A 55,639-nucleotide genomic window follows, 5' to 3' on the forward strand; every position below is an offset into this window, starting at 1 on the left:
CTGTACTAATTGCCCGTGAGGCTTGACCATATAACACCCAAGCAATTTGCTGACCCGAAAGGGCACCAGATTGCGGTGTGTGAAGACGAAACGAACCGAAAGTTCGGACTGACTCAGCAGCAACACACAAACTATCGCATACCCATTCGCTGGAACGTGACCGCAAGGCACGCGCTGGCTACCGAATTTCTTGACGACCATAGAGCGTTGGAACCACCTGATCCCATCCCGAACTCAGAAGTGAAACGATGCATCGCCGATGGTAGTGTGGGGTTTCCCCATGTGAGAGTAGGTCATCGTCAAGATTAAATTCCGAAACCCCTATCTGCTGACGCAGGTAGGGGTTTTGTTTTGCCCGCAGGAAAGCTTCCTCTGTCTTTCTATGCAACCGTCTTGCGCATGGCTATCATGCGGGCCTCATTGTCAGGGCGCAGTTCGCATGCTCACGTTGCTAAAACTTCTGAAGGATGGCCGCTTTCATTCGGGGCAGGCGCTAGGCGCTGCGCTGGGTATCAGTCGCAGTGCTGTATGGAAGCAGCTGCAGCACCTGGAGGCAGAGCTGGGCTTGTCTGTTCATAAGGTCAGAGGCAGGGGGTATCAATTGGCCAGGCCATTATTGCTACTGGATGCGGCCGAGATTGATGCAAAGGAACCTTGCGGATGGCCTGTTCATATATTCGATTCCATCGACTCCACCAATGCTGAAGCGTTGCGCTCCATAGAGCGCGGGGTGGCGGCGCCATTCCTGGTTTTGGCTGAGCGGCAGACTGCCGGCCGCGGTCGCCGCGGTCGAAAGTGGGTCAGTCCCTTTGCAGAAAACCTCTACTACAGCCTAGTACTGCGTATCGATGGCGGCATGCGCCAAATAGAAGGGCTCAGTCTCGTTGTGGGACTGGCTGTCTTGCATGCTTTGCATGATATGGGCGTTCAGCAGGCGGGGTTGAAATGGCCTAACGATGTTCTGGTTGATGATAGAAAGATTGCAGGGATATTGCTTGAGCTAGTAGGGGATCCGGCTGATGTCTGCCACGTTGTCCTGGGGGTGGGAATCAATGTGAATATGCAGTCCAGCGATGAGGTTGATCAGCAGTGGACATCCATGAGTCTTGTGGCTGGAAGGTGTTTTGACCGGAATGAGTTGGTGGCGCGATTGGGGGCAAATCTCCAGCGATTCTTGACGCTTCACCAGGCGTCTGGATTTGCCGCAATACAGCCAGAGTGGGAGCGGCATCATTTGTGGCAAGGGCGGGCTGTATCATTGATTGCGGGTGTCAATCAAATTGATGGCGTTGTGCTGGGTATCGATTACCAGGGAGCGCTGCGTTTGAAGGTGGATGGCGTGGAAAGAAATTTTAGCGGTGGTGAGCTCAGTTTGAGGTTGCGTGATGATTCTTGAGCTCGATTGCGGCAACAGCTTTATCAAGTGGCGTGTGCTTCGCGCCGACGGCCTTACGCCGGTCGACGGAGGTGTGGTCAGTTCTGATGGCGATCTACTGGCTTGTTTGAGCGATGCTGGAAAATTTCAGCTCATAAAATGTCGTCTTGTCAGCGTGCGCACCCAGGAAGAAACCGAATCGCTGGTTACTGCGCTGGTTGATGCGTTCGGAGTGACCGTAGCGCGAGCTGTGCCAACCCGTGAAATGGCCGGCGTTCGAAATGGCTATGAGGATTACGAGCGGCTGGGCCTGGATCGATGGTTGGCTTTGCTTGGAGGGTTTCACCTGGCCTCGGGTGCTTGTCTGGTGCTCGATTTTGGTACCGCCGTTACAGCCGATTTTGTGGCTGCAGACGGTGAGCACCTTGGGGGCTTCATTTGTCCGGGCATGTCCTTGATGCGCAATCAGTTGCGTACCCATACCCGCCGGATTCGCTATGACGATAGGGCTGCGGAGCGTGCTCATGAAAGTCTCGCCCCTGGGCGGGCGACTGTCGAGGCCGTGGAGCGTGGTTGCATGTTGATGCTCAGGGGGTTTGTCCTGACTCAACTTGAGATGGCGCGGCAGTACTGGGGTGAGGATTTCGTTGTGTTTCTAACGGGGGGGGACGCTAATCTGGTTTCCGGTATTGTCCCTGACGCCAGGTTGGTGCCTGACCTGGTTTTTGTCGGCTTGGCGATGGCCTGTCCTTTGTCTTGAGGTTCCTATGCGGTGGCTGTTCCTGTTATTGCTGGTTTTGAACGCTTTCTATTATGTATGGCATCAACAGGAAGCTCCGCTTCGTGCTAAGGATGTCACCCCTCTGAGTTTGTATCGCGGCTCGCAGCAGGATATTCATCTCTTGAGTGAGACGGCGGACGCGCTTGTGAGGCGCGATTCGGGAAAGCCCGGTGAAGCGCAAAAGACGTGTGTTTATCTGGGCGGCTTTACTCGTCCGGAAATGAACCGGCAGTTGGAGCAAAAATTGGCAGCGCTGGGGGTTGTGGCGCGCGCCACTGCTTCAGGTGCCCCTGAGGCCGGATTTTGGGTCCAGGTTTCGCCGGAAAGTACAGGGAAGGTGAATGAAACGTTCCTTCAAAACCTTTCTAAAGAATTCAATGAGTTAAAACATAAAATAATGCCTTGTGAGGGGGTTGCACCCTCGGGGTAGTTTGCATAGAATGGCGCCCGCTTCGCAGCGAAGACCTTTAACAGTCAACAATGCGAAACGTGGTCAACGCAGCTAACCTCAGGTTTTTAATGAGAAAATGCTTGACAGAAGGCTGGCATGATGTAGAATGCCGGCTCGCTTAGGAGGGGTTCCCGAGCGGCCAAAGGGATCAGACTGTAAATCTGACGTCTACGACTTCGAAGGTTCGAATCCTTCCCCCTCCACCAGTTTCTAGCGTGAGCTGCAGGCTCCGCGGGTATAGTTTAGTGGTAGAACCTCAGCCTTCCAAGCTGATGATGCGGGTTCGATTCCCGCTACCCGCTCCAGGTTTGCAGGTTGTGCAAAGTGTTTCGCTCTTGTAGCTCAGTTGGTAGAGCACACCCTTGGTAAGGGTGAGGTCAGCGGTTCAAATCCGCTCAAGAGCTCCATATAACAAGGCAGATATGAAAATATCTGCCTTTGTTTTAATGGCTTGTGTGAGTTGCTAAATTCTTCTCCTAGGGGTGATTTCGATGGCTAAGGAAAAGTTCGAACGTAATAAGCCGCACGTCAACGTCGGTACCATCGGTCACGTCGACCACGGTAAAACCACCTTGACCGCTGCTCTGACCCGCGTCTGCTCCGAAGTTTTCGGTTCGGCCAAGGTTGACTTCGACAAGATCGACAGCGCCCCGGAAGAAAAAGCTCGCGGTATCACCATCAACACCGCTCACGTTGAATACGATTCGGCCGTGCGTCACTACGCACACGTTGACTGCCCAGGTCACGCCGACTACGTAAAAAACATGATCACCGGTGCTGCCCAGATGGACGGCGCGATCCTGGTTTGCTCGGCCGCTGATGGTCCGATGCCGCAAACCCGTGAACACATCCTGCTGTCCCGTCAGGTAGGCGTTCCGTACATCGTTGTCTTCCTGAACAAGGCTGACATGGTTGACGACGCTGAGCTGCTGGAACTGGTTGAGATGGAAGTGCGCGACCTGCTGAGCACTTACGACTTCCCAGGTGATGACACTCCAATCATCATTGGTTCGGCTCTGATGGCTCTGAACGGCCAAGATGACAACGAAATGGGCACCACTGCTGTCAAGAAGCTGGTGGAAACTCTGGACAGCTACATCCCAGAGCCAGAGCGTGCTATCGACAAGCCGTTCCTGATGCCAATCGAAGACGTATTCTCGATCTCCGGTCGCGGTACTGTTGTGACTGGTCGTGTTGAGCGTGGCATCGTCCGCATCCAGGAAGAAGTTGAGATCGTCGGCCTGCGCGACACTCAGAAAACTACCTGCACCGGCGTTGAAATGTTCCGCAAGCTGCTGGACGAAGGTCGTGCTGGCGAGAACTGCGGCGTGCTGCTGCGCGGCACCAAGCGTGACGACGTTGAGCGTGGCCAGGTTCTGGTCAAGCCAGGCACCGTCAAGCCACACACCAAGTTCGTTGCAGAAGTTTACGTTCTGAGCAAGGAAGAAGGCGGTCGTCATACTCCGTTCTTCAAAGGCTACCGTCCACAGTTCTACTTCCGTACAACTGACGTGACTGGTAACTGCGAGCTGCCAGAAGGCGTTGAAATGGTAATGCCAGGTGACAACATCCAGATGACTGTCACTCTGATCAAAACCATCGCGATGGAAGACGGTCTGCGTTTCGCTATCCGTGAAGGCGGTCGTACCGTCGGCGCTGGCGTCGTAGCAAAAGTCATCGAGTAAACAGTTGTAATGTCTTTTTCGGGCCGGCATAATGGTCGGCCTGATTTTGTTTTAGGTCAGTAGCTCAATTGGCAGAGCGACGGTCTCCAAAACCGTAGGTTGGGGGTTCGATTCCCTCCTGACCTGCCAGATTCACTCAGTGTGTCTGGCTTTCTTTTCACAGGATCTTCATAGATGACTCCTAAAGCTGAAGCTCAAGGCTCTCGCTTCGATCTGCTCAAGTGGCTAGTGGTAGTCGCTTTGGTGGTTGTTGGCGTTGTTGGCAATCAGTATTTTTCTGCTTCGCCGATCCTGTACCGCGTACTCGCATTGCTTGCTATCGCTGCTGTTGCTGCCTTTGTAGGCCTGCAGACAGCCAAGGGCAAGTCTTTCTTTGTACTCGCTAAGGAAGCCCGCACCGAGATTCGTAAAGTCGTATGGCCGACTCGCCAAGAAACCACGCAGACCACGTTGATCGTTGTGGCTGTTGTTCTGGTTATGGCGTTGCTGTTGTGGGGGCTTGATTCCCTGCTCGGCTGGCTCGTTTCCTTGATTGTTGGCTAAGGGTGTCCCGTGGCTAAGCGTTGGTACGTTGTGCATGCTTACTCGGGTTACGAGAAGCATGTGATGCGCTCGCTGATAGAGCGTGTGAAGCTGGCTGGCATGGAAGATGGCTTTGGCGAGATTCTGGTTCCCACTGAAGAAGTGGTTGAAATGCGTAATGGCCAGAAACGCAAAAGCGAACGCAAGTTCTTCCCAGGCTATGTGCTGGTGCAGATGGATATGAACGAAGGGACTTGGCACTTGGTCAAGGATACCCCTCGGGTGATGGGTTTCATTGGTGGTACTGCCGATAAGCCTGCGCCAATTACGGATAAAGAGGCAGAAGCAATTCTGCGTCGCGTCGCTGATGGTAGCGACAAGCCGAAGCCGAAAACATTGTTTGAGCCAGGTGAAGTGGTGCGAGTCACTGATGGTCCATTCGCTGATTTCAACGGCACGGTTGAAGAAGTTAACTACGAGAAGAGCCGGATCCAGGTCGCAGTGCTCATTTTCGGTCGCTCTACTCCGGTAGAGCTCGAGTTCAGTCAGGTCGAAAAGGTCTGATCGAACAGGCATCCCAACCCCGCAGCCCAAGGCTGTGGGGTTTTGTCGTCACTGGGATAAACGCGCAAGTAACCGGGGAGCCTTTCGAGGCGTTCGAACCCGTAATTGGAGTGCCTCATGGCCAAGAAGATTACCGCTTACATCAAGCTGCAAGTGAAGGCCGCTCAGGCTAACCCAAGTCCACCCGTTGGTCCTGCTCTGGGTCAGCACGGCGTGAACATCATGGAGTTCTGCAAGGCTTTCAACGCCCGTACCCAGGGTCTTGAGCCAGGTCTGCCGACTCCAGTGATCATCACTGTCTACAGCGACCGTAGCTTCACTTTCGAAACAAAGAGCACCCCTGCTTCGGTTCTGCTGAAGAAGGCTGCAGGTTTGACCAGCGGTTCCGCTCGTCCAAACACCGTTAAGGTTGGCACCGTTACCCGTGCTCAGCTGGAAGAAATCGCGAAAACCAAAAACGCGGATCTGACTGCAGCTGATATGGATGCAGCCGTGCGTACTATCGCCGGTTCTGCTCGTAGCATGGGCCTTAACGTGGAGGGTGTGTAATGGCTAAGCTGACCAAGCGTCAAAAGGCTATCGCCGGCAAAATCGAAGCAGGCAAGGCCTACAACTTTGTAGACGCCGCAGCTCTGCTGGCTGAGCTGTCGACTGTCAAGTTCAGCGAGTCGTTCGACGTTGCTGTAAACCTGGGCGTTGACCCACGTAAATCCGACCAGGTCGTTCGTAGCGCTACCGTGCTGCCACACGGCACTGGCAAGACTGTCCGTGTTGCCGTTTTCACCCAGGGCCCAGCAGCTGAAGCTGCTCTGGCTGCTGGCGCTGATCGCGTAGGCATGGATGATCTGGCTGCTGAAATGAAAGGCGGCGACCTGAACTATGACGTAGTGATCGCATCCCCTGATGCCATGCGCGTTGTAGGTCAGCTGGGTCAGATCCTCGGTCCACGTGGTCTGATGCCTAACCCGAAAGTCGGCACCGTAACCCCAGACGTAGCTACCGCGGTCAAGAACGCGAAGGCTGGTCAGGTTCGTTATCGCACCGACAAAAACGGCATCATCCACACTTCCGTTGGCAAGATCGGTTTCGATGCCGTCAAGCTGAAGGAAAACGTTGAAGCCCTGATCGCTGACCTGAAGCGTATCAAGCCAGCTTCTTCGAAAGGCATCTACGTCAAGCGCGTTACCCTGAGCACCACCATGGGCCCAGGTCTGGTCATCGACCAGAGCTCGCTCGACGCGTAAGACACAGATTGGCGCAAGCAATTGCGCCAATTGAAAAATTGGGGTCCCTGCCTGGCGGGGGCTATCCAAGACCGTAGGCGACGCAAGTCTTAAACCACAAGCCTACGCAGATGGTGCTCCCGGTTCCTTACCGAATCAGACACCAAAACGACATTCGGTTTCGATCGAATGAAACGGTAACAAGCAGGAGTTAAACCCGTGGCAATTAAACTCGAAGACAAGAAGGCCATCGTCGCTGAAGTCAACGAGGCTGCCAAAGTCGCTCTGTCCGCTGTCGTGGCTGATGCCCGTGGCGTAACAGTAGGCGCTATGACCGGACTCCGTAAAGAGGCCCGCGAAGCTGGTGTTTATGTACGTGTCGTACGTAACACCCTGCTGAAGCGCGCTGTTGAAGGCACTCAATATGACGTGCTCAACGACGCGTTCGTCGGCCCGACCCTGATTGCATTCTCGAAAGAACATCCGGGCGCTGCTGCCCGTATCTTCAAAGAGTTCGCAAAGGGTCAGGATAAGTTCGAGATCAAGGCAGCTGCGTTCGAGGGCAAGTTCCTCGCAGCTAACCAAATCGACGTACTGGCAACTCTGCCGACCCGTGACGAAGCAATTTCTCAGCTGATGAGCGTGATTCAAGGCGCTACCAGCAAATTGGCTCGTACTCTGGCGGCAATTCGCGATCAGAAAGAAGCCGCTGCAGCCTAAGGCTGAGCGTTTCCTCTCTCGCGTATTTTTGTTTATTTCGATGGCCGTGCCGGCTATCCCCCAATTCAGGAATTGAGTCATGTCTCTGACTAACGAACAAATCATCGAAGCAATCGGCGAAAAATCCGTAATGGAAATCGTTGAGCTGATCAAGGCAATGGAAGAGAAGTTCGGCGTTACCGCCGCTGCTGCTACCGTTGCTGCTGCTGGTCCAGCTGCTGTCGTTGAAGAGCAAACCGAGTTCAACGTTGTTCTGACCGCCGCTGGCGACAAGAAAGTCAACGTGATCAAGGCTGTTCGCGAACTGACCGGTCTGGGTCTGAAAGAAGCCAAGGAGAAGGTTGACACCGCTCCTCAGGTTATCGCTGAAGGCGTTTCCAAAGAAGCTGCTGAAGACGCGAAGAAGAAGCTGGAAGAAGCAGGCGCTTCCGTCGAAGTTAAGTAACTTCGACCTTGCGTCTCCAGCCCGAGCGTCAAGCGAAAGGCTGATGGCTGGTGGCTCTTGCCACCGGCCTTTTTCCGTTATTGGCAGCCGATTGGGTCGGTGCTGGTAACGAGCTGTAACCACCCGAGGCGGTGGCGCAAACCATGGGGTTTGCACGATTTTCTGGCTGCTCCCGTCGGGGGGAGCCAAACAAGCAGGTGACCAAGCTGGGGAACGCTGATGGCTTACTCATATACTGAGAAAAAACGTATCCGCAAGGACTTTAGCAAGTTGCCGGACGTCATGGATGTGCCGTACCTCCTGGCCATCCAGCTGGATTCGTATCGTGAATTCTTGCAAGCGGGAGCGACTAAAGATCAGTTCCGCGACGTGGGCCTGCATGCGGCCTTCAAATCCGTTTTCCCGATCATCAGCTACTCCGGCAATGCTGCGCTGGAGTACGTCGGTTATCGCCTGGGCGAACCGGCATTTGATGTCAAAGAATGCGTATTGCGCGGTGTAACTTACGCCGTACCTTTGCGGGTAAAAGTGCGCCTGATCATTTTCGACAAAGAATCGTCGAACAAAGCGATCAAGGACATCAAAGAGCAAGAAGTCTACATGGGTGAAATCCCCCTGATGACTGAGAACGGTACCTTCGTTATCAACGGTACCGAGCGTGTAATCGTTTCCCAGCTGCACCGTTCTCCGGGCGTGTTCTTCGACCACGACCGTGGCAAGACGCACAGCTCCGGTAAACTGCTCTACTCCGCGCGCATCATTCCTTACCGCGGTTCCTGGTTGGACTTCGAGTTCGACCCGAAAGACTGCGTATTCGTGCGTATCGACCGTCGTCGCAAGCTGCCTGCATCGGTACTGCTGCGTGCGCTCGGCTACACCACGGAAGAAGTGCTGGACGCGTTCTACACCACCAACGTCTTCCATGTTCAGGGTGAAAACCTCAGCCTGGAACTGGTGCCTCAGCGCCTGCGCGGTGAGATCGCGGTCCTCGATATCCAGGACGACAAAGGCAAGGTTATTGTCGAGCAGGGGCGTCGTATTACTGCCCGTCACATCAACCAGCTGGAAAAGGCCGGGATCAAAGAGCTGCAGGTGCCAATTGATTACGTCCTCGGTCGCACCACGGCCAAGGTAATCGTGCACCCGGCCACCGGTGAAATCCTCGCAGAGTGCAATACCGAGCTGAGCACCGAGATCCTGGCGAAAATCGTCAAGGCCCAGGTCGTTCGTATCGAAACTCTGTATACCAACGATATCGACTGCGGTCCGTTCATTTCCGATACGTTGAAGATCGACTCCACTGGCAACCAACTGGAAGCGCTGGTCGAGATCTATCGCATGATGCGTCCTGGCGAGCCGCCAACCAAGGATGCCGCCGAAACCCTGTTCAACAACCTGTTCTTCAGTCCTGAGCGCTATGACCTGTCTGCGGTCGGCCGGATGAAGTTCAACCGTCGTATCGGTCGTACCGAGATCGAAGGTTCGGGCGTGCTGAACAAGGATGACATCGTTGCAGTACTCAAGACCCTGGTCGACATCCGTAACGGCAAGGGTATCGTCGATGACATCGACCACCTGGGTAACCGCCGTGTTCGCTGCGTAGGCGAAATGGCCGAGAACCAGTTCCGTGTTGGCCTGGTGCGTGTAGAGCGCGCGGTCAAGGAACGTCTGTCGATGGCTGAAAGCGAAGGCCTGATGCCGCAAGACCTGATCAACGCCAAGCCGGTAGCGGCGGCGGTGAAAGAGTTCTTCGGTTCCAGCCAGCTGTCCCAGTTCATGGACCAGAACAACCCGCTGTCCGAGATCACCCACAAGCGTCGTGTCTCCGCACTCGGCCCAGGTGGTCTGACCCGTGAGCGCGCAGGCTTCGAAGTTCGTGACGTACACCCGACCCACTACGGTCGCGTCTGCCCGATCGAAACGCCGGAAGGTCCGAACATCGGTCTGATCAACTCCCTGGCTGCCTATGCGCGCACCAACCAGTACGGCTTCCTCGAGAGCCCGTACCGTGTGGTGAAAGACGCTCTGGTCACCGACGAGATCGTATTCCTGTCCGCCATCGAAGAAGCCGATCACGTGATCGCTCAGGCTTCGGCCACGATGAACGACAAGAAAGTCCTGATCGACGAGCTGGTAGCTGTTCGTCACCTGAACGAGTTCACCGTCAAGGCGCCGGAAGACGTCACACTGATGGACGTATCGCCCAAGCAGGTAGTTTCGGTCGCTGCGTCGCTGATCCCGTTCCTCGAGCACGACGACGCCAACCGTGCGTTGATGGGTTCGAACATGCAGCGTCAAGCTGTACCGACCCTGCGTGCCGACAAGCCGCTGGTAGGTACCGGCATGGAGCGTAACGTTGCCCGTGACTCCGGCGTTTGCGTCGTGGCTCGTCGTGGCGGTGTGATCGATTCCGTCGATGCCAGCCGTATCGTGGTTCGTGTTGCCGATGATGAAGTTGAGCCGGGCGAAGCTGGTGTCGACATCTACAACCTGACCAAATACACCCGCTCCAACCAGAACACCTGCATCAACCAGCGTCCGCTGGTGAGCAAAGGTGATCGGGTCCAGCGCAGCGACATCATGGCTGACGGCCCGTCCACCGACATGGGTGAGCTGGCACTGGGCCAGAACATGCGCATCGCGTTCATGGCGTGGAACGGCTTCAACTTCGAAGACTCCATCTGCCTGTCCGAGCGTGTGGTTCAGGAAGACCGCTTCACCACGATCCACATCCAGGAACTGACCTGTGTGGCCCGTGACACCAAGCTTGGCCCAGAGGAAATCACTGCGGACATCCCGAACGTGGGTGAAGCTGCACTGAACAAGCTGGACGAAGCCGGTATCGTTTATGTAGGTGCCGAAGTAGGCGCTGGCGACATCCTGGTCGGCAAGGTCACCCCGAAAGGCGAGACCCAGCTGACTCCGGAAGAAAAACTGCTGCGTGCCATCTTCGGTGAGAAGGCCAGCGACGTTAAGGACACCTCCCTGCGCGTGCCTACTGGCACCAAGGGTACCGTCATCGACGTACAGGTCTTCACTCGCGACGGCGTTGAGCGTGATGCACGCGCACTGTCCATCGAGAAGACTCAGCTCGACGAGATCCGCAAGGACCTGAACGAAGAGTTCCGTATCGTTGAAGGCGCAACTTTCGAACGTCTGCGCGCAGCGCTGGTTGGCCACAAGGCCGAAGGCGGCGCCGGCCTGAAGAAAGGTCAGGAAATCACCGACGAAGTCCTTGACGGTCTTGAGCATGGCCAGTGGTTCAAGCTGCGCATGGCTGAGGACGCGTTGAACGAGCAGCTCGAGAAGGCTCAGGCTTATATCGTTGATCGCCGTCGCTTGTTGGACGACAAGTTCGAAGACAAGAAGCGCAAGCTGCAGCAGGGCGATGACCTGGCACCGGGCGTACTGAAGATCGTCAAGGTCTACCTGGCAATCCGCCGTCGCATCCAGCCGGGTGACAAGATGGCCGGTCGTCACGGTAACAAGGGTGTGGTCTCCGTGATCATGCCGGTTGAAGACATGCCGCACGATGCCAACGGTACTCCAGTCGACGTCGTCCTCAACCCGCTGGGCGTACCTTCGCGTATGAACGTCGGTCAGATCCTTGAAACCCACTTGGGCCTCGCGGCCAAGGGCTTGGGCGAGAAGATCAACCGCATGCTCGAAGAGCAGCGCAAGGTCGCTGACCTGCGCAAGTTCCTGCACGAGATCTACAACGAGATCGGCGGTCGTAACGAAGAGCTCGACAGCTTCTCCGACCAGGAAATCCTGGATCTGGCGAAGAACCTCAAGGGCGGCGTTCCAATGGCCACTCCGGTGTTCGACGGTGCCAAGGAAGTTGAAATCAAGGCCATGCTGAAACTGGCAGACCTGCCGGAAAGCGGCCAGATGCAACTGTTCGATGGTCGTACCGGCAACAAGTTCGAGCGTCCGGTTACCGTTGGCTACATGTACATGCTGAAGCTGAACCACTTGGTGGACGACAAGATGCACGCTCGTTCTACCGGTTCTTACAGCCTGGTCACCCAGCAGCCGCTGGGTGGTAAGGCACAGTTCGGTGGTCAGCGTTTCGGGGAGATGGAGGTCTGGGCACTGGAAGCGTACGGTGCTGCATACACTCTGCAAGAAATGCTCACAGTGAAGTCGGACGATGTGAACGGTCGGACCAAGATGTACAAGAACATCGTGGACGGCGATCACCGTATGGAGCCGGGCATGCCCGAGTCCTTCAACGTGTTGATCAAGGAAATTCGTTCCCTCGGCATCGATATCGATCTGGAAACCGAATAACACGTGACGCGAATCGAGAGCGGGGCTGTCTTGCCCGCTCTCTGCTCCGCCAGGAGGAAAGGCCTTGAAAGACCTACTGAATTTGCTGAAAAACCAGGGTCAAGTCGAAGAGTTCGACGCCATCCGTATCGGATTGGCCTCGCCTGAGATGATCCGTTCGTGGTCGTTCGGTGAAGTGAAAAAGCCGGAAACCATCAACTACCGTACGTTCAAACCTGAGCGTGACGGCCTGTTCTGCGCCAAGATCTTTGGCCCGGTAAAGGATTACGAGTGCCTGTGCGGTAAGTACAAGCGCTTGAAGCACCGTGGTGTTATCTGCGAGAAGTGCGGCGTTGAAGTTGCACTGGCAAAAGTTCGTCGTGAGCGCATGGCGCACATCGAGCTGGCATCGCCGGTTGCCCACATCTGGTTCCTGAAATCGCTGCCGTCCCGTATCGGCCTGCTGATGGACATGACCCTGCGTGATATCGAGCGTGTTCTCTACTTCGAGAGCTATGTCGTTATCGATCCAGGCATGACCACCCTTGAAAAAGGTCAGCTGCTGAACGACGAGCAGTATTTCGAGGCGCTGGAAGAATTCGGCGACGATTTCGATGCCCGCATGGGTGCTGAAGCTGTCCGCGAACTGCTGCACGCGATCGACCTGGAGCACGAGATTGGCCGTCTGCGTGAAGAAATTCCGCAAACCAACTCCGAAACCAAGATCAAGAAGCTGTCCAAGCGTCTGAAGTTGATGGAGGCCTTCCAGGGTTCCGGCAACCTGCCAGAGTGGATGGTGCTGACCGTTCTGCCGGTTCTGCCGCCAGATCTGCGTCCACTGGTTCCGCTCGATGGCGGTCGTTTCGCGACTTCCGACCTCAACGATCTGTATCGTCGGGTGATCAACCGTAACAACCGCTTGAAGCGCCTGCTCGACCTGTCCGCTCCGGACATCATCGTGCGCAACGAAAAGCGTATGTTGCAGGAAGCGGTCGACGCATTGCTCGACAACGGTCGTCGTGGCCGCGCTATCACCGGTTCCAACAAGCGTCCTCTGAAATCCCTGGCTGACATGATCAAGGGTAAGCAGGGTCGTTTCCGTCAGAACTTGCTCGGTAAGCGCGTTGACTACTCCGGTCGTTCGGTAATTACCGTAGGTCCGACCCTGCGTCTGCATCAGTGCGGTCTGCCTAAGAAGATGGCTCTGGAACTGTTCAAGCCGTTCATTTTCGGCAAGCTGGAAATGCGTGGTCTGGCGACCACCATCAAGGCTGCGAAGAAGATGGTCGAGCGCGAGCTGCCAGAGGTCTGGGACGTTCTCGCCGAAGTGATTCGCGAACACCCAGTGTTGCTCAACCGTGCACCGACCCTTCACCGTCTGGGTATCCAGGCGTTTGAACCGGTACTGATCGAAGGTAAGGCTATCCAGCTGCACCCACTGGTCTGTGCTGCGTACAACGCCGACTTCGACGGCGACCAAATGGCCGTGCACGTGCCGCTGACGCTGGAAGCCCAGCTCGAAGCGCGCGCGTTGATGATGTCTACCAACAACATCCTGTCGCCAGCCAACGGTGAGCCAATCATCGTTCCGTCGCAGGACGTTGTATTGGGTCTGTACTACATGACTCGTGAAGCGATCAACGCCAAGGGCGAAGGTCGTGTGTTTGCGGATCTGCAGGAAGTTGACCGTGTGTTCCGTGCCGGCGAAGCCGCACTGCACGCCAAGGTCAAGGTGCGGATCAACGAAACGGTGAACGATCGTGACGGCAACAGCGTGACCAACACCCGTATCGTCGACACTACCGTCGGCCGTGCGTTGTTGTTCCAGGTGGTGCCGAAAGGTCTGTCGTTTGACGTCGTCAACCTGCCGATGAAGAAAAAGGCGATCTCCAAGCTGATCAACCAGTGCTACCGCGTGGTTGGTTTGAAAGAGACCGTGATCTTCGCTGACCAGTTGATGTACACCGGTTTTGCCTATTCGACCATCTCCGGTGTTTCCATCGGTGTTAACGACTTCGTTATCCCGGATGAAAAAGCCCGCATCATCGGTACTGCTACCGAAGAAGTGAAAGAGATCGAAAGTCAGTACGCCTCCGGCCTGGTAACCCAGGGCGAGAAGTACAACAAGGTAATCGACCTCTGGTCCAAGGCGAACGACGAAGTTTCCAAGGCGATGATGGCCAACCTCTCGAAAGAGAAGGTCATCGACCGTCATGGCGAGGAAGTCGACCAGGAGTCCTTCAACTCGATGTACATGATGGCCGACTCGGGCGCACGGGGTTCTGCTGCGCAGATCCGTCAGCTCGCCGGTATGCGTGGCCTGATGGCCAAGCCGGACGGTTCCATCATCGAGACCCCGATTACAGCGAACTTCCGTGAAGGTTTGAGCGTACTCCAGTACTTCATTTCCACGCACGGTGCTCGTAAGGGTCTTGCGGATACCGCGTTGAAAACGGCGAACTCCGGTTACCTGACTCGTCGTCTGGTAGACGTGGCGCAGGATCTGGTCGTGACCGAGATCGATTGCGGCACCGAACATGGCCTGCTGATGACGCCGCACATTGAAGGCGGTGACGTTGTTGAGCCGTTGGGTGAACGCGTACTGGGTCGTGTCATTGCCCGTGACGTCTTCAAGCCGGGTACCGAGGACGTGATCGTTCCTGCTGGCACCCTGGTCGACGAGAAGTGGGTCGAGTTCATCGAACTCAACAGCATCGACGAAGTGATCGTGCGTTCTCCGATCAGCTGTGAAACCCGCTACGGCATCTGCGCCAAGTGCTACGGTCGCGACCTGGCTCGCGGTCACCAGGTGAACATCGGTGAAGCGGTCGGCGTTATCGCTGCCCAGTCCATCGGTGAGCCGGGTACCCAGCTGACGATGCGTACGTTCCACATCGGTGGTGCGGCAAGCCGGACCTCCGCAGCCGACAGCGTTCAGGTGAAGAACGGCGGTACTGTCCGTCTGCACAACCTGAAGCACGTTGAGCGTGTGGATGGTCATCTGGTAGCTGTATCCCGTTCGGGTGAGCTGGCGATCGCGGACGACTTCGGTCGTGAGCGCGAGCGTTACAAGCTGCCTTACGGTGCTGTGATTTCGGTGAAGGAAGGTGACAAGGTCGAAGCTGGCGCAATCGTGGCCAAGTGGGATCCGCACACTCACCCGATCGTCACTGAGATGAAAGGTACCGTGACCTACGTGGGCATGGAAGAAGGCATCACGATCAAGCGTCAGACCGACGAATTGACCGGTATGACCAACATTGAAGTACTTGACGCCAAAGATCGTCCAGCTGCCGGCAAGGACATCCGTCCAGCCGTTAAGATGGTCGACGACAACGGCAAGGACCTGTTGCTGCCAGGCACTGACGTAATCGCTCAGTACTTCCTGCCAGCCAACGCCCTGGTCGGTGTGGCCGACGGTGCGCGGATCGCGATCGGTGATGTTATCGCTCGTATCCCGCAAGAAACTTCGAAGACTCGTGACATCACCGGTGGTCTGCCGCGTGTTGCCGACCTGTTCGAAGCCCGTCGTCCGAAAGAAGCTTCGATTCTGGCTGAAGTCAGCGGCACCATCGCGTTCGGTAAAGAGACCAAGGGCAAGCGCCGTCTGGTTATCACCCCGAACGACGGTAGCGATCCGTATGAAGAGCTGATTCCGAAGTGGCGCCACCTGAACGTCTTCGAAGGCGAACAGGTAAACCGCGGCGAAGTTATCTCCGACGGCCCGAGCGATCCACACGACATCCTGCGTCTGCTGGGTGTGAGTGCGCTGGCCAAGTACATCGTGAACGAGATCCAGGACGTTTACCGTCTGCAAGGCGTGAAGATCAACGACAAGCACATCGAGACCATTCTGCGTCAGATGCTGCGTAAAGTTGAGATCTCCGAGTCCGGTGACTCCAGCTTCATCAAGGGCGACCAGATGGAACTGACTCACGTACTGGTAGAGAACGAGCGCCTGAGCACGGAAGACAAGTTTGTCGCCAAGTTCACCCGCGTTCTGCTGGGTATCACCAAGGCGTCGTTGTCCACCGAATCGTTCATCTCGGCGGCTTCCTTCCAGGAAACCACCCGGGTACTGACCGAGGCGGCGGTTACCGGCAAGCGCGATTACCTGCGCGGCCTGAAGGAAAACGTGGTCGTGGGTCGTCTGATCCCGGCTGGTACCGGTTTGGCCTATCACAGCGAGCGCAAGCGTCGCCGTGATGCAGACAAGCCGTTGCGCGTAAGCGCCAGTGAAGTGGAAGCTGCACTGACCGAAGCGTTGAACTCGAGCGGTAACTGAGTTCTGCGGTAATTAAGTGCCTGGCCCTGGTCGCCCCATTCGCCGGATCGAGACAAATTGTCGAGATCCGGCGGGCGGGGAGGTCGGGGCCTTGCCTTGACTGGGGACAAGATCCTCTTTAGACTCTTGATCCCCTAAATTTGGCGGGAATTCGTTCCTGCCATTTTGCTTTTCTTGTAAGACAATAGCGTCGCAAGACAACAGTGGAGCTAGTAGATGGCAACTATCAACCAGCTGGTACGTCAGCCGCGTAAGCGTATCGTCGAGAAATCCGACGTACCTGCGCTGCAGAACTGCCCGCAACGTCGTGGCGTATGCACCCGTGTGTATACCACCACGCCGAAAAAACCTAACTCGGCACTGCGTAAAGTATGCCGTGTGCGTCTGACCAACGGTTTCGAGGTTTCCTCGTACATCGGCGGTGAAGGCCACAACCTGCAAGAGCACAGCGTGGTACTGATCCGCGGCGGTCGTGTAAAAGACTTGCCAGGTGTTCGTTACCACACCGTTCGCGGCTCCTTGGATACCTCCGGCGTTAAAGGCCGTAACCAGGGTCGTTCGAAGTACGGTACCAAGCGTCCGAAGTAATCGGTCGTTTTGCAGTTTTTCATTTTTATTGAGTCGATAAGAGTAAGGTCGGGCACGCGTTTGCTGTCCCGGGCTAACCTGAAGACCGTTTGAGGGCTTATCAATGCCAAGACGTCGCGTAGCAGCCAAACGTGAGATTCTGGACGATCCGAAATACGGAAGCCAGATTCTCGCCAAGTTCATGAACCACGTAATGGAAAGCGGCAAGAAAGCCGTTGCCGAGCGTATCGTTTATGGCGCGCTGGAAAAAGTTAAAGAGCGCAAGAACTCCGATCCCCTGGAACTCTTCGAAAAAGCACTCGACGCCATCGCTCCGCTGGTCGAAGTGAAGTCGCGCCGCGTAGGCGGTGCTACCTACCAGGTTCCGGTCGAAGTTCGTCCGTCCCGTCGTAACGCTCTGGCCATGCGCTGGCTCGTAGACTTCGCCCGCAAGCGCGGCGAGAAGTCCATGGCTCTGCGTTTGGCTGGTGAGCTGCTGGACGCTGCTGAAGGTAAAGGTGCTGCAGTTAAGAAGCGTGAAGACGTGCACCGTATGGCTGAGGCCAACAAGGCTTTCTCGCACTACCGCTTCTAATTTTAGCGTCACTCAATTTGCGAGGGCTTTATGGCTCGTACAACCGATATTAAACGCTACCGTAACATTGGTATCGTTGCTCACGTGGATGCGGGTAAAACCACTACCACTGAGCGCGTCCTGTTCTACACGGGCGTAAACCACAAAATGGGCGAGGTGCATGATGGCGCCGCGACCATGGACTGGATGGTACAAGAGCAGGAGCGGGGTATTACCATTACCTCCGCTGCTACTACTGCTTTCTGGGAAGGCTCGAACAAGCAATTCCCTAAGCACCGCTTCAACATCATCGATACCCCCGGCCACGTTGACTTCACCATTGAAGTAGAGCGTTCGCTGCGCGTACTCGACGGCGCTGTCGTTGTGTTCTGCGGTACTTCCGGTGTTGAGCCTCAGTCTGAAACCGTATGGCGTCAAGCCAATAAATACGGCGTTCCGCGTCTTGTTTACGTAAACAAGATGGACCGTGCTGGTGCCAACTTCCTGCGCGTGATCGGTCAGATCAAGCAGCGTCTGGGTCACACCCCGGTGCCTATCCAGCTGGCTATCGGTTCCGAAGACAACTTCGAAGGTCAGATCGATCTGATGACCATGGAAGCTGTTCGCTGGAACGACGGCGACAAGGGTATGGCTGCCATTCGTGGTCCGATCCCGGCTGAGCTGCAAGAGCTGGCTGAAGAGTGGCGCAGCAACATGGTTGAGGCTGCTGCCGAAGCCAACGAAGAGCTGATGAACAAGTACCTGGAAGGCGAAGAGCTGTCGATCGAAGAGATCAAGGCTGCTCTGCGTCAGCGTACTATCGCTGGTGAAATCGTTCTGGCTGTTTGCGGTTCTTCCTTCAAGAACAAGGGTGTTCCCCTGGTTCTCGACGCCGTTATCGACTACCTGCCTGCACCGGTCGACATTCCAGCCATCAAGGGTTCCGACCCGGATGACGAGACTGTCGAAATGGAGCGTCATGCAGACGACAACGAGCCGTTCTCGGCTCTGGCGTTCAAGATCGCTACCGACCCATTCGTGGGTACCCTGACATTCGCTCGCGTTTACTCGGGCGTGTTGAACTCCGGCGACGGCGTGATCAACTCGGTCAAGGGCAAGAAAGAGCGCGTGGGTCGTATGGTGCAAATGCACGCAAACACCCGCGAAGAGATCAAGGAAGTACGCGCTGGCGACATCGCGGCCCTGATCGGCATGAAGGACGTCACCACTGGTGACACCCTGTGCTCCGCTGACAAGCCAATCATCCTGGTTCGCATGGACTTCCCGGAGCCGGTTATCTCGGTTGCCGTTGAGCCGAAAACCAAGGATGACCAGGAAAAAATGGGTATCGCTCTGGGCAAACTCGCTCAGGAAGACCCGTCTTTCCGCGTCAAGACCGATGAAGAGACTGGTCAAACGATCATCTCCGGCATGGGTGAGTTGCACCTGGACATCCTGGTTGACCGGATGCGCCGCGAGTTCAACGTCGAAGCCAACATCGGTAAGCCACAGGTTTCCTATCGTGAGAAGATCACGAAGGCTTGTGAGATCGAAGGCAAGTTCGTTCGCCAGTCCGGCGGTCGTGGTCAGTTCGGCCACTGCTGGATCCGTTTTGCGCCTGCTGACGAAGGTCAGGAAGGTCTGCAGTTCGTGAACGAAGTAGTTGGTGGTGTGGTTCCGAAGGAATACATCCCTGCTATCCAGAAGGGTATCGAAGAGCAGATGAAGAACGGCGTTGTCGCCGGCTATCCGCTGATCGGCCTGAAGGCTACCGTGTTCGATGGTTCTTACCACGACGTCGACTCCAACGAGATGGCGTTCAAGGTGGCGGCCTCCATGGCGACCAAGCAACTGGCTACCAAAGGTGGCGGTGTTGTTCTTGAGCCGATCATGAAGGTTGAAGTCGTAACACCTGAGGACTACATGGGCGACGTGATGGGTGACCTGAACCGTCGTCGCGGTCTGATCCAGGGTATGGAAGACACGGTTTCCGGTAAGGTTATCCGTGCCGAGGTTCCGCTGGGCGAGATGTTCGGTTACGCAACCGACGTTCGTTCCATGTCCCAGGGTCGCGCGAGCTACTCTATGGAATTCTCCAAATACTCCGAGGCTCCGTCGAACGTCGTCGAAGCTATCGTTAAAAAACAAGGCTGATTCAGCCCCTTTAGGCTAGGAGTTAATTGTCGTGGCTAAAGAAAAATTTGAACGTAACAAACCGCACGTCAACGTTGGCACCATCGGTCACGTTGACCACGGTAAAACCACTCTGACCGCTGCTCTGACCCGTGTCTGCTCCGAAGTTTTCGGTTCGGCCAAGGTTGACTTCGACAAGATCGACAGCGCCCCGGAAGAAAAAGCTCGCGGTATCACCATCAACACCGCTCACGTTGAATACGATTCGGCCGTGCGTCACTACGCACACGTTGACTGCCCAGGTCACGCCGACTACGTAAAAAACATGATCACCGGTGCTGCCCAGATGGACGGCGCGATCCTGGTTTGCTCGGCCGCTGATGGTCCGATGCCACAAACCCGTGAGCACATCCTGCTGTCCCGTCAGGTAGGCGTTCCGTACATCGTTGTCTTCCTGAACAAGGCTGACATGGTTGACGACGCTGAGCTGCTGGAACTGGTTGAGATGGAAGTGCGCGACCTGCTGAGCACTTACGACTTCCCAGGTGATGACACTCCAATCATCATCGGTTCGGCTCTGATGGCTCTGAACGGCCAAGACGACAACGAAATGGGCACCACTGCTGTCAAGAAGCTGGTGGAAACTCTGGACAGCTACATCCCAGAGCCAGAGCGTGCTATCGACAAGCCGTTCCTGATGCCAATCGAAGACGTATTCTCGATCTCTGGTCGCGGTACTGTTGTGACTGGTCGTGTTGAGCGTGGCATCGTCCGCATCCAGGAAGAAGTTGAGATCGTCGGTCTGCGCGACACTCAGAAAACTACCTGCACCGGCGTTGAAATGTTCCGTAAGCTGCTGGACGAAGGTCGTGCTGGCGAGAACTGCGGCGTGCTGCTGCGCGGCACCAAGCGTGACGACGTTGAGCGTGGTCAGGTTCTGGTCAAGCCAGGCACCGTCAAGCCACACACCAAGTTCGTTGCAGAAGTTTACGTTCTGAGTAAGGAAGAAGGCGGTCGTCATACTCCGTTCTTCAAAGGCTACCGTCCACAGTTCTACTTCCGTACAACTGACGTGACTGGTAACTGCGAGCTGCCAGAAGGCGTTGAAATGGTAATGCCAGGTGACAACATCCAGATGACTGTCACTCTGATCAAAACCATCGCGATGGAAGACGGTCTGCGTTTCGCTATCCGTGAAGGCGGTCGTACCGTCGGCGCTGGCGTCGTAGCCAAAGTCATCGAGTAAGTCTCTTTTAGAGTCTGCCTGATGAGTTGAAAAAGCCCCCGCTTAGCGGGGGCTTTTTTATTGGGTTGACACCTATCAGGGGCGTCTATAGAATTGCGCCTCCTTTTAACGGGCGTATTGCGCCCGGTGGGAATAGCAGCCGGAGTCTGAAATCCAATGCAAAATCAGCAAATCCGTATCAGGTTGAAGGCTTTTGACCATCGCCTGATCGACCAATCCACCCAGGAAATCGTGGAAACCGCGAAACGTACTGGTGCTCAAGTGCGTGGTCCAATTCCACTGCCTACCCGTAAAGAGCGGTTCACCGTTCTGGTCTCCCCGCACGTCAACAAAGACGCGCGTGACCAGTACGAGATCCGTACTCATAAGCGCGTTCTGGACATCGTCCAGCCAACGGATAAAACCGTTGATGCACTTATGAAGCTCGATCTTGCGGCCGGTGTGGAAGTGCAGATCAGCCTCGGCTAAGACTCGGTCTTAGTCGTGTAACGCTCTGAAATGGGCGGCCATAGCGGGTGAAAGCCCCGTACACTCATGAGGTTTACAACATGACTATTGGTGTAGTCGGTCGTAAATGCGGTATGACCCGTATTTTCACCGAAGAAGGTGTCTCCATTCCGGTCACGGTCATTGAGATCGAGCCGAATCGCGTCACCCAGTTCAAAACTGAAGAGACCGATGGCTATCGTGCAGTGCAAGTCACTGTCGGCGAGCGTCGTGCTTCGCGTGTAACAGCTGCTCAAGCTGGCCACTTCGCCAAGGCGAACGTTGCCGCTGGTCGTACCGTACTGGAATTCCGTCTTGAAGAAGGCGAGTACCAGGCCGGCGATCTGATCAATGCTGAAATCTTCGCTGCTGGTCAACTGGTTGATGTAACCGGTCAGTCCAAAGGTAAAGGCTTCCAGGGTACGATCAAGCGTTGGAACTTCCGCGGGCAAGATAACACCCACGGTAACTCCGTATCCCACCGCGTTCCAGGCTCTATCGGCCAGTGCCAGACTCCTGGTCGTGTATTCAAGGGCAAGAAAATGTCCGGTCATATGGGCGCCGAGCGCGTGACCGTGCAGTCCCTCGAAGTAGTGCGCGTGGACGCTGAACGCAATCTGTTGTTGGTCAAGGGCGCTGTTCCTGGCGCTACTGGCGGCAACGTGGTTGTACGTCCAGCAGCCAAGGCTCGCGGTTAAGGGGAAGCTGACATGCAATTAAATGTAAATGACGCTCAAGCGATCGAAGTTTCCGAACTGACATTTGGCGGCGAATTCAACGAGACGCTGGTTCACCAAGCAGTCGTGGCCTACATGGCTGGCGGCCGTCAAGGTAGCAAGCAGCAAAAGACCCGTTCCGACGTTTCCGGTGGCGGTAAGCGCCCATGGCGTCAGAAAGGTACTGGCCGTGCTCGTGCCGGTACTATCCGTAGCCCAATCTGGCGTGGCGGCGGTACCACTTTCGCAGCTCGTCCTCAGGATCACTCCCAGAAGCTGAACAAGAAGATGTATCGCGCAGCAATGCGTTCCATCCTTGCTGAGCTGGTGCGTACTGATCGTCTGGTCGTGGTTCAGGACTTCGCTGTTGAAGCACCGAAAACCAAAGATCTGCTGAACAAGCTGAACGGCATGGGCCTGACTGACGTCTTGATCGTGTCTGACGCTGTTGATCAGAACCTGTACCTGGCTGCTCGTAACCTGCCGCACGTCGATGTTCGTGACGTACAGGGTTCCGATCCGGTCAGTCTGATCGCATACGACAAGGTGTTGATCACCGTGTCGGCCGTGAAGAAATTCGAGGAGCTGCTGGGATGAACCAGGAACGCGTATTTAAAGTTCTGCTTGGCCCGCACGTTTCCGAGAAGGCTACGGTTCTGGCAGACAAGAAAGGCCAGTTCGTTTTCAAGGTTGCTACCGACGCAACCAAGCTGGAAATCAAGAAGGCCGTCGAAAGCCTGTTCAGCGTGAAAGTAGAGCGCGTGACTACCCTGAACGTTCTGGGTAAAAGCAAGCGCACTGCTCGCGGTCTGGGCAAGCGTAATGACTGGAAGAAGGCAGTTATCTCCCTTCAGCCAGGCCAAGATCTCGATTTCAGCAGCAGTGCTGAGTAAGGAAGGGGTGCATCATGGCAATCGTTAAATGCAAACCGACTTCCCCTGGCCGCCGTTTTGTGGTCAAGGTGGTCAACCAGGAGCTGCATAAAGGCGCTCCTCACGCACCGCTGCTCGAGAAAAAATCGAAGTCTGGTGGTCGTAACAACAATGGCCGTATCACTACACGTCACGTGGGTGGTGGTCATAAGCAGCATTATCGTCTGGTCGACTTCCGTCGCAACGACAAGGATGGCATCGCTGCCACCGTCGAGCGTATCGAATACGATCCAAACCGTACTGCTCACATCGCTCTGCTGCTGTACGCAGATGGCGAGCGTCGCTACATCATCGCCCCTAAAGGCGTGAGTGCTGGCGACCAGCTGATCGCAGGTGCCCTGGCACCGATCAAGCCGGGCAACGCTCTGCAACTGCGTAACATTCCAGTTGGTAGCACCGTACACGGCATCGAATTGAAGCCAGGTAAAGGCGCGCAAATCGCTCGTTCCGCTGGTGCTTCGGCTCAGCTGATCGCTCGTGAGGGTGTCTACGTGACCCTGCGTCTGCGTTCTGGTGAGATGCGTAAAGTACTGGCTGAATGCCGTGCGACCCTGGGCGAAGTCTCGAACTCCGAGCACAGCCTGCGTTCGTTGGGTAAAGCTGGTGCCAAGCGCTGGCGTGGCGTTCGCCCAACCGTTCGTGGTGTTGCCATGAACCCGGTTGACCACCCACATGGTGGTGGTGAAGGTCGTACCTCTGGTGGTCGTCATCCGGTATCGCCATGGGGCTTCCCGACTAAGGGCGCGAAGACTCGTGGTAATAAGCGTACCGACAAAATGATCGTCCGTCGTCGCAAGTAAATAGAGGGATACGACAGTGCCACGTTCTCTGAAAAAAGGTCCTTTTATTGATCTTCACCTACTGAAGAAGATCGAAGTGGCGGCGGAAAAGAACGATCGCAAACCAGTTAAGACCTGGTCGCGTCGTTCGATGATCCTGCCACAAATGGTCGGTCTGACCATCGCAGTACACAACGGTCGCCAGCACGTCCCAGTTCTCGTGAACGAAGACATGGTCGGCCACAAACTGGGCGAGTTCGCCGGTACCCGCACATACCGTGGGCACGTGGCTGACAAGAAAGCCAAGCGTTAAGGGGTAAGGAAATGGAAGTAGCCGCTAAGTTGTCGGGCGCTCGAATCTCCGCCCAGAAAGCCCGCTTGGTCGCCGACCAGATCCGCGGGAAGAAGGTGGGCGAAGCGCTCAACCTGTTGGCTTTCAGCAGTAAGAAAGCCGCCGAGATCATGAAAAAAGTGCTGGAGTCGGCCGTAGCCAACGCCGAGCATAACGAAGGCGCAGACGTTGATGACCTGAAGGTCAGCACCGTTTTCGTCAACGAAGGGCGTTCGCTGAAGCGCATCATGCCACGTGCCAAAGGCCGTGCTGATCGCATCGTCAAGCGGTCTTGCCATATCACTGTCAAGGTTGCTGACAAGTAACGGAGTCGAAGAGATGGGTCAGAAAGTACATCCCATTGGCATTCGCCTGGGAATCGTCAAGGAGCACACCTCCGTCTGGTACGCAGACGGTCGGACTTATGCGGACTACTTGTTCGCTGATCTGAAGGTGCGTGAGTATCTCCAAGACAAACTAAAAAGCGCGTCCGTAAGCCGTATCGATATCCATCGTCCGGCTCAGACTGCACGTATCACCATCCACACCGCTCGTCCAGGTATCGTTATCGGGAAGAAAGGTGAAGATGTTGAGAAACTGCGTCAGGACCTGACCAAGCAAATGGGTGTGCCTGTGCACATCAATATCGAAGAGATCCGCAAGCCGGAACTCGACGGTATGCTGGTTGCGCAGAGCGTAGCTCAGCAGCTGGAGCGTCGCGTAATGTTCCGTCGCGCTATGAAGCGCGCTGTACAGAACGCAATTCGCATTGGTGCCAAAGGCATCAAAATCCAAGTGAGCGGTCGTCTCGGCGGTGCTGAAATCGCACGTACTGAATGGTATCGCGAAGGTCGTGTGCCACTGCACACCCTGCGTGCCGACATCGACTATGCCAACTACGAAGCTCACACCACCTACGGTGTGATCGGTGTAAAGGTTTGGATCTTCAAAGGCGAAGTAATTGGTGGTCGCCAAGAAGAGCTGAAACCACAAGCACCAGCGCCTCGTAAAAAAGCTGCTAAGTAAGGGGTACGCCAAATGTTGCAACCAAAGCGTACGAAGTTCCGCAAGCAGATGACCGGTCACAACCGTGGCCTGGCATTGCGCGGTAGCAAAGTCAGCTTCGGCGAGTTCGCGCTGAAGTCTGTTGCTCGTGGTCGTCTCACCGCTCGTCAGATCGAGTCAGCGCGTCGTGCTCTGACCCGTCACGTAAAACGTGGCGGCAAGATCTGGATCCGTGTATTCCCGGACAAGCCTGTCACCAAGAAGCCACTCGAAGTTCGGATGGGTAAAGGTAAGGGTAACGTGGAGTACTGGGTTGCCCAGATTCAGCCAGGCAAAGTCCTGTATGAAATCGAGGGTGTTTCTGAAGAGCTGGCGCGTGAGGCTTTCGCCCTGGCTGCTGCAAAGCTGCCGCTCGCCACCTCCTTTGTTAAACGGACGGTGATGTGATGAAAGCGAATGAACTTCGTGAAAAATCAGCACAGCAGCTGAACGAGCAACTGCTCGGCCTGCTGCGCGACCAGTTCAATCTGCGTATGCAGAAAGCAACTGGCCAGTTGGGGCAGTCTCATCTGCTCTCGCAAGTTAAGCGTGACATCGCTCGCGTGAAAACTGTGCTCAACCAGCAGGCAGGTAAGTAATCATGGCTGAAGCCGAAAAAACTGTCCGTACGCTGACTGGCCGTGTTGTCAGCGACAAGATGGACAAAACCATCACCGTTCTGATCGAGCGTCGCGTTAAGCACCCGATCTACGGTAAATACGTTAAGCGTTCGACTAAGCTGCACGCGCACGACGAAACCAATCAGTGCCACATCGGCGACAAGGTCACTATTCGTGAAACCCGTCCGATGGCCAAGACCAAATCTTGGGCGCTGGTTGATGTTCTCGAACGCGCTGTGGAAGTCTAAGGGCTAGGGGTCGGAGAAATTATATGATTCAGACTCAATCCATGCTTGATGTGGCCGATAACAGCGGCGCTCGCCGCGTTATGTGCATCAAGGTGCTGGGTGGCTCCCATCGTCGTTACGCTGCTATTGGCGACATCATCAAAGTTACCGTCAAGGAAGCAATTCCTCGCGGTAAAGTGAAGAAAGGTCAAGTGATGACTGCTGTTGTAGTCCGCACTCGCCATGGTGTTCGTCGCGCTGACGGCTCCATCATCCGCTTTGATGGCAACGCTGCTGTTCTGTTGAACAACAAGCAAGAGCCAATCGGCACCCGTATCTTTGGGCCAGTGACCCGTGAACTTCGTACTGAGAAGTTCATGAAGATCGTCTCGCTCGCCCCAGAAGTGCTGTAAGGAGATCCGACATGCAAAAGATTCGTCGTGACGACGAGATCATCGTGATCGCCGGCAAAGACAAGGGCAAGCGCGGTAAGGTGCTCAAGGTTCTCGCTGACAACCGTCTGGTTGTTGGTGGTCTGAACCTGGTCAAGCGCCATACCAAGCCTAACCCGATGTCGGGCGTACAGGGCGGTATCGTCGAGAAAGAAGCGCCACTGCACGCTTCCAACGTCGCCATTTTCAACGGCGAAACCAACAAGGCTGACCGCGTTGGTTTCAAAGTAGAAGACGGCAAAAAAATTCGTGTCTTCAAGTCGACCCAAAAAGCGGTTGATGCTTGAACACTGCTAGGTAGAAGACCATGGCACGACTGAAAGAGATTTACCGGAAGGAAATCGCACCGAAGCTTAAGGAAGAACTTAAGCTGGCGAACGTGATGGAAGTTCCGCGCATTACCAAGATCACCCTGAACATGGGTCTGGGCGAAGCGATTGGTGACAAGAAAGTCATCGAGCACGCGGTAGCTGACCTGGAGAAGATCACCGGCCAGAAAGTCGTTGTGACTCACGCTCGCAAATCCATCGCAGGCTTCAAAGTCCGCGAAGGTTGGCCGATCGGTGTCAAAGTGACCCTGCGTCGCGATCGTATGTACGAGTTCCTGGATCGTCTGCTGTCGATCTCCCTGCCTCGGGTTCGCGACTTCCGCGGCCTGAATGCCAAGTCCTTCGACGGTCGTGGCAACTACAGCATGGGCGTGAAAGAGCAGATCATTTTCCCGGAAATCGATTACGACAAGATCGATGCTCTGCGCGGTCTGGACATTACCCTGACCACCACTGCCAAATCGGATGACGAAGGTCGCGCTCTGCTGCGTGCTTTCAAATTCCCGTTCCGCAACTGATTGGAGTAGGAAAATGGCCAAGAAGAGCATGAAGAACCGTGAGCTGAAGCGTCAGCTTACCGTTGCCAAGTACGCCACCAAGCGTGCAGCGCTGAAAGCTATCATCGTTGATCTGAACGCAAGTCCAGAAGCACGTTGGGAAGCGACCGTAGCACTGCAGAAGCAGCCACGTGACGCAAGCGCCTCGCGCATGCGTAACCGCTGCCGCCTGACTGGTCGTCCGCACGGCGTATACCGCAAGTTCGGCCTCGGCCGTAACATGCTGCGCCAAGCTGCAATGCGTGGTGACGTTCCAGGTCTGGTTAAAGCCAGCTGGTAAGCACTGTCAAAGTCTCGGTGTTCGGGATCTCAGGATCCTGACCGCCGGTGGCCTTGAAGCAGAATCAAGCCCCTTTTGGGGCTTGATTCATTTCTGGGGTATGTCTAGAATGACCGGCTCGCCTGAGCCCGTGTTTTTCATGCCCGGAGTTTCTCGGCGACACGTAGTAGCCGCAAGGCTAATTTTTTTGCATTAGGAGCGTCTAGCCCATGAGTATGCAGGACCCGTTAGCGGACATGCTAACTCGAATCCGTAATGCCCAGATGGCTGAAAAGTCCGTCGTAAGCATGCCGTCTTCCACGTTGAAGGTGGCTGTAGCAAAAGTCCTGAAGGACGAAGGTTACATCGCGGGTTATCAGATCAGCAGCGAAATCAAGCCACTGCTGTCCATCGAGCTGAAATACTTCGAAGGCCGTCCGGTCATCGAGGAAGTGAAGCGCGTTAGCCGTCCAGGCCTGCGTCAGTACAAGTCCGTCGAGGATCTGCCGAAAGTTCGCGGCGGTCTGGGCGTGTCTATCGTCTCCACCAACAAAGGTGTGATGACTGATCGTGCTGCGCGCGCTGCCGGTGTCGGCGGCGAAGTTCTTTGCACTGTGTTCTAAGGGGGGATAAGCATGTCTCGCGTCGCTAAGAACCCCGTTAAGCTGCCAGCCGGTGTCGAAGTCAAATTCGCAGGCCAACAGCTTTCGGTGAAGGGTGCCAAGGGCACTCTTGAACTGAACATCCATTCGTCCGTTGAGATCGTTGAAGAAGCCGGTGAGCTGCGTTTCGCTGCTCGCAATGGCGATCAACAGACTCGCGCAATGGCTGGTACCACTCGTGCGTTGGTAAACAACATGGTCCAAGGCGTAAGCCAAGGCTTCGAGCGCAAGCTCCAGCTGGTCGGTGTTGGTTACAAAGCGCAAGCAAAAGGCTCGGTTCTGAACCTGGCTCTTGGCTTCTCGCACCCAGTGGATTACGAACTGCCGGAAGGCATCACCGCTGAGACTCCTAGCCAGACCGATATCCTGATCAAGGGCATCGACAAGCAGCTGGTAGGTCAAGTGGCCGCCGAGATCCGCGACTTCCGTCCACCAGAGCCGTACAAAGGCAAAGGTGTGCGCTACGCGGACGAAGTCGTCCGTCGTAAAGAAGCCAAGAAGAAGTAGGGCATAGCAAATGACCGACAAAAAAGTTACTCGACTGCGTCGCGCTCGCAAAGCACGCCTGAAAATGCACGAACTCGAAGTCGTGCGTCTCTGCGTGTTCCGCTCTTCGCAGCACATCTACGCCCAGGTCATTTCGGCCGACGGCAACAAGGTCCTGGCAAGTGCCTCGACTTTGGATAAAGAACTGCGTGATGGTGCCACCGGCAACATCGACGCGGCCACTAAGGTTGGCCAGCTGGTCGCTACGCGTGCTAAAGCCGCTGGCGTCTCGCAGGTGGCTTTCGACCGCTCTGGCTTCAAGTACCACGGCCGCGTCAAGGCGCTGGCTGATGCTGCTCGTGAAGCTGGGCTGGAGTTCTAAGTTATGTCAAATAACGACCAAAAGCGCGACGAAGGCTACATCGAGAAGCTGGTTCAAGTTAACCGCGTAGCCAAAACCGTTAAAGGCGGCCGTATCTTCACTTTCACCGCGTTGACCGTGGTTGGTGATGGTAAAGGCCGTGTTGGCTTCGGCCGTGGCAAGTCGCGTGAAGTGCCTGCTGCGATCCAGAAGGCAATGGAAGCTGCTCGCCGCAACATGATCCAGGTTGATCTGAACGGCACCACCCTGCAGTACGCAATGAAGTCTGCCCATGGCGCTTCGAAGGTGTACATGCAGCCTGCTTCTGAAGGTACCGGTATCATCGCTGGCGGCGCTATGCGTGCTGTCCTCGAAGTTGCTGGCGTTCAGAACGTTCTGGCCAAGTGCTACGGCTCGACTAACCCAGTAAACGTGGTTCACGCCACTTTCAAGGGTTTGAAAGCAATGCAGTCTCCTGAATCCATTGCCGCCAAGCGTGGCAAAAGCGTCAAGGAGATCTTCTGATCATGGCTACCGTAAAAGTTACGCTGATCAAAAGCATGACCGGCCGCATCCCTAACCACAAACTGTGCGTTAAGGGTCTGGGTCTGCGTCGCATCGGTCACACTGTAGAAGTCCAGGATACTCCCGAGAATCGCGGGATGATCAACAAGGCTTACTACATGCTGCGTGTCGAGGGTTAATCGATGAAACTCAATGATCTGAGTCCAGCGCCGGGTTCCCGTCGCGAAAAGCATCGTCCGGGCCGTGGTATCGGTAGTGGTTTGGGCAAGACCGGTGGCCGTGGCCACAAAGGTCAGACCTCCCGCTCCGGTGGCACCATTGCTCCAGGCTTTGAAGGCGGTCAACAGCCGCTGCATCGTCGCCTGCCGAAGTTCGGTTTCGTTTCCCTGAAGGCCATGGACCGCGCAGAAGTGCGTCTGTCCGAGCTGGCTAAAGTGGACGGCGACATCGTCACCGTGCAGTCCCTGAAGGATGCCAACGTGATCAACCAGAACGTACAGCGTGTGAAAATCATGCTGTCGGGCGAAGTTGCTCGCGCTGTCACCATCGGAAAGGGAATCGGCGCCACCAAAGGTGCGCGTGCGGCTATCGAAGCAGCTGGCGGCAAGTTCGAGGAATAAATGGCTAAGCAAGGTGCTCTCTCTGCGCTCGGCAAAGGCGGTATGTCTGAACTCTGGGCTCGTCTGCGTTTTCTGTTCCTGGCGATTATCGTCTACCGAATAGGCGCACACATCCCGGTTCCAGGTATCAACCCGGACCGACTCGCAGACCTGTTTCGACAGAATGAGGGGACCATTCTTAGCTTGTTCAACATGTTTTCCGGCGGCGCGCTTGAGCGGATGAGCATCTTTGCACTGGGGATCATGCCGTACATTTCGGCATCGATCATCATGCAACTGATGACAGCCGTCAGCCCGCAACTGGAGCAGTTGAAGAAGGAAGGTGAAGCTGGCCGTCGCAAGATCAGCCAGTACACCCGCTACGGCACTGTCGTACTCGCTCTCGTCCAGGCCATTGGCATGTCCATTGGCCTGGCAGGGCAGGGCGTTTCGTTCACTGCTGACTTCAGCTTCCATTTCGTCGCGGTTTCCACGTTTGTGGCAGGCGCGATGTTCATGATGTGGTTGGGTGAGCAGATTACTGAGCGTGGTGTTGGCAACGGTATCTCGATGTTGATCTTCGCAGGTATCGTCGCCGGTCTTCCGAGAGCGATCGGGCAGTCTTTCGAGTCTGCGCGTCAGGGTGATATCAACATTTTCGCCCTGGTTGCCATCGGTTTGCTGGCAGTAGCGATTATCGGTTTCGTGGTGTTCATTGAGCGTGGTCAGCGTCGTATTGCTGTTCACTACGCCAAGCGTCAGCAGGGCCGCAAGGTGTTTGCTGCGCAGACCAGCCACTTGCCGTTGAAGGTGAACATGGCCGGCGTTATCCCGGCTATTTTCGCGAGCAGCATCTTGCTGTTCCCGGCTTCGTTGGGTGCCTGGTTCGGCCAGTCTGAAGGTATGGGCTGGTTGCAGGACATCTCGCAGTCGATCGCTCCTGGTCAGCCGTTGAATATTCTGCTGTTTAGTGCAGGGATTATTTTCTTCTGCTTCTTCTATACGGCGTTGATGTTCAATCCGAAAGACGTAGCGGAAAACCTGAAGAAGTCCGGTGCCTTTATTCCGGGTATCCGTCCAGGTGAGCAGTCTGCGCGCTACATTGATGGCGTTCTGACTCGCTTGACCATGTTCGGTGCTCTTTACATGACGGCCGTCTGCTTGTTGCCCCAGTTCCTGGTGGTTGCGGCAAACGTACCGTTCTACCTTGGCGGGACCTCGTTGCTGATCGTGGTCGTGGTTGTGATGGACTTCATGTCCCAAGTACAATCGCACCTCGTTTCGCACCAGTACGAATCCCTGATGAAGAAAGCCAACCTGAAGGGCTACGGCAGCGGCATGCTGCGCTGAGTAGCGTCCATAAGGTTCGAGGAGTTGGTGATGAAAGTTCGTGCATCGGTGAAAAAGCTGTGCCGTAACTGCAAGATTATTCGCCGCGAAGGTGTTGTTCGAGTAATTTGCAGCGCGGAACCGCGTCACAAACAGCGCCAAGGCTGAGTGTGATTGTGCTTTAAGCCCGGCAGCTAGTGCGCTGCCGGGTTGATTATTTGTTATTACAGCGATATTATCTCGCGCCCTATTTCTTGGCTTCCGGGGCGTAGGTAGCTGTCAATTGGAGTCCCACTGAATGGCCCGTATTGCAGGCGTCAACATTCCAGATAACAAGCATACTGTTATCTCGCTGACCTACATCTATGGTGTTGGTCGCACTACTGCGCAGAAAATTTGTGCAGTGGCTGGGGTCAACCCAGCGGCAAAGATCAAAGATCTGAGCGACGAGCAGATTGAACAGCTGCGTGGCGAAGTGGCGAAGTTCACCACTGAAGGTGACCTGCGTCGCGAAGTCAACATGAAAATCAAGCGCTTGATGGACCTCGGTTGCTATCGCGGTCTGCGTCATCGTCGTGGTCTGCCAGTACGCGGTCAGCGTACCAAGACCAACGCGCGTACCCGTAAAGGTCCGCGTAAGCCGATCCGCAAGTAATCGCCCCAGCGAATCGACAGGAATTTAATCATGGCAAAACCTGCTGCTCGTCCTCGTAAAAAAGTTAAAAAGACAGTGGTTGATGGCATCGCCCACATCCATGCTTCTTTTAACAACACCATCGTGACCATTACCGACCGTCAAGGTAACGCTCTTTCCTGGGCTACCTCCGGTGGTTCGGGTTTCCGCGGTTCCCGCAAGTCCACCCCGTTCGCTGCTCAAGTAGCTGCTGAGCGTGCTGGTCAAGCTGCGCTGGAATACGGCCTGAAAAACCTCGACGTCAACGTCAAGGGTCCAGGTCCAGGTCGTGAATCCGCAGTTCGTGCTTTGAACGGCTGTGGCTACAAGATCGCCAGCATCACCGACGTGACGCCAATCCCGCACAACGGGTGCCGTCCGCCGAAGAAGCGCCGCGTGTAATCCAGGAGATTGTAAAGAATGGCTCGTTACATTGGTCCAAAATGCAAACTCGCTCGTCGCGAAGGCACCGATCTCTTCCTGAAGAGCGGCGTGCGCGCGATCGAATCGAAGTGCAACATCGAAGCAGCACCTGGTATCCACGGCCAACGCCGCGGTCGCCAGTCCGATTACGGCACCCAACTGCGTGAAAAGCAGAAGGTCCGTCGTATCTACGGCGTTCTCGAGCGTCAATTCAGCGGCTACTACAAAGAAGCTGCTGGCAAGAAAGGCGCAACCGGCGAAAACCTGTTGCAACTGCTCGAATGCCGTCTGGACAACGTTGTATACCGTATGGGTTTCGGTTCTACTCGTGCCGAATCCCGTCAGCTGGTATCGCACAAGTCGATCAGCGTTAACGGTCAAACCGTAAACGTTCCGTCCTACCAGGTTCGTGCTGGTGACGTGGTTGCTGTTCGCGAGAAAGCAAAGAACCAACTTCGCATTGTCCAAGCTCTCGATCTGTGTGCCCAACGTGGCCGCGTAGAATGGGTAGAAGTAGACACTGAGAAGAAGTCGGGCGTTTTCAAGAACGTTCCAGCTCGCAGTGATCTGTCCGCCGACATCAACGAAAGCCTGATTGTCGAGCTCTACTCCAAGTAAGGGCTAGAAAATAGGTGCATCCATGCAGATTTCGGTAAATGAGTTCCTGACACCCCGCCATATTGATGTGCAGGTTGTCAGTCCAACCCGCGCCAAGATCACTCTCGAGCCTCTCGAGCGTGGTTTCGGCCACACCCTGGGCAACGCGCTGCGCCGCATCCTGTTGTCCTCAATGCCCGGCTGTGCAGTAGTCGAGGCCGAGATTGACGGTGTACTCCACGAGTACAGCGCCATCGAAGGCGTACAGGAAGATGTCATTGAAATCCTGTTGAACCTTAAAGGTCTGGCTATCAAGCTGCACGGTCGTGACGAAGTTACGCTGACCTTGTCGAAGAAGGGTTCGGGGGTGGTTACCGCTGCCGATATTCAGCTGGATCATGATGTCGAGATCGTTAACCCCGATCACGTAATCGCTAACCTGGCGTCTAACGGCGCCCTGAACATGAAGCTCACCGTAGCTCGTGGTCGTGGTTATGAACCGGCAGACTCGCGTCAGAGCGATGAAGACGAAAGCCGCAGCATCGGTCGCTTGCAGCTTGACTCTTCGTTCAGCCCGGTTCGCCGTATCGCATACGTGGTGGAAAACGCCCGTGTCGAACAGCGTACCAACCTGGACAAGCTGGTTATTGATCTGGAAACCAACGGTACCCTGGATCCTGAAGAGGCTATCCGCCGCGCTGCAACCATCCTGCAACAGCAGTTGGCTGCGTTCGTCGACCTCAAGGGTGACAGTGAGCCAGTGGTTGTCGAGCAGGAAGACGAGATCGATCCGATCCTGCTTCGCCCGGTTGACGATCTGGAACTGACTGTACGTTCGGCTAACTGCCTTAAGGCGGAAAACATCTACTACATCGGCGACCTGATTCAGCGCACCGAAGTAGAGCTGTTGAAGACTCCGAACCTTGGCAAGAAATCCTTGACTGAAATCAAGGACGTTCTGGCCTCCCGCGGTCTGTCCCTCGGCATGCGCCTCGACAACTGGCCGCCTGCAAGTCTTAAGAAGGACGACAAGGCGACTGCCTGATCGTCGTAATCACCGAACGTTGTGTTTGGTAAGGAATGAACCATGCGTCATCGTAAAAGTGGTCGTCACCTGAGCCGCACCAGCTCGCACCGCAAGGCCATGTTCCAAAACATGGCGGTGTCGCTGTTCGAGCACGAGCTGATCAAAACTACACTGCCGAAAGCCAAAGAACTGCGTCGCGTTGCTGAGCCGCTGATCACTCTGGCCAAGACAGATAGCCTGGCTAACCGCCGCCTGGCTTTCGACCGTACTCGTTCGAAAGCTATCGTTGGTAAGCTCTTCAACGACCTGGGCAAGCGTTACGCTACCCGTGAGGGTGGCTACCTGCGCATCCTCAAGTGCGGTTTCCGCGCTGGCGACAACGCGCCTATGGCGTACGTCGAGTTGGTTGATCGTGCTACCGGCGGTGAAGCTGTATCCGCTGAGTAAGACGGCAATATACAAAGAACCGGGCCTAGTGCCCGGTTTTTTGTGCCTGATAGAAAAGCAAAGGAACCGTTGCGGCTGGCTTCGCTATTGGCAACAGGGCAACGTTAGATAATGACTATCGACGCCCATGATTTAATAAATTTGGATACTGTCACTAACATGTTCGATACTCCTTTCCAGCCGATTAGCCGGCAGTTCGAAGACCGACCGAGGAAGATTGAGCATGAGCCAGATCAAAACGCTTACGACCGCAAGCGGCGCTCCCGTCGCCGATAACCAGAATTCTCGCTCAGCTGGCCCGCGTGGCCCGCTGTTGCTCGACGATTTCCACCTCATCGAGAAGCTTGCTCACTTCAACCGCGAGAACATCCCTGAACGTCGTGTACACGCCAAGGGCTCGGGCGCCTACGGTACATTTACGGTAACTCGGGACATTACTCAGTACACCAGCGCCAAGCTGTTCGATTCGGTCGGTAAGCAGACACCAACGTTCCTGCGGTTCTCCACCGTGGGTGGCGAGCGCGGATCTGCCGACACCGAGCGCGATCCCCGTGGTTTTGCCCTGAAGTTCTACACCGAGGAAGGTAACTGGGACATTGTTGGTAATAACACGCCGGTTTTCTTCATTCGTGATCCGCTGAAGTTTCCAGACTTCATCCATACCCAAAAGCGCCTGCCACAAAGCAACCTGAAAAGCGCCCAGGCGATGTGGGATTTCTGGTCTCATTCTCCAGAAGCCTTGCACCAGGTCACCATTCTGTTCTCCGATCGCGGCATTCCTGACGGCTACCGTCATATGCACGGTTTCGGCAGTCACACCTACAGTCTGATCAACGCCCAAGGTGAGCGTCACTGGGTGAAGTGGCACTACAAGACCAAGCAAGGCATCAAGAACCTGGCGCCGGCTGAGGCTGCGCGTCTGGCGGGTACCGACCCGGACTACGCGCAGCGTGACTTGTTCAATGCCATCGAGCGCGGTGACTTTCCGAAATGGAGCGTTTGCATCCAGATCATGACCGAAGCTCAGGCCGCCGCCCATTACGAGAACCCGTTCGACGTGACCAAGACCTGGTCGCAGAAGGAGTTTCCGCTGATTGAAGTCGGGGAACTCGAACTCAACCGTAATCCGCTGAACTACTTTGCCGAAGTGGAACAGGCGGCGTTCGGGCCGAGCAACATGGTGCCGGGCGTAGGCCTGTCGCCGGACCGCATGCTGCAGGGGCGCGTGTTCGCTTACGCCGATGCCCACCGCTACCGTGTCGGCACCAATCACCAGCAATTGCCGGTGAATGCACCGCGCAGTCCGGTCAATACCTACCAGCGCGACGGAGCCATGGCGTTCGGCAGCAATGGCGGGGCAGCACCGAACTACGAGCCCAACAGCTACGTAGAGGCGCCGAAGCAGGCGCCGCATTATGCGGAACCAGCCTTGGCCCTTACCGGGGCGGCGGATCGTTACGATCATCGGGAAGACACTGACTACTACAGCCATGCCGGTGCGCTGTTCCGTCTGATGAGCAGCGAACAGCAGGCCCTGCTGATCAGCAACATCGCCGGTGCGATGGGCGGTGTGTCAGCGGATGTCGTCGACCGTCAGCTGCAGCATTTCTCCAGGGCAGACGCCGCTTATGGAGAAGGTATCGCAAAGGCGTTGGGCGTAGAGCTTAACTAAGTCTAAACGAGAAGCAGAACCGCCCTCATTAGGGCGGTTTTTGCGTTATTTAGCCCAGTTTTCTCAGATTTTCTTCGCATTTATTGCGATAGCACAGTGACCTGGCGGCCGGCTTGGTTCAAACTAGGGCCTTTCAAGGCTTGTGGAGATGTAGGGCGATGCAAGGTCACCCGGACGTAATCGATTACCTCAACACGTTGCTGACAGGCGAACTGGCAGCCCGTGATCAATATTTCATCCATTCGCGGATGTACGAGGATTGGGGTTTTACCGAGCTCTACGAACGTATCAACCATGAAATGGAAGAAGAAGCCCAGCATGCCGATGCGTTGATGCGCCGCATCCTGATGCTCGAAGGTACGCCGCGCATGCGCCCGGACGATCTGGACATCGGCACCACAGTGCCCGATATGCTAGCTGCCGACTTGCGCCTGGAATACAAGGTCCGCGCCGCGCTGTGCAAGGGTATCGAGTTGTGCGAACAGCACAACGACTATGTCACCCGCGAAATCCTGCGTGTTCAACTCAATGACACCGAGGAAGACCATACCTACTGGCTTGAGAAGCAGTTGGGTTTGATCAAGTTGATCGGGTTGGAAAATTACCTGCAGTCGCAGTTCTGATTGCCGGTTACCGGACGCGGAGCGTCATTGGATGCATTCCCACGCGGAGCGTGGGAACGAGCCCCTGTCGTCGATGAGATGACAGGGGCTTTTTCATGCTAGGGAATGAATCAGTCTCGATCACGTTCCAGCAACGGCTTCAGGTAGTGCCCTGTGTGGGACTGCTTCATCCCGGCGACTTGCTCAGGCGTACCCACCGCAATGATCTGGCCGCCCTTGGAGCCACCTTCCGGCCCCAGGTCTACCAACCAGTCGGCCGTCTTGATCACGTCCAGGTTGTGCTCGATGACCACCACGGTGTTGCCGTGGTCGCGAAGGCGATGCAACACGTCGAGCAATTGCTGGATATCAGCGAAGTGCAGACCGGTGGTAGGCTCGTCGAGGATGTACAAGGTTTTGCCGGTGTCGCGCTTGGACAACTCGCGGGACAGCTTGACCCGCTGGGCTTCGCCGCCGGACAGCGTCGTTGCCGATTGGCCGAGCTTGATGTACGACAGGCCTACATCCATCAATGTCTGCAGCTTGCGCGCCAGGGCTGGCACTGCGTCGAAGAACTCCCGGGCCTCCTCGATGGTCATCTCGAGGGTTTCGTGGATGTTCTTGCCCTTGTATTTGATCTCAAGGGTCTCGCGGTTGTAGCGCTTGCTCTTGCACACATCGCAAGGCACATAGATGTCTGGCAGGAAGTGCATTTCCACCTTGATCAGGCCGTCACCCTGGCAGGCTTCGCAACGCCCACCCTTGACGTTGAACGAGAACCGTCCCGGGCCGTAACCCCGGGAGCGCGATTCCGGCACGCCGGCGAACAATTCGCGGATCGGCGTGAACAACCCGGTGTAAGTCGCCGGGTTGGAGCGCGGTGTGCGGCCGATCGGGCTCTGGTCGATGTCGACGACCTTGTCCAGGTGCTCCAGGCCCTTGATGCTGTCGTGGGGGGCGGCCTCCAGGGTGGTCGCGCCGTTCAGGGCCGTGGCGCTGAGGGGAAACAGCGTATTGTTGATCAGCGTCGATTTGCCGGAGCCGGATACGCCGGTGACGCAGGTCAGCAGGCCGATCGGGATCTCCAGGTCGACGTTGCGCAAGTTGTTGCCACGGGCACCCTTGAGGGTCAGCGACAGCTTCTTGTTGCGCGGCGTCCGTTTGGCCGGCACCTTGATCTTCACCCGTCCCGACAGGTACTTGCCGGTCAAGGAGTCGGGGTGCGCCATGACTTCGGCGGCGGTGCCCTGGGCGACGATATGTCCACCATGCACACCGGCTCCCGGGCCGATGTCCACGACGTAATCGGCCAGGCGGATCGCGTCTTCGTCATGCTCGACCACGATCACCGTGTTGCCGATGTCCCGCAGGTGCTTGAGGGTGCCGAGCAGCCGGTCGTTGTCCCGTTGGTGCAGGCCAATGGACGGCTCGTCGAGGATGTACATCACTCCCACCAGGCCGGCGCCGATCTGGCTGGCCAGGCGGATACGCTGGGCTTCGCCGCCGGACAACGTGTCTGCGCTGCGGTCGAGGGTGAGGTAATCCAGGCCGACGTTCACCAGGAACTGCAGGCGCTCGCTGATTTCCTTGAGGATCTTGTCGGCAATTTCGCCCCGGCGGCCGGTGAGTTTCAGGCCGGCGAAGTAATCGGTGGCGTCGCCGATGGGCAGGCTGGTCACTGCCGGCAGTGTCTTCTCGCCCACCCACACATGACGTGCCTCGCGACGCAAACGGGTGCCGCGGCAATCAGGGCAGGGCTGGGTGCTGAGGAACTTGGCCAGCTCTTCGCGCACGCTGGCCGATTCAGTCTCGCGGTAGCGTCGCTCGAGGTTCGGCACGATGCCTTCGAACGGGTGGGAGCGCTTGACGATATCGCCACGGTCGTTCAGGTATTTGAAGTCGACGTTCTGCGAGCCGCTGCCATGCAGGATGTATTTCTGCTGATCGGCGGGCAGTTCGTTGAAGGGCTTGTCCAGGCTGAACTTGTAATGAGCTGCCAGCGACCCGAGCATCTGGAAGTAATAGACGTTGCGCCTGTCCCAGCCGCGAATCGCGCCTTCGGCCAGGGTCAGTTCGCCGTTGACCAGGCGCTTGGTGTCGAAGAACTGCTTGACCCCCAGGCCATCGCAGGTCGGGCAGGCGCCGGCGGGGTTGTTGAAGGAAAACAGCTTGGGCTCCAGCTCGCTGATGGCATGGCCGCAGATCGGGCAGGCGAAGCGCGCCGAGAAGATGATTTCCTCACCGGGCTCGTCGTCCATCGGCGCCACCAGGGCGATGCCATCGGCCAGTTTCAGCGCGGTCTCGAAGGATTCGGCCAGCCGCTGTTGCAGATCGGCCCGGACCTTGAAGCGGTCGACCACCACATCGATCGAGTGCTTCTTCTGTTTGTCCAGCTTCGGCAGTTCGTCCAGCTCGCAGAGCTTGCCATTGACCCGGGCCCGCACGAAGCCCTGGGCCCGCAGTTCCTCGAAAACCAGCAGGTGTTCGCCTTTGCGCTCGCGAATGACCGGCGCGAGCAGCATCAATTTGCTGCCTTCCGGCTGGGCCAGCACCAGGTCGACCATCTGGCTGACGGTCTGGGCTTCCAGGGGAATGTCGTGGTCGGGGCAGCGGGGAATGCCCACTCGCGCATACAGCAGGCGCAGGTAGTCGTAGATCTCGGTAATGGTGCCGACCGTCGATCGCGGGTTATGGGACGTCGATTTCTGTTCGATCGAAATGGCTGGCGACAGGCCTTCGATGGTGTCGACGTCCGGTTTCTCCATCATCGACAGGAACTGCCGGGCGTAGGCCGACAGCGATTCGACATAGCGTCGCTGGCCTTCGGCGTACAGGGTATCGAATGCCAGCGATGATTTGCCGGATCCGGACAGGCCGGTGATGACGATCAGCTTGTCCCGTGGCAGGGTCAGGTCGATGTTCTTCAGGTTGTGGGTACGGGCCCCACGAATCAGGATCTTGTCCAAAGTGGCCTCGCTCGGCGGGCATCGAAAACGTAGGAGTATACGGGCAAATACTGGATGGATAAACACTATTGAGCGTGCGATCGCAGCCATACATGAAGACTGCGCGTCAAACAGTCGCGATATACCCTCTCAATCGATGGGACTGGTAGAATCGCCGCCGGTTCAGATGAGGTTTTTCCATGCACGATCCCCACAGCGAGCGCATGAGTGGCGGCGAGACCCGGGCGGCAAGCGGTCTGGCCCTGGTGTTCGCCTTCCGTATGCTGGGCATGTTCATGGTGTTGCCGGTGCTGGCGACCTATGGCATGGACCTGGCGGGTGCGACGCCAGCCCTGATCGGGTTGGCGATTGGCGCTTATGGCCTGACCCAGGCCATTTTCCAGATCCCGTTCGGGATCATTTCCGACCGCATCGGCCGACGTCCCGTGATCTACCTTGGACTGATCGTCTTCGCCCTCGGCAGTGTGCTGGCGGCCAACGCCGACTCGATCTGGGGTGTGATCGCCGGACGGATCCTGCAAGGCGCGGGGGCGATTTCCGCTGCCGTCATGGCCTTGCTCTCGGACCTGACCCGCGAACAGCATCGGACCAAGGCCATGGCCATGATCGGCATGACCATCGGTCTGTCGTTCGCCGTCGCCATGGTCGTCGGCCCCTTGCTGACCCGCGCTTTCGGTTTGTCGGGCCTGTTCCTGGCGACCGGCGGCATGGCGTTGGTGGGTATCCTGATCGTGGCGTTCATGGTGCCCCGTTCCACCGGGCCGCTGCAGCACCGTGAATCCGGGGTGGCGCGCCAGGCGCTGATCCCGACCCTAAAGCACCCGGACCTGCTGCGCCTGGACCTGGGTATTTTCGTGCTCCACGCCATGCTGATGTCCAGTTTCGTCGCCTTGCCGCTGGCCTTGGTCGAGAAGGCCGGACTGCCCAAGGAGCAGCATTGGTGGGTCTACCTGACGGCGCTGCTGATTTCGTTCTTCGCCATGATTCCGTTCATCATCTATGGCGAGAAACGACGCAAAATGAAACGAGTTTTGCTCGGCGCCGTCGTGACGCTGATGCTCACTGAGCTATTCTTCTGGCAGTTCGGCGACAGCCTGCGAGCCCTGGTGATCGGCACGGTGGTGTTCTTCACCGCGTTCAACCTGCTGGAGGCGTCGCTGCCGTCGCTGATCAGCAAGGTTTCACCGGCGGGCGGCAAGGGCACGGCAATGGGGGTTTATTCCACCAGCCAGTTCCTGGGTTCGGCGTTGGGCGGGATTCTCGGTGGTTGGCTGTTCCAGCATGGCGGTTTGTCGGTTGTCTTCCTGGGATGCGCCGCGCTGGCTGCACTTTGGCTGGTCTTTGCTGTTACCATGCGCGAACCACCGTATGTGACGAGCCTGCGCTTGCCGTTATCGCCCGAAGCCATTCGCGAAGCAGGCCTGGTCGAGCGCCTCAGGGCCGTCGTTGGCGTAACCGATGCAGTGGTGGTCGCCGACGAAGCGGCCGTTTATATCAAACTGGACACCGAATTATTGGATCGTGCGACCCTCGAGCGCCTGGTGAACAACCCGGCCCCGACTGCGTGCGAAGCCTAGGAGAACGTTATGGCCCGTGGGGTTAACAAAGTCATATTGGTCGGTACGTGCGGCCAGGATCCCGAGGTTCGCTACCTGCCTAATGGCAACGCCGTGACCAACCTGAGTCTGGCGACCAGCGAACAGTGGACCGACAAGCAGACCGGCCAGAAAGTCGAGAAGACCGAATGGCATCGCGTGTCGATGTTCGGCAAAGTGGCTGAGATCGCCGGCGAATACCTGCGCAAGGGTTCGCAGGTGTACATCGAAGGCAAGCTGCAGACGCGCGAGTGGGAAAAAGACGGCATCAAGCGCTACACCACTGAAATCGTGGTCGACATGCAGGGCACCATGCAATTGCTGGGCGGCCGTCCACAGGGTGACCAGCAGCAAGGTGGCAACAACTACCAGCAGTCGGCCCCACGTCAGCAGGCACCGCGCCCGCAATCGGCGCCACAGCCACAACGCGAGCGCCCGGCCCCACAACAGGCCGCGCCGCAACCGGCTCCGGATTTCGACAGCTTTGATGACGATATCCCGTTCTAAGGCTGCGTCTCAGGCCTAGCCTGCCCGGTATCGCCCCGAAAGCCCCAGAGCCCCGTGCCTGGGGCTTTTTGTTTCGACGCTGGTCAGATCGGGCTGGCTCCTGCGTCCAGGACCGATCACAAATCCAAATCCAAGACCTCCTGCATCTTTTCGCCAATGGACTGCCGTAACCAGGTTGAATGAAACGCCATGTCCTTGAGTGGAATGTGCATCCAGAACCGGACCTCCATCGGCTTGCCATTGTCCCCGGTGAAGCACACCACCAAATGACAGGCGTGAGCGATAGAGTTTTCCACGCAGGGCGTGATGGAATAGATGTCGCTGTAGGGCACGCACTCTTCGGTGGGCGCGCGTGCTGGGCGGCGCTGGGTGAAGGTGAGGCGTTGCTGGCGTTCGTCAAAGCAGAAGCCAAGCACTTGAGGGCCGGAGAAAAGCCAGTAAAGCATACCGGTGGCCGCTAATGCGCTGACGCACATGAGTGTCAAAAACAGAGGATCCTCGATCGTCCTGGTATGAGTGCTCGACAGGCCCTCGGTGGAGAACAGCTCGATCGATACCACCACCAGCCCGTAGACCGGCAAGGCAAGCAATAGCATCACGGCGTACAGCAGGGTACCCAGGTATCCTGTTGTGGATATTTCGCTTGGGTAATCCCACGTGGGAGGATGTTGTGGCGTGGGTGCGGCGGTATCGGTCGGGACTGGGGAGGAAACCAGGCGCGACGGGTGTTTGCGTTTCATGCGGCTGGCTCTTGGGAAACTCAGCGGCCATTCTTATCGTTATCCCTCAACTACGCCTAGTGGAAATCGGTAATCGTCAGTTTCTAATGAAAAACCGCGCCTCGGTGCTCGAAGCGCGGTTTGTTTTTGCCTGGGTCTCAGTGGCTGGCCGCCAGAAATTGCTCCGTGCTCACTACCTTCGCATAAGCAAACCCCAACGCCGCCATGAAGGCCGCGTGGACCTGGGCTGCCGGAACGACGACGCCGTTGAATTCCAGGTCCAGGGTTGCGCAGGCGTCGTGGATCACCGTGACGTCGTAGCCCAGGTCCGCCGCGGCCCGAGTGACACCGTCAATGCACATGTGGCTCATGCTGCCGACGATGACCAGTTGAGTGATGCCGTGATGGTCGAGGAGGGATTGCAGTTCGGTTTCGCGGAATGAATTGACGAAGTGCTTGAGCACCACCGGTTCATTGGCCTGGTTAAGGACCTTGGGGTGCAGTTTCGCGCCTTCGGAGCCCGGGGTGAAGAATGGCGCGTCTTCGGAGGTGAACTCGTGGCGGATGTGCACCACTTGATTTCCTGCCTGGCGAAAGGCTGCGATCATTCGTGCCGCGTTGTCCGCGGCGGTTTCGACGCCACTCAGGGGCCATTTACCCTGGGGGAAGTAGTCGTTCTGGATATCGACTACGATGAGCGCTTGCTTGGACATGAGTGCTTCCTTGATCAATGAGGGGTGAAGCCAGTATTGGCTTTTGCCATCGGTTCGAGGATTGGCCGCAACGACAATAGGCGGGGGAAAACTGACAAATGACGCAGGAGAAGGCGGTTGCCGAGCTTGGGGTGCTGATCTATCCCGGTGCGCAACTGGCGGCGGTGCATGGCTTGACCGATCTGTTCTGCGTGGCGGACCGGATCGCGACCGAGCATGCCGGCGCACAGTTGCCGCGGTTACGGGTCAGTCACTGGCAGGCACAGGAGGGTGGGGCGCCGTCGCGGGTATTCGACAGCGCACCCGGTCCGGACGGGCCGCTGGCGGCATTGCTGATTCCACCGGCCCTTGGCGGTTTCAGCAAAAGCCAGTCCTCGGCACCGCTGATGGCTTGGCTGCGGGCCCGGCACGGCGCTGGCACCGTGTTGGGCGGGGTGTGCGTAGGGTCGATCCTGCTGGCTGAAAGCGGCTTGCTCGATGGGCGTAGCGCCACCACCCACTGGACGTCGGCCAAGACCTTTGCCGAGCGTTACCCGAAGATCAAGCTCGACGCCGACAAGCCGATTGTCGACGACGGCGACCTGATCACCACCGCTGGGCTGATGGCCTGGGCGGAGTTGGGGCTGCGGCTGGTGAATCGCTTGCTGGGCCCCAGCATCGCGACGCGCACGGCGCGGTTCCTGGTGATCGAGCACAGTGACAGCGCCAGCGAGTGCGGCAGCAATTTCGCGCCGATCCTCGGGCACGGCGACGGGGCGATTCTCAAGGTGCAACACTGGCTGCAAGGCAGCGGCGCGGTAGACGTCTCCCTGGCCGCGATGGCCGAGCAGGCGGGCCTGGAGGAACGCACCTTCCTGCGCAGGTTCCGTAGCGCCACCGGGCTCAAGCCCACCGAATACTGCCAGCACCTGCGGGTCGGCAAGGCTCGGGAAATGCTGGAGTTCACCAACGGCACCATTGACCACATCGCCTGGACCGTCGGTTATCAAGACCCGAGTGCCTTTCGAGCGACGTTCAAGAAAATCACCGGGCTGGCGCCGAGCGATTACCGGGCAAAGTTCGGAGTCAGTCCGCCAAGCGCTTCGAAACAGTAATGGCTCCCTCACTAGAGGGGGGTATGAGATTCAAATCATCGTGCAATTTGCGGGATCCCCGTCACGGATCGTGCAGAATGAGACAGGCTCGATGCTACCCATCTTCCGAAATTCGCCCGTTTCCTTGGCCGTCCACCAGCGTCACCCTGTTGGCCTGATCTCTGCACCCGTTTACCCACAGCCATGAGCGCAGGTAAAAGGGCAACGCATGACGCCAGTCAATCGCAACAAAACCGTGGTGGCCCATTCGGTCAACCCTCACGCGCCACTTCATGAAGTGGAAACCAATCGTGCCCTGGCCCGTTGGCTGGCGCAGATCCTCGGCATGGAATACGGCGGCAGCTATGACAGCCAGCAGCATGCCGGGCGCGATCTGTATCTGTTACCCACGCAAACCCTGATAGGTCCGGAAGCCGCGCGGCATTTGGGTGTCTCGGGGCCGGACGATCTGTGGGGCGGTTACGTCGAGCATGATTTCATCTGCACCAAGGCCATCACCCACGGTCTACTGAATAAGGATGCCGTCGCCCCCATCGGCTGGTCGCCGTTGTTTGCCAAGCTCGCCCGTAGCGTGGTGCTTGATGGCGTGAGTGTTTTTTCACTCAAGGACGCACGTTTGGCCGCCGAACATCTGCTGTACACCGGACCGATCCGCTTCAAGCCGATTCATGCTTGTGCCGGGCGCGACCAGCGGGTGTTCCAGAACCTTGCACAGTTCGATGAAATCGCCGCTGATCCCGAGGCCCAGGCTGTATTTCGCGACGGTGTGGTGCTGGAGCAGAATCTCAATGAGGTCAGGACCCAGAGCGTTGGCCAGAGCGCTATCCATGGCAAGAGCCTGAGCTATTGCGGCGTGCAGCACCTGACCCGGGACAGCCAAGGGCTGGAAGTGTACGGCGGCTCGGACCTGTTGGTGGTGCAGGGCGGCTACATCGAGTTGCTCAGGCTTGAGCTGCCCGATGAAGTACGCGAAGCGGTGCGGCTCGCGCAAGTGTTCGACGATGCCGCCAATCAGGCCTATCCCGGTTTCTTTGCTTCTCGGCGCAACTACGACATTGCTCAAGGCATCGATACTGGCGGCCAGCCCCGTGGCGGTGTGCTGGAGCAATCCTGGCGCATGGGCGGGGCCAGCAGTGCGGAACTGGCGGCGCTACAAGTATTCGTTCAGGAACCGTCGACCAGCGTGGTCCGCGTGTCTTCGGTGGAAACCTACATCGACCAGCCGTTGCCTCCCGGCGCCATGGAGGTGTACCGCGGCCCGGCGCACAACGGTGATTTCCTACTCAAATACGTAACGGTTCATTCCCATGACGGCTAGAAGTGAAATCATTCAGATCGAGATCGACGACGAGCACATGAACGGCACGTTCCTGAGCCCCAAGTCGAAAGTCCCTGGCGTGTTGTTCGTGCACGGATGGGGCGGCAGCCAGGAGCGTGACCTGGAACGGGCCAAGGGCATTGCCGGCCTGGGTTGCGTCTGTTTGACCTTTGACTTGCGTGGGCACACCGGTGGTGCGGGCATTCCGCTGTCCCGGGTGACACGGGAAGACAACTTGCGGGATCTGCTGGCGGCTTACGACCGGCTGCTTGCTCATCCCGCCTTGGACACTTCAGCGATTGCGGTGGTCGGCACCAGCTACGGCGGTTACCTCGCCTCGATTCTGACCTCGCTACGCCCGGTACGTTGGCTGGCGTTGCGGGTACCGGCGCTGTACCGCGACGAACAATGGCATACGCCCAAGCGCGACCTGGACAAGACCGACCTGCTGGATTATCGCAGTACGCTGGTGCACGCCAGCACCAACCGCGCGTTACACGCCTGTTCACAGTTCACCGGTGATGTGCTGCTGGTGGAGTCGGAAACCGACGACCATGTGCCCCATGCCACCATCATGAGCTACCGCGCGGCGTGCCAGCAGACCCATTCGTTGACCCATCGAATCATCGATGGCGCCGACCATGCCTTGAGCGACCCCGTCTCACAACAGGCCTACACCTCGATCCTGGTGGACTGGATCACGGAAATGGTGGTGGGAGAGCGGTTGAGCATCATTCAGGAGCGGTAGACTTCATTGTCTATGCGGGCGCCATCGCGAGCAGGCTCGCTCCCACATGGGCTCGCATTCCCCCTGTGGGAGCGAGCCTGCTCGCGATAGCGTCGGTTCAGACAATGATCACTTGAGCTCGGGCTTCTTGAGCCCGGGCTTGACCCGCAACGCCTTGGCCTTCGCCTCGATCACCAGGTACATCACCACCGTGACCAGCAACGGCAGGATGAAATAGATTGCCCGATAGGCAATCAACCCCGCCAGAAGGCTGCCCCTGGACGCGTCGTGTTGCAGCAGCGCGATGAAGACCGCCTCCAACACGCCGAGCCCTGCCGGAATGTGCGTAATGACCCCGGCAATGCTGCTGATCAGCAATACGCCGAGCACCACCGGGTACTCCAGTTTGCTGGGCAGCAAAGTAAAGATCACCGCCGCCATCAACGACCAGTTCAGCGCCCCCAGCGCCAGTTGCAACACCGCCATGCGCAGCGAGGGCAAGTTGATTTCCATGCCGCGGATCGTCCAGGCACGACGCTTGGAAAACCGGCAGGCCAGCAGATACCCGGCACTGGCCAATAGCAACAGCGCGCCCACGCCCTGCAAGGCATCGCTGCTCAGTTTCCAGCCCGGCGGCATCGTCACCAGACCGCTGCTGAACACCACCCCGGCCAGGGTCATGTAGCCGAACCAGTTCGTGGCCAAGCTCAGGCCGAGGATCTTGGCGATGTTGCCGTTGCTGACCCCCAGCCGGGAATACAGCCGGTAACGCATGGCGATGCCACCGACCCAGGCGCTGAGGTTGAGGTTGAAGGCGTAGCTGATCACCCCCACGGGCAGGATCTGTCGCCAACCCAGTTTCTGGCGGATGTAGGTGCGACCGATCAGGTCGAAGCAGGCGTAGGTAACGAAGCTGGCGACGGTCAGCGTGGCGGCGATGATCAAGGTCCGCACCTTGAAATCGGCCAGGGTGTCGAATACCTCGGACCAGTCGATGCGCCGGGCCAGGGTCGTGAACAGCACGATCAGCAGCAGGAAGAACGCCAGGGTCAGCGGTCTTTTCCAGCGGCTCCAGCGTGACTTGGGTTTGCTCTCGTCCCGGACACGGGCATCGCTTGGCGCGGTGTGCGCCTCAGAGTGATTCATGGGGCTCGCTCCGAACCGCCGTCGGCGGCGAAAAAGGTTTCAGGCGCGGTTTATGGGCCGGCAGCCATCCGGCCCAGGCCGGGAAGTGACGCAGGAAGTGGAACACCATGAAACCGATGGTCATGCGCCAGAGCAGGCCCCGTGGGGCGCGACTGGCGGGCATGGCGGTGCAGTGCTCGCGGCTCAGGTAATCGAGGCGCTGAAACAGTTCGCGGTTGAACCCCCGGTCGCGGATCAGCACGTTGGCTTCCAGGTTCAGCGACAGGCTCAGGGGGTCGAGGTTGCTCGAACCGACGGTACTCCAGTCCTCATCCACCAGGGCGACCTTGCCATGCAGGGGCCGCTCGCAATATTCGTGGATCGTCACGCCGGCTTTGAGCAGGTAGTCGTACAGCATCCGCGCCGCGAGCTTGGCGATCATCATGTCTGGCTGGCCCTGCAGGATCAGCCGCACCTCCACGCCACGTCGCGCCGCATTGCGGATCTCCCGCAGCAACCGATAGCCGGGGAAGAAATAGGCATTGGCGATGACCACGCGCCGTTTGGCGCTGCGCAGCACTTGCAGGTAGACCTCTTCGATGTCGGTCTGGTGTTCGTGGTTATCGCGGTAGACCAGGCGTACCTGGCCGTCGTGGTCACTGAAGGCCAACTCGCTGCGCCGACTACGGCGGCGCTGCCACCAGTACTTGGCCCGGGCCGGCCGGCCGCTTTGCATCAAGGCGAAGTGATGGATATCGACCACTGCCGGACCTTTGACCTCCACCGAATAGTCCTGCTTGGCCTCGGGGCCGAAATCGCCCAGATGGTCGGCGGAAAAATTGATCCCGCCAATGAAGGCGATCACGCCGTCTATCACCACCACCTTACGGTGCAAACGGCGGAACCAGTTGGTACGAATGCCCAGGTGAAGAGGGGCCGGATCGAACATTTGCAGGCGCACACCCGCGTCGCTCAACGAGGCCAGGAAGTTCGGTGTCAGCTCCCCGCAACCGAAGCCATCCAGGCTCAGGGTGACTCGCACGCCCCGTTGGGCGGCGTCCACCAGCACGTCGCGCAATTCGTTGCCGACCTTGTCCTCGAACAAAATGAAAGTCTCGATGAGGATTTCATTTTCGGCTCGACGGATAGCCTCGAACACTCGGGGGAAATATTCCTCGCCATTTTCCAGCAGGGTGATGCGGTTGTTGCCATGCCAGCCGTATTCGACGTCTACCAGCGCCGGGTCGCGCTCAGTGGGCGGCGTCTCGACCTTCTCCACTGCTGCCTTGTTCATCGTCGCGCTCATAGTTCGATCTCCACCGACAGCGGGGCGTGGTCGGACAGGTGCGACCACGGGCGTACGCTCAGCACCTTGGCCTGATTAGCCTTAAGGTTGCGCACATAGATTCGGTCCAGGCGCAGGATTGGCAGGCGCGCGGGAAAACTGCGGGCCGGCTTGCCCCATTGTTCGGCAAACACTTCCCGCAGGCCGCAGGGTTCGAGCAGGTCGGTGGCCTTGCCGCGCCAATCATTGAAGTCCCCGGCGACGATCACCGGTGCCTCGGGCGGCAGCTCGCTCAAGCGCTTGCACAACAACTTCAGTTGTTCGACACGATGACTTTCGCGCAAGCCCAGGTGAACACAAATGGCATGGACCTGCGGACCGTTACCCCCTGGCAGGCGCAACACGCTGTGGAGCATGCCCCGGCTCTCATGGCCGCTGATGGACACGTCCAGGTTGTCATGGCGAATGATCTGGAACTTCGACAGCAGTGCATTCCCATGGTCGCCCGCCGGATACACGGCGTTGCGCCCGTAGGCGAACTGCGGCCAGAGACTGTCGGCCAGGAATTCGTATTGCGGCATGCTCGGCCAGTTGGAGAAGCGCTGGGGGTGCTGTTCGTGGGCACCATGCACTTCCTGCAGGAACACCACGTCGGCGGACACGCTGCGCACCGCTTCGCGCAGCTCCGGCAAGATGAAACGCCGGTTCAGGGCGGTGAAGCCCTTGTGGGTGTTGACCGTCAGGACCGTGAAGCGGCTGATCCGGTCGAGGTCGTGCGCCAGGTTCTGGGGAGCGTCGGTGGTTGCGTCGCGGGTCGCCTCGGTAGGGCCTGGCGTGCTCATGGCAACACCCCCTCGGCCGGGCGTTCGCCGGGCGTGGTCGCGAGGTCCTTGTCCAGGTCGAAACGCTCCAGCAAGTGGCGCGCGTCATAGGGCGCGCGGACCTTGATGTCGTTGTCGAAATAGCAGAACACTTCCCGGCTCTTGCGCGCCCTGGGTTTTTTATTCGGATCGATCAGTTGGGCGTCCTGCGGTTGTGTGCCGTGGCTCCAGGCCTCGATCCGGTCGCCCCAGCGTTGTAACGCCTCGTCGGTGTAGCCGCTGGCGTAGAGTTCTTCGGCACCGTGCAGGCGCAGGTAGACGAAATCGCTGGTGACGTCTTCGCGGTAGGGCCACTTGCCGGCGGTGTCTGCGATCACCAGCGCAATGTCGTAGCGCTTGAGCAAGGCGACGAAATGCGGGTCGACGAAGCTTTCATGGCGGATCTCGACCGCGTGGCGCAATGGGCGCTTCTTATCGGTTTCGGTGCTGGCGTGGCCGTCCAGGCGCGGCTCGTGCTCCCGGGCCAGAGCGGCGGCACTGACAGTGTCATGGGGCAGTTGCTTGAGGAAGTCTTCGAACAGCTCGGGGTCGAATTTGAAGCTGGGGGGAAACTGCCAGAGGATGGCGCCGAGCTTTTCCTTGAGCTCCAGCACCCCGGACGCGAAGAAATTGGCCAGCGGCTTATGGATATCCCGCAGGCGCTTGATGTGGGTGATGAAACGCGGTGCCTTGACGCTGAACACGAAGCCCGGCGGCGTCTCGGCATACCACTGGGCATAGCGTTCGGGACGTTGGAGGGCATAGAACGAGCCGTTGATTTCGATGCTGTTGACCGCTCGCGAGGCGAACTGCAATTCACGCTTCTGGGTCAGCCCCTTGGGGTAGAAATCACCCCGCCAAGGCGTGTATCGCCAACCGGAAATGCCGATGTGGATCGCCGTCATGTGTCCCTCCCGTGCCAGATGACCTCGTACTGCCGGTGTCTTGCTGATGACTGTCGGGCGGCGCAGAAAGTTTCGACGAAGTGCCCGGTGGCGAAAGCGGTGGGGTTCTTGTGGCGAGGGGATGAATCCCCTCGCCACAAGGGTTTTGTATTGGTCTTGAGCGAACTTGCCTGCCTGATATGGATCAGTTCCTTACCGATCCCCATCAAGGAGCCTCGCGTTTTGTCTCGATTGAGCCGTGTATTCCTGCTGGTATTGCTGGCGCTGACCGGCGGCATCGCCCACGGCGCAGCCGCTATTCCCGGCACGCCCGCGCCCAATGAGGCCCCCGCCGAACCCGAACCCCTGGTCCAGGGTGGTTTGCTCGGGGCGATCAGTTCGAGCATCGATGACGTCCAGTACAAGCTCGACCTCAACCAGAGCCTGATCGATGCCTGGCGCTTGCGGGCGGACCGGGCGGCGGATGAGGTGGACCGGCTGGTGGACCAGACCTCCCGATCTTCCTGGCGGGTGGCAGGGGATTTCCTGCTGCTCTCCGGCGCCTGGCTGGGCGCCTTCGGGCTGATCTGGGCCGGCGCACGGCTGCTGGTCCATCACCTCGGCCGACGCCGTTGGCTGCGCACCCGCCAGCGGGTGCTGGACCTGCTCGGCTACCTGTTGCCCTACACTGTGCCGGCGCTGGTCTGCTTGCCGCTGACCCTGTACGTCAGCCACTTCCTGCAAGTGTCGGTCGGTCGCGCCCTGGCGCTGTGCTTCGCCTATGCCACCAGCAGTGGCGTTTTCTCGACCTCAGTGCTGCTGTGTCTGATCGTGATGTTCAACGCCGGTCACAAGCGCCGGGCGGTGGCGATCATTCGCCATTTCAGCCCGCGGCCGTTGTTCCTGATCGGTTTCCTCGCCGCCCTGAGCGATGCGCTCACCAGCCCGCAGATTGCCCGGCAATTGGGTAGCAACATCACCAGCAGCGTGGCGGTGTTCACCGGGTTGCTGGCCTCGGTGATCTTTGGCTGGCTGGTGATTCGCATGCGCCGGCCGGTGGCACACCTGATCCGTAACCGGCCGCTGGCCCAACGCCTGAAACAGCCCGCCCTGCAGGAGTCGCTGCGGATCTTTTCCGGGCTCTGGAACTGGCCGATCCTGTTGATGGTGCTGGTGTCGGCGGTGAGTCTGATCGGCGTCGGCGAAGACAACCAGAAAGCCCTGCGTTGCGCGCTGTTCACCACCATCCTGCTGATCGCCACGGTGTTTCTCAGCACCGTGCTCCAGCATGTGTTCAAGTCGCCCAAGGCCGAAACCATCCAGCGCAACAGTGCCTACAAGGGCCGGCTGCTGAGCCTGTTACACGCCTTGCTGCGGATCGTCATGGCGGTGGCGTTCATTGAAATCCTCGGACGGATCTGGGGGATCTCGCTGTTCGAATTCGCCTCGCGCAATGCGGTGGGGCGGGCGATCAGCGATTCCCTGAGTCGCATCGGCTTGATCTTCCTGGTGACCTGGCTGATGTGGGTGGTGCTCGACACGGCGATCCAGGAGGCTCTGAAACCGCCGATGAACAAGCGCGGCGCACGTCAGCCCAGCACTCGGATCAAGACCATCCTGCCGCTGTTGCGCAACGCGGCGAAAATCATCCTGGTGGTGATTTGCGCCATCACCACCATGGCCAACCTGGGCATCAACGTTGCGCCGCTGCTGGCGGGCGCCGGGGTGGTGGGATTGGCGATCGGCTTCGGTTCGCAGCAACTGGTGCAGGACGTGATTACCGGGCTGTTCATTATCATCGAAGACACCCTGTCCATCGGCGACTGGGTGGTGCTCGACTCCGGCCACGCCGGCACCGTCGAGGGCCTGACGATCCGCACCCTGCGCCTGCGCGACGGCAAGGGTTTCGTGCATTCGGTGCCGTTCGGCCAGATCAAGGCAGTGACCAATCAGTCCCGGCAGTTTGCCTTTGCTTTTTTCTCGGTGCAGTTCACCTACGACACCGATGTGGACCAGGCCATCGAACTGATCCGCGAAGCCGGGCGTTCGATCTCGGAAGACCCGTTTCTGAAGTTCAACCTGCAAGGGCCGCTGGACGTGTTCGGCGTGGACCGGATGGACCTCAATGGTGTGGTGCTCACGGCGCAGTTCCGCACCGTTTCGGGTGGGCAGTATGCAGTGAGCAGGGCGTTCAATCAGCGCTTGAAAAAGCTTGTGGATAACCATCCGGCGGTGCATTTCGCGCAGACTTATCCACAGCAGGTGATGTTGCCGAAGCGATTGGTGGAAGATCCGGTGGAGGGGGCTGAGGTGCCTGATCGTCCTCAGTAGAAGCTGGCTTTGTAGTGGGGTTGCTGGCCCCATCGCGAGCAGGCTCGCTCCCACAGTTGAAATGCATTCCTCGGTGAAATTGCATTCCCCTGTGGGAGCGAGCCTGCTCGCGATAGGGCCCGCCCAGCCACCTCAATTTCTCTGGATAAGCTTGCTGCGGATTTCGCCCATCGCCTGCACATCCAGCTCCATCCAGAAATGCAGCTTCCCGGCAATCTGCGCCGCCACCGGCATTCCATCGCGATACACCAGCCGATTGCTCGCCAGCGCCGGCACTTTCGCCCCAGGCAGCAATGTCCCGGCCAGGTTCAGCGGGTCGACGCCGCACACCGCAATCACGCTGCCGTCAGTGGGACGACGACGGACTTCGCGCAGCAGCGGGATGGCTTCGGGCAGGGCGAACTGCTCTCCGGCCAGACCGCTGACAAAGCGCCCGCCACGGATTTCGCCGCGTGCCTCCAGGCGATGGAACGTGCGCAGCAACTCGCGCCAGCTCGGCAGCCAATCCGCCTCCCGCTCCAACAAGCGCCAGAACACCACGCCGTAACGGCGCAGCAGGGTCATTGCGATGTGCTCCAGGGTGTCGGGCGGTGTGGGCGCGGGTCGGTTGCCTTCGGTCGGTGCTGGCTGGCTGCGGCGCAACAAGGCCCAGCGCCCGGCATCGTCCATGCCACCGACAAACGCCCCGCGCCCACGCCGACTGCTGCGGGCCTGGCGTTTGCTGGCGGGTGTGATCAATGCCCGCAGCCCGGCGAAGCTGTCGGCATTCACCAGGCCGGCACCCACCAGCTCTTGCAAGGCGATTTCCAGTTCGGCGCGCAGCAGGTGGGCTTCGTGCAGCAACTCGTCGAAAAACAGCGCGCCATGTTCGCTGAGGGCCTGGTGGACTTTTTGCGTCTTGAGGGACAGTTCGCTCAGTGGCGTCTGCTCTGTCAGGCTGCTCCACAGGGTGACCTGACTGCGCGGCAGCAACACCACCGGCGTGCTGCGCAGGGCCGTGGCGGAGGCTTTCTGCCGGGCGCTGAGGCGAGTCCAGACCAGCTTGCCGCTGCGACACAGTTCGTCGAGCCAACTGGCGGAGTAGTCCTTGATCCGCGCCGGCAAGAGGTCGCTATCCCAGGCCGAGGCCGCAGCGGGGTAGCCTTCGAACTGGCTGACGATCGACGGCAGCACGGCGCTGCCCCGGCCCTGGGTCGACGGCGACAGGTGTTGCCAGTCGAACAGGAACCGCATGAAATCCTGCAGCATCACCGGTTCGATTTCCCGGCGCAGGCGCTTGACGGTGTAGCGGTGGATGCGGGCCAGCAGATGCCGTTCGCACCATTCCTCCTGACTGGTGCCCGGTGTGAAGCGGCCGCGCAGCACGTAGCCTTGTTGTTCAAGGTGCGCCAGGGCCTGGGTGGCTTGCGCTGTCGATAATCCCAACGGATAGGCGATGGCAGTGAGTGGCAACGGGCCAAAGGCGCTGAGCCGGGCGCGGAGCACTTCCACCACGGCTTCGTCGCTGTCCCACGCTTCATCGAACCCGGCCAGGGGTGTCAGCGCGGGCTGCCATTGGGCCTGTGGATAAATCCCTTGTAGGCAGGTCAGTCGCTCCAGTGGCACCCACAGGCCGCGCTCGGCGCTGATCTGCACATGGCTGGCCCGCCCGCGTTCGGCCAACGCTTGCAGCCAGCCCGGCCACGATTCGTGGGCGCGTGCTTCGCTGTCGGCGATGCAGGCCAGGCTCATCAGCGCTTCGTGCATTTCATCGAGATTGGCGGGCGTCGGCCAGGCTTCCTCCCTGACCGACTGGATGGCCTCGGCGTCCAGCGCACCGAGGTCGTCAGTGGATTGCGGATCGCTCCAGCGCCGGTTGATGACCGCCTGGGTTCGGCGCTCTTCCAGCGGCGCGTCGTCGAGGAAGGTGTAGGGGCGGGCGCTGAGGATTTCTGCCGCCAGGGGCGACGGGGCAGGCAGGTCGCGACTGATCAGGCGAACTTCGCCCGCCTCCATGCGCCGCAACAGCGCCAGCCAGCCTTCGCTGTCCATGGCTTCGTGCAGGCAGTCATCGAGGGTCTGTTCCACCAGCGGGTGGTCGGGGATTTCCCGCTCGCCGGCGAGGTTCTCCAGGCAGGCGATCTGATCAGGGAACACGCTGGCGATCAGGTCTTCGCTTTTCATCCGCTGGATTTGCGGGGCGACCTTGCGTCCGCCGGTGTAGCGCGGCAAGGCCAGGGCTACCCCGGCATTCCAGCGCCAGCGCACGCCGAACAGCGGCGCATCCAGCACCGCCTGTACAAGGATCTGTTCGGCGCTGTGACTGTTGAGGTAACGCCAGACCTCATCCAACTCGAAACTGTGGCTGGTGGACAGCGACAGCACGATGGCGTCTTCGCTGGCGGCGGCCTGCAATTCGAAATTGAAGGTGCGGCAGAAACGCTTGCGCAGGGCCAGCCCCCAGGCGCGGTTGATGCGGCTGCCGAACGGCGTATGGATGATCAGTTGCGTGCCGCCGGACTCATCGAAGAACCGCTCCATGACCAGCGTGTCCTGCG

61 protein-coding genes, 4 tRNA genes and 1 rRNA gene (1 of these 66 cut by a window edge) are annotated in these 55,639 nt (G+C 58.0%); 57 read left to right on the forward strand and 9 right to left on the reverse strand.

Annotation, left to right across the window (positions count from 1 at the left end):
* A partial coding sequence (locus tag ACODTO_RS08665; RefSeq protein ID WP_489106296.1) for a hypothetical protein occupies positions 1-201 on the reverse strand: 201 nt, incomplete at its 3' end.
* Between ACODTO_RS08665 and rrf the strand changes: the two genes are divergently transcribed.
* The 51 genes from rrf (at position 190) to bfr (ending at position 36,999) form a co-directional block, all read left to right on the forward strand.
* A 5S ribosomal RNA gene (gene rrf / locus ACODTO_RS08670) occupies positions 190-305 on the forward strand. The genes ACODTO_RS08665 and rrf overlap by 12 nt on opposite strands.
* Positions 306-439: 134 nt before the next feature.
* Complete coding sequence (birA, locus tag ACODTO_RS08675; RefSeq protein WP_489106297.1) at positions 440-1,396, forward strand: bifunctional biotin--[acetyl-CoA-carboxylase] ligase/biotin operon repressor BirA; 957 nt, start codon at positions 440-442, stop codon at positions 1,394-1,396.
* Positions 1,386-2,135: a pantothenate kinase gene (locus ACODTO_RS08680; protein ID WP_175364282.1), complete on the forward strand. Its 750-nt coding sequence runs from the start codon at positions 1,386-1,388 to the stop codon at positions 2,133-2,135. Before birA ends, ACODTO_RS08680 begins: the two co-directional genes overlap by 11 nt.
* A gap of 7 nt (positions 2,136-2,142) precedes the next feature.
* Positions 2,143-2,586: a hypothetical protein gene (locus tag ACODTO_RS08685; RefSeq protein WP_175364283.1), complete on the forward strand. Its 444-nt coding sequence runs from the start codon at positions 2,143-2,145 to the stop codon at positions 2,584-2,586.
* Between the two features lie 142 nt (positions 2,587-2,728).
* Positions 2,729-2,813 (forward strand) — tRNA-Tyr (locus tag ACODTO_RS08690).
* 25 nt (positions 2,814-2,838) lie between these two features.
* Positions 2,839-2,912, forward strand: a tRNA-Gly gene (locus tag ACODTO_RS08695).
* 26 nt (positions 2,913-2,938) lie between these two features.
* Positions 2,939-3,014, forward strand: a tRNA-Thr gene (locus tag ACODTO_RS08700).
* A gap of 84 nt (positions 3,015-3,098) precedes the next feature.
* On the forward strand, positions 3,099-4,292 hold the full coding sequence (gene tuf, locus ACODTO_RS08705; protein WP_053191465.1) for an elongation factor Tu: 1,194 nt from the start codon (positions 3,099-3,101) through the stop codon (positions 4,290-4,292).
* Positions 4,293-4,345: 53 nt separating this feature from the next.
* Positions 4,346-4,421: transfer RNA gene (locus ACODTO_RS08710), tRNA-Trp, on the forward strand.
* A gap of 45 nt (positions 4,422-4,466) precedes the next feature.
* A complete protein-coding gene (secE, locus tag ACODTO_RS08715; RefSeq protein ID WP_024776457.1) occupies positions 4,467-4,835 on the forward strand; it encodes a preprotein translocase subunit SecE in 369 nt (122 codons plus the stop codon).
* A gap of 9 nt (positions 4,836-4,844) precedes the next feature.
* Complete coding sequence (nusG, locus tag ACODTO_RS08720; protein WP_010443972.1) at positions 4,845-5,378, forward strand: transcription termination/antitermination protein NusG; 534 nt, start codon at positions 4,845-4,847, stop codon at positions 5,376-5,378.
* 117 nt (positions 5,379-5,495) lie between these two features.
* Positions 5,496-5,927: a 50S ribosomal protein L11 gene (gene rplK / locus ACODTO_RS08725; RefSeq protein WP_003176435.1), complete on the forward strand. Its 432-nt coding sequence runs from the start codon at positions 5,496-5,498 to the stop codon at positions 5,925-5,927.
* Entirely contained in the window at positions 5,927-6,622 is a 696-nt protein-coding gene (gene rplA / locus ACODTO_RS08730) for a 50S ribosomal protein L1 (RefSeq protein ID WP_003186095.1), read from the forward strand. The genes rplK and rplA overlap by 1 nt, the downstream gene beginning before the upstream one ends.
* A gap of 198 nt (positions 6,623-6,820) precedes the next feature.
* Positions 6,821-7,321 carry a 50S ribosomal protein L10 gene (rplJ, locus tag ACODTO_RS08735; RefSeq protein ID WP_024776458.1) on the forward strand — a complete coding sequence of 167 codons (501 nt, stop codon included), beginning with the start codon at positions 6,821-6,823 and terminating at the stop codon, positions 7,319-7,321.
* Between the two features lie 79 nt (positions 7,322-7,400).
* Positions 7,401-7,766, forward strand: a complete 366-nt coding sequence (gene rplL / locus ACODTO_RS08740) for a 50S ribosomal protein L7/L12 (protein ID WP_024776459.1) — start codon at positions 7,401-7,403, stop codon at positions 7,764-7,766.
* 219 nt (positions 7,767-7,985) lie between these two features.
* The gene (gene rpoB, locus ACODTO_RS08745; RefSeq protein ID WP_139650416.1) at positions 7,986-12,059 is read left to right on the forward strand and encodes a DNA-directed RNA polymerase subunit beta; all 4,074 of its coding nucleotides are present in this window, start codon (positions 7,986-7,988) and stop codon (positions 12,057-12,059) included.
* A gap of 64 nt (positions 12,060-12,123) precedes the next feature.
* Positions 12,124-16,323, forward strand: coding sequence for a DNA-directed RNA polymerase subunit beta' (gene rpoC / locus ACODTO_RS08750; protein WP_024776461.1), 4,200 nt, complete (start codon positions 12,124-12,126; stop codon positions 16,321-16,323).
* A 216-nt stretch (positions 16,324-16,539) separates the two neighbouring features.
* Positions 16,540-16,911 carry a 30S ribosomal protein S12 gene (rpsL, locus tag ACODTO_RS08755; RefSeq protein WP_003186084.1) on the forward strand — a complete coding sequence of 124 codons (372 nt, stop codon included), beginning with the start codon at positions 16,540-16,542 and terminating at the stop codon, positions 16,909-16,911.
* 103 nt (positions 16,912-17,014) lie between these two features.
* A complete protein-coding gene (gene rpsG / locus ACODTO_RS08760; RefSeq protein ID WP_024776462.1) occupies positions 17,015-17,485 on the forward strand; it encodes a 30S ribosomal protein S7 in 471 nt (156 codons plus the stop codon).
* Positions 17,486-17,515: 30 nt separating this feature from the next.
* Positions 17,516-19,618 carry an elongation factor G gene (gene fusA, locus ACODTO_RS08765; RefSeq protein WP_024776463.1) on the forward strand — a complete coding sequence of 701 codons (2,103 nt, stop codon included), beginning with the start codon at positions 17,516-17,518 and terminating at the stop codon, positions 19,616-19,618.
* Between the two features lie 31 nt (positions 19,619-19,649).
* Entirely contained in the window at positions 19,650-20,843 is a 1,194-nt protein-coding gene (gene tuf, locus ACODTO_RS08770) for an elongation factor Tu (RefSeq protein ID WP_053191465.1), read from the forward strand.
* A gap of 156 nt (positions 20,844-20,999) precedes the next feature.
* Complete coding sequence (gene rpsJ, locus ACODTO_RS08775) at positions 21,000-21,311, forward strand: 30S ribosomal protein S10 (RefSeq protein ID WP_003186070.1); 312 nt, start codon at positions 21,000-21,002, stop codon at positions 21,309-21,311.
* Positions 21,312-21,391: 80 nt separating this feature from the next.
* Entirely contained in the window at positions 21,392-22,027 is a 636-nt protein-coding gene (gene rplC, locus ACODTO_RS08780; protein ID WP_041022493.1) for a 50S ribosomal protein L3, read from the forward strand.
* A 12-nt stretch (positions 22,028-22,039) separates the two neighbouring features.
* Entirely contained in the window at positions 22,040-22,642 is a 603-nt protein-coding gene (rplD, locus tag ACODTO_RS08785; RefSeq protein ID WP_003186057.1) for a 50S ribosomal protein L4, read from the forward strand.
* Positions 22,639-22,938, forward strand: a complete 300-nt coding sequence (gene rplW, locus ACODTO_RS08790; protein WP_002555488.1) for a 50S ribosomal protein L23 — start codon at positions 22,639-22,641, stop codon at positions 22,936-22,938. The genes rplD and rplW overlap by 4 nt, the downstream gene beginning before the upstream one ends.
* 14 nt (positions 22,939-22,952) lie before the next feature.
* Entirely contained in the window at positions 22,953-23,777 is an 825-nt protein-coding gene (gene rplB / locus ACODTO_RS08795) for a 50S ribosomal protein L2 (RefSeq protein WP_007924198.1), read from the forward strand.
* A 16-nt stretch (positions 23,778-23,793) separates the two neighbouring features.
* The gene (rpsS, locus tag ACODTO_RS08800; RefSeq protein WP_002555486.1) at positions 23,794-24,069 is read left to right on the forward strand and encodes a 30S ribosomal protein S19; all 276 of its coding nucleotides are present in this window, start codon (positions 23,794-23,796) and stop codon (positions 24,067-24,069) included.
* A gap of 11 nt (positions 24,070-24,080) precedes the next feature.
* Positions 24,081-24,413 (forward strand): 50S ribosomal protein L22, encoded by a 333-nt coding sequence (rplV, locus tag ACODTO_RS08805; RefSeq protein ID WP_003103908.1) that lies wholly within the window; start codon positions 24,081-24,083, stop codon positions 24,411-24,413.
* Positions 24,414-24,426: 13 nt separating this feature from the next.
* Positions 24,427-25,113 (forward strand): 30S ribosomal protein S3, encoded by a 687-nt coding sequence (gene rpsC, locus ACODTO_RS08810; RefSeq protein WP_024778328.1) that lies wholly within the window; start codon positions 24,427-24,429, stop codon positions 25,111-25,113.
* A gap of 12 nt (positions 25,114-25,125) precedes the next feature.
* A complete protein-coding gene (rplP, locus tag ACODTO_RS08815) occupies positions 25,126-25,539 on the forward strand; it encodes a 50S ribosomal protein L16 (RefSeq protein WP_003186052.1) in 414 nt (137 codons plus the stop codon).
* Positions 25,539-25,730 carry a 50S ribosomal protein L29 gene (rpmC, locus tag ACODTO_RS08820; RefSeq protein WP_002555481.1) on the forward strand — a complete coding sequence of 64 codons (192 nt, stop codon included), beginning with the start codon at positions 25,539-25,541 and terminating at the stop codon, positions 25,728-25,730. Before rplP ends, rpmC begins: the two co-directional genes overlap by 1 nt.
* Positions 25,731-25,732: 2 nt before the next feature.
* Entirely contained in the window at positions 25,733-25,999 is a 267-nt protein-coding gene (gene rpsQ / locus ACODTO_RS08825; RefSeq protein ID WP_003194644.1) for a 30S ribosomal protein S17, read from the forward strand.
* A 23-nt stretch (positions 26,000-26,022) separates the two neighbouring features.
* Positions 26,023-26,391: a 50S ribosomal protein L14 gene (rplN, locus tag ACODTO_RS08830; protein ID WP_024778329.1), complete on the forward strand. Its 369-nt coding sequence runs from the start codon at positions 26,023-26,025 to the stop codon at positions 26,389-26,391.
* Positions 26,392-26,402: 11 nt separating this feature from the next.
* Positions 26,403-26,717 carry a 50S ribosomal protein L24 gene (gene rplX, locus ACODTO_RS08835; RefSeq protein ID WP_003186046.1) on the forward strand — a complete coding sequence of 105 codons (315 nt, stop codon included), beginning with the start codon at positions 26,403-26,405 and terminating at the stop codon, positions 26,715-26,717.
* A gap of 20 nt (positions 26,718-26,737) precedes the next feature.
* Complete coding sequence (rplE, locus tag ACODTO_RS08840) at positions 26,738-27,277, forward strand: 50S ribosomal protein L5 (protein ID WP_024778330.1); 540 nt, start codon at positions 26,738-26,740, stop codon at positions 27,275-27,277.
* A gap of 13 nt (positions 27,278-27,290) precedes the next feature.
* Complete coding sequence (gene rpsN / locus ACODTO_RS08845; RefSeq protein ID WP_003186042.1) at positions 27,291-27,596, forward strand: 30S ribosomal protein S14; 306 nt, start codon at positions 27,291-27,293, stop codon at positions 27,594-27,596.
* Between the two features lie 209 nt (positions 27,597-27,805).
* On the forward strand, positions 27,806-28,198 hold the full coding sequence (rpsH, locus tag ACODTO_RS08850; protein ID WP_017848802.1) for a 30S ribosomal protein S8: 393 nt from the start codon (positions 27,806-27,808) through the stop codon (positions 28,196-28,198).
* Between the two features lie 12 nt (positions 28,199-28,210).
* Positions 28,211-28,744 (forward strand): 50S ribosomal protein L6, encoded by a 534-nt coding sequence (gene rplF, locus ACODTO_RS08855; protein ID WP_024077677.1) that lies wholly within the window; start codon positions 28,211-28,213, stop codon positions 28,742-28,744.
* 10 nt (positions 28,745-28,754) lie between these two features.
* Positions 28,755-29,105, forward strand: a complete 351-nt coding sequence (gene rplR / locus ACODTO_RS08860) for a 50S ribosomal protein L18 (protein ID WP_003186037.1) — start codon at positions 28,755-28,757, stop codon at positions 29,103-29,105.
* A 3-nt stretch (positions 29,106-29,108) separates the two neighbouring features.
* Positions 29,109-29,609: a 30S ribosomal protein S5 gene (gene rpsE / locus ACODTO_RS08865; RefSeq protein ID WP_003186035.1), complete on the forward strand. Its 501-nt coding sequence runs from the start codon at positions 29,109-29,111 to the stop codon at positions 29,607-29,609.
* Between the two features lie 2 nt (positions 29,610-29,611).
* Entirely contained in the window at positions 29,612-29,788 is a 177-nt protein-coding gene (rpmD, locus tag ACODTO_RS08870) for a 50S ribosomal protein L30 (protein ID WP_003176408.1), read from the forward strand.
* 3 nt (positions 29,789-29,791) lie between these two features.
* Entirely contained in the window at positions 29,792-30,229 is a 438-nt protein-coding gene (rplO, locus tag ACODTO_RS08875; protein ID WP_003186032.1) for a 50S ribosomal protein L15, read from the forward strand.
* On the forward strand, positions 30,230-31,558 hold the full coding sequence (gene secY, locus ACODTO_RS08880; protein WP_139650135.1) for a preprotein translocase subunit SecY: 1,329 nt from the start codon (positions 30,230-30,232) through the stop codon (positions 31,556-31,558).
* 30 nt (positions 31,559-31,588) lie between these two features.
* The gene (gene rpmJ, locus ACODTO_RS08885; RefSeq protein WP_002555468.1) at positions 31,589-31,705 is read left to right on the forward strand and encodes a 50S ribosomal protein L36; all 117 of its coding nucleotides are present in this window, start codon (positions 31,589-31,591) and stop codon (positions 31,703-31,705) included.
* 130 nt (positions 31,706-31,835) lie between these two features.
* Positions 31,836-32,192: a 30S ribosomal protein S13 gene (gene rpsM / locus ACODTO_RS08890; protein ID WP_024778332.1), complete on the forward strand. Its 357-nt coding sequence runs from the start codon at positions 31,836-31,838 to the stop codon at positions 32,190-32,192.
* Between the two features lie 30 nt (positions 32,193-32,222).
* Positions 32,223-32,612, forward strand: coding sequence for a 30S ribosomal protein S11 (gene rpsK, locus ACODTO_RS08895; RefSeq protein WP_002555466.1), 390 nt, complete (start codon positions 32,223-32,225; stop codon positions 32,610-32,612).
* Positions 32,613-32,630: 18 nt separating this feature from the next.
* A complete protein-coding gene (gene rpsD, locus ACODTO_RS08900) occupies positions 32,631-33,251 on the forward strand; it encodes a 30S ribosomal protein S4 (RefSeq protein WP_003176404.1) in 621 nt (206 codons plus the stop codon).
* Positions 33,252-33,273: 22 nt separating this feature from the next.
* Entirely contained in the window at positions 33,274-34,275 is a 1,002-nt protein-coding gene (locus tag ACODTO_RS08905; RefSeq protein WP_003186012.1) for a DNA-directed RNA polymerase subunit alpha, read from the forward strand.
* A gap of 42 nt (positions 34,276-34,317) precedes the next feature.
* Complete coding sequence (gene rplQ / locus ACODTO_RS08910; protein WP_024778333.1) at positions 34,318-34,704, forward strand: 50S ribosomal protein L17; 387 nt, start codon at positions 34,318-34,320, stop codon at positions 34,702-34,704.
* Between the two features lie 223 nt (positions 34,705-34,927).
* Positions 34,928-36,376: a catalase gene (locus ACODTO_RS08915; protein ID WP_139650137.1), complete on the forward strand. Its 1,449-nt coding sequence runs from the start codon at positions 34,928-34,930 to the stop codon at positions 36,374-36,376.
* A gap of 158 nt (positions 36,377-36,534) precedes the next feature.
* Positions 36,535-36,999 (forward strand): bacterioferritin, encoded by a 465-nt coding sequence (gene bfr / locus ACODTO_RS08920; protein ID WP_024778335.1) that lies wholly within the window; start codon positions 36,535-36,537, stop codon positions 36,997-36,999.
* 110 nt (positions 37,000-37,109) lie between these two features.
* Here bfr and uvrA read toward each other — a convergent pair whose 3' ends face one another.
* Entirely contained in the window at positions 37,110-39,944 is a 2,835-nt protein-coding gene (gene uvrA, locus ACODTO_RS08925) for an excinuclease ABC subunit UvrA (protein WP_489106298.1), read from the reverse strand.
* A gap of 179 nt (positions 39,945-40,123) precedes the next feature.
* Here uvrA and ACODTO_RS08930 point away from each other — a divergent pair, with 179 nt between their 5' ends.
* Together ACODTO_RS08930 and ACODTO_RS08935 are read left to right on the forward strand one after the other, a co-directional pair.
* Positions 40,124-41,521 carry an MFS transporter gene (locus tag ACODTO_RS08930; protein ID WP_139650141.1) on the forward strand — a complete coding sequence of 466 codons (1,398 nt, stop codon included), beginning with the start codon at positions 40,124-40,126 and terminating at the stop codon, positions 41,519-41,521.
* 9 nt (positions 41,522-41,530) lie between these two features.
* Positions 41,531-42,046 carry a single-stranded DNA-binding protein gene (locus ACODTO_RS08935; RefSeq protein ID WP_024778338.1) on the forward strand — a complete coding sequence of 172 codons (516 nt, stop codon included), beginning with the start codon at positions 41,531-41,533 and terminating at the stop codon, positions 42,044-42,046.
* A gap of 116 nt (positions 42,047-42,162) precedes the next feature.
* On the opposite strand, the gene ACODTO_RS08940 is transcribed toward ACODTO_RS08935, so the two are convergent.
* Positions 42,163-42,786 carry a hypothetical protein gene (locus ACODTO_RS08940; protein ID WP_489106299.1) on the reverse strand — a complete coding sequence of 208 codons (624 nt, stop codon included), beginning with the start codon at positions 42,784-42,786 and terminating at the stop codon, positions 42,163-42,165.
* Positions 42,787-42,923: 137 nt separating this feature from the next.
* On the reverse strand, positions 42,924-43,478 hold the full coding sequence (locus ACODTO_RS08945; protein WP_139650143.1) for a cysteine hydrolase family protein: 555 nt from the start codon (positions 43,476-43,478) through the stop codon (positions 42,924-42,926).
* Positions 43,479-43,576: 98 nt separating this feature from the next.
* On the opposite strand from ACODTO_RS08945, the gene ACODTO_RS08950 reads away from it, so the two are divergent.
* From ACODTO_RS08950 to ACODTO_RS08960, 3 genes are all read left to right on the forward strand, one after another.
* Positions 43,577-44,572 (forward strand): GlxA family transcriptional regulator, encoded by a 996-nt coding sequence (locus ACODTO_RS08950; protein ID WP_139650145.1) that lies wholly within the window; start codon positions 43,577-43,579, stop codon positions 44,570-44,572.
* A 208-nt stretch (positions 44,573-44,780) separates the two neighbouring features.
* Positions 44,781-45,890: a DUF3182 family protein gene (locus tag ACODTO_RS08955; protein WP_489106300.1), complete on the forward strand. Its 1,110-nt coding sequence runs from the start codon at positions 44,781-44,783 to the stop codon at positions 45,888-45,890.
* A complete protein-coding gene (locus ACODTO_RS08960; RefSeq protein ID WP_139650161.1) occupies positions 45,880-46,638 on the forward strand; it encodes an alpha/beta hydrolase family protein in 759 nt (252 codons plus the stop codon). The genes ACODTO_RS08955 and ACODTO_RS08960 overlap by 11 nt, the downstream gene beginning before the upstream one ends.
* 108 nt (positions 46,639-46,746) lie before the next feature.
* On the opposite strand, the gene ACODTO_RS08965 is transcribed toward ACODTO_RS08960, so the two are convergent.
* The 4 genes from ACODTO_RS08965 to ACODTO_RS08980 are packed head-to-tail and all read right to left on the reverse strand — an operon-like array spanning position 46,747 to position 50,792.
* Positions 46,747-47,763 carry a lysylphosphatidylglycerol synthase domain-containing protein gene (locus ACODTO_RS08965; protein WP_489106301.1) on the reverse strand — a complete coding sequence of 339 codons (1,017 nt, stop codon included), beginning with the start codon at positions 47,761-47,763 and terminating at the stop codon, positions 46,747-46,749.
* On the reverse strand, positions 47,750-49,048 hold the full coding sequence (gene clsB, locus ACODTO_RS08970) for a cardiolipin synthase ClsB (RefSeq protein WP_139650165.1): 1,299 nt from the start codon (positions 49,046-49,048) through the stop codon (positions 47,750-47,752). The genes ACODTO_RS08965 and clsB overlap by 14 nt, the downstream gene beginning before the upstream one ends.
* Positions 49,045-49,869: an endonuclease/exonuclease/phosphatase family protein gene (locus ACODTO_RS08975; protein WP_241801722.1), complete on the reverse strand. Its 825-nt coding sequence runs from the start codon at positions 49,867-49,869 to the stop codon at positions 49,045-49,047. The genes clsB and ACODTO_RS08975 overlap by 4 nt, the downstream gene beginning before the upstream one ends.
* Entirely contained in the window at positions 49,866-50,792 is a 927-nt protein-coding gene (locus tag ACODTO_RS08980) for a DUF72 domain-containing protein (protein WP_139650167.1), read from the reverse strand. Before ACODTO_RS08980 ends, ACODTO_RS08975 begins: the two co-directional genes overlap by 4 nt.
* 222 nt (positions 50,793-51,014) lie before the next feature.
* Here ACODTO_RS08980 and ACODTO_RS08985 point away from each other — a divergent pair, with 222 nt between their 5' ends.
* Complete coding sequence (locus ACODTO_RS08985; RefSeq protein WP_489106302.1) at positions 51,015-53,102, forward strand: mechanosensitive ion channel family protein; 2,088 nt, start codon at positions 51,015-51,017, stop codon at positions 53,100-53,102.
* A gap of 132 nt (positions 53,103-53,234) precedes the next feature.
* Here ACODTO_RS08985 and ACODTO_RS08990 read toward each other — a convergent pair whose 3' ends face one another.
* Positions 53,235-55,639, reverse strand: partial view of an Lhr family helicase gene (locus ACODTO_RS08990; RefSeq protein WP_489106303.1) — the 3' portion only. 1,909 nt of this gene lie beyond the right edge of the window; only the last 2,405 of its 4,314 coding nucleotides appear in the window; its start codon lies beyond the right edge, outside the window; it ends in the stop codon at positions 53,235-53,237.

The sequence above is a fragment of the Pseudomonas sp. FG13 genome (genome assembly GCF_057809755.1).

Excerpts from the sequence above, each read along its gene's own strand:
- birA (WP_489106297.1), top strand. The coding sequence starts at position 440 with ATGCTCACGTTGCTAAAACTTCTGAAGGATGGCCGCTTTCATTCGGGG.
- ACODTO_RS08680 (WP_175364282.1), top strand. The coding sequence starts at position 1,386 with ATGATTCTTGAGCTCGATTGCGGCAACAGCTTTATCAAGTGGCGTGTG.
- ACODTO_RS08685 (WP_175364283.1), top strand. The coding sequence starts at position 2,143 with ATGCGGTGGCTGTTCCTGTTATTGCTGGTTTTGAACGCTTTCTATTAT.
- tuf (WP_053191465.1), top strand. The coding sequence starts at position 3,099 with ATGGCTAAGGAAAAGTTCGAACGTAATAAGCCGCACGTCAACGTCGGT.
- secE (WP_024776457.1), top strand. The coding sequence starts at position 4,467 with ATGACTCCTAAAGCTGAAGCTCAAGGCTCTCGCTTCGATCTGCTCAAG.
- rplK (WP_003176435.1), top strand. The coding sequence starts at position 5,496 with ATGGCCAAGAAGATTACCGCTTACATCAAGCTGCAAGTGAAGGCCGCT.
- rplA (WP_003186095.1), top strand. The coding sequence starts at position 5,927 with ATGGCTAAGCTGACCAAGCGTCAAAAGGCTATCGCCGGCAAAATCGAA.
- rplL (WP_024776459.1), top strand. The coding sequence starts at position 7,401 with ATGTCTCTGACTAACGAACAAATCATCGAAGCAATCGGCGAAAAATCC.
- rpoB (WP_139650416.1), top strand. The coding sequence starts at position 7,986 with ATGGCTTACTCATATACTGAGAAAAAACGTATCCGCAAGGACTTTAGC.
- rpsL (WP_003186084.1), top strand. The coding sequence starts at position 16,540 with ATGGCAACTATCAACCAGCTGGTACGTCAGCCGCGTAAGCGTATCGTC.
- rpsG (WP_024776462.1), top strand. The coding sequence starts at position 17,015 with ATGCCAAGACGTCGCGTAGCAGCCAAACGTGAGATTCTGGACGATCCG.
- fusA (WP_024776463.1), top strand. The coding sequence starts at position 17,516 with ATGGCTCGTACAACCGATATTAAACGCTACCGTAACATTGGTATCGTT.
- rpsJ (WP_003186070.1), top strand. The coding sequence starts at position 21,000 with ATGCAAAATCAGCAAATCCGTATCAGGTTGAAGGCTTTTGACCATCGC.
- rplC (WP_041022493.1), top strand. The coding sequence starts at position 21,392 with ATGACTATTGGTGTAGTCGGTCGTAAATGCGGTATGACCCGTATTTTC.
- rplD (WP_003186057.1), top strand. The coding sequence starts at position 22,040 with ATGCAATTAAATGTAAATGACGCTCAAGCGATCGAAGTTTCCGAACTG.
- rplW (WP_002555488.1), top strand. The coding sequence starts at position 22,639 with ATGAACCAGGAACGCGTATTTAAAGTTCTGCTTGGCCCGCACGTTTCC.
- rplB (WP_007924198.1), top strand. The coding sequence starts at position 22,953 with ATGGCAATCGTTAAATGCAAACCGACTTCCCCTGGCCGCCGTTTTGTG.
- rplV (WP_003103908.1), top strand. The coding sequence starts at position 24,081 with ATGGAAGTAGCCGCTAAGTTGTCGGGCGCTCGAATCTCCGCCCAGAAA.
- rpsC (WP_024778328.1), top strand. The coding sequence starts at position 24,427 with ATGGGTCAGAAAGTACATCCCATTGGCATTCGCCTGGGAATCGTCAAG.
- rplP (WP_003186052.1), top strand. The coding sequence starts at position 25,126 with ATGTTGCAACCAAAGCGTACGAAGTTCCGCAAGCAGATGACCGGTCAC.
- rpmC (WP_002555481.1), top strand. The coding sequence starts at position 25,539 with ATGAAAGCGAATGAACTTCGTGAAAAATCAGCACAGCAGCTGAACGAG.
- rpsQ (WP_003194644.1), top strand. The coding sequence starts at position 25,733 with ATGGCTGAAGCCGAAAAAACTGTCCGTACGCTGACTGGCCGTGTTGTC.
- rplN (WP_024778329.1), top strand. The coding sequence starts at position 26,023 with ATGATTCAGACTCAATCCATGCTTGATGTGGCCGATAACAGCGGCGCT.
- rplX (WP_003186046.1), top strand. The coding sequence starts at position 26,403 with ATGCAAAAGATTCGTCGTGACGACGAGATCATCGTGATCGCCGGCAAA.
- rplE (WP_024778330.1), top strand. The coding sequence starts at position 26,738 with ATGGCACGACTGAAAGAGATTTACCGGAAGGAAATCGCACCGAAGCTT.
- rpsN (WP_003186042.1), top strand. The coding sequence starts at position 27,291 with ATGGCCAAGAAGAGCATGAAGAACCGTGAGCTGAAGCGTCAGCTTACC.
- rpsH (WP_017848802.1), top strand. The coding sequence starts at position 27,806 with ATGAGTATGCAGGACCCGTTAGCGGACATGCTAACTCGAATCCGTAAT.
- rplF (WP_024077677.1), top strand. The coding sequence starts at position 28,211 with ATGTCTCGCGTCGCTAAGAACCCCGTTAAGCTGCCAGCCGGTGTCGAA.
- rplR (WP_003186037.1), top strand. The coding sequence starts at position 28,755 with ATGACCGACAAAAAAGTTACTCGACTGCGTCGCGCTCGCAAAGCACGC.
- rpsE (WP_003186035.1), top strand. The coding sequence starts at position 29,109 with ATGTCAAATAACGACCAAAAGCGCGACGAAGGCTACATCGAGAAGCTG.
- rpmD (WP_003176408.1), top strand. The coding sequence starts at position 29,612 with ATGGCTACCGTAAAAGTTACGCTGATCAAAAGCATGACCGGCCGCATC.
- rplO (WP_003186032.1), top strand. The coding sequence starts at position 29,792 with ATGAAACTCAATGATCTGAGTCCAGCGCCGGGTTCCCGTCGCGAAAAG.
- secY (WP_139650135.1), top strand. The coding sequence starts at position 30,230 with ATGGCTAAGCAAGGTGCTCTCTCTGCGCTCGGCAAAGGCGGTATGTCT.
- rpmJ (WP_002555468.1), top strand. The coding sequence starts at position 31,589 with ATGAAAGTTCGTGCATCGGTGAAAAAGCTGTGCCGTAACTGCAAGATT.
- rpsM (WP_024778332.1), top strand. The coding sequence starts at position 31,836 with ATGGCCCGTATTGCAGGCGTCAACATTCCAGATAACAAGCATACTGTT.
- rpsK (WP_002555466.1), top strand. The coding sequence starts at position 32,223 with ATGGCAAAACCTGCTGCTCGTCCTCGTAAAAAAGTTAAAAAGACAGTG.
- rpsD (WP_003176404.1), top strand. The coding sequence starts at position 32,631 with ATGGCTCGTTACATTGGTCCAAAATGCAAACTCGCTCGTCGCGAAGGC.
- ACODTO_RS08905 (WP_003186012.1), top strand. The coding sequence starts at position 33,274 with ATGCAGATTTCGGTAAATGAGTTCCTGACACCCCGCCATATTGATGTG.
- rplQ (WP_024778333.1), top strand. The coding sequence starts at position 34,318 with ATGCGTCATCGTAAAAGTGGTCGTCACCTGAGCCGCACCAGCTCGCAC.
- ACODTO_RS08915 (WP_139650137.1), top strand. The coding sequence starts at position 34,928 with ATGAGCCAGATCAAAACGCTTACGACCGCAAGCGGCGCTCCCGTCGCC.
- bfr (WP_024778335.1), top strand. The coding sequence starts at position 36,535 with ATGCAAGGTCACCCGGACGTAATCGATTACCTCAACACGTTGCTGACA.
- ACODTO_RS08930 (WP_139650141.1), top strand. The coding sequence starts at position 40,124 with ATGCACGATCCCCACAGCGAGCGCATGAGTGGCGGCGAGACCCGGGCG.
- ACODTO_RS08935 (WP_024778338.1), top strand. The coding sequence starts at position 41,531 with ATGGCCCGTGGGGTTAACAAAGTCATATTGGTCGGTACGTGCGGCCAG.
- ACODTO_RS08940 (WP_489106299.1), bottom strand. The coding sequence starts at position 42,786 with ATGAAACGCAAACACCCGTCGCGCCTGGTTTCCTCCCCAGTCCCGACC.
- ACODTO_RS08945 (WP_139650143.1), bottom strand. The coding sequence starts at position 43,478 with ATGTCCAAGCAAGCGCTCATCGTAGTCGATATCCAGAACGACTACTTC.
- ACODTO_RS08950 (WP_139650145.1), top strand. The coding sequence starts at position 43,577 with ATGACGCAGGAGAAGGCGGTTGCCGAGCTTGGGGTGCTGATCTATCCC.
- ACODTO_RS08955 (WP_489106300.1), top strand. The coding sequence starts at position 44,781 with ATGACGCCAGTCAATCGCAACAAAACCGTGGTGGCCCATTCGGTCAAC.
- ACODTO_RS08960 (WP_139650161.1), top strand. The coding sequence starts at position 45,880 with ATGACGGCTAGAAGTGAAATCATTCAGATCGAGATCGACGACGAGCAC.
- ACODTO_RS08965 (WP_489106301.1), bottom strand. The coding sequence starts at position 47,763 with ATGAATCACTCTGAGGCGCACACCGCGCCAAGCGATGCCCGTGTCCGG.
- clsB (WP_139650165.1), bottom strand. The coding sequence starts at position 49,048 with ATGAGCGCGACGATGAACAAGGCAGCAGTGGAGAAGGTCGAGACGCCG.
- ACODTO_RS08975 (WP_241801722.1), bottom strand. The coding sequence starts at position 49,869 with ATGAGCACGCCAGGCCCTACCGAGGCGACCCGCGACGCAACCACCGAC.
- ACODTO_RS08980 (WP_139650167.1), bottom strand. The coding sequence starts at position 50,792 with ATGACGGCGATCCACATCGGCATTTCCGGTTGGCGATACACGCCTTGG.